This window comes from Chryseobacterium sp. JK1 (assembly GCF_050632815.1).
GTDB lineage: Bacteria > Bacteroidota > Bacteroidia > Flavobacteriales > Weeksellaceae > Chryseobacterium.
This window is the reverse complement of the sequence record NZ_JBODRU010000002.1, coordinates 576,715-634,385: the sequence shown is the minus strand read 5'-3', so window position 1 is coordinate 634,385 and position 57,671 is coordinate 576,715. Positions and strand designations below refer to the sequence as shown.

At 36.1% G+C, this 57,671-nt stretch carries 49 protein-coding genes and 1 riboswitch (2 of these 50 only partly in view); of the genes, 30 read left to right on the top strand and 19 right to left on the bottom strand.

Going from position 1 to position 57,671, the window contains the following annotated elements; all coding sequences use genetic code 11:
* Positions 1-4,320 carry the 5' portion of a CusA/CzcA family heavy metal efflux RND transporter gene (locus ACQ76T_RS15865; RefSeq protein WP_431344267.1) on the bottom strand. It extends 42 nt beyond the left edge of the window, so the window shows 4,320 of its 4,362 coding nt (coding positions 1-4,320); its start codon is at positions 4,318-4,320; its stop codon lies off the left edge, out of view.
* A gap of 137 nt (positions 4,321-4,457) precedes the next feature.
* Entirely contained in the window at positions 4,458-4,781 is a 324-nt protein-coding gene (locus ACQ76T_RS15860; protein WP_431344266.1) for a DUF6660 family protein, read from the bottom strand.
* Position 4,782: 1 nt separating this feature from the next.
* On the opposite strand from ACQ76T_RS15860, the gene ACQ76T_RS15855 reads away from it, so the two are divergent.
* On the top strand, positions 4,783-5,343 hold the full coding sequence (locus ACQ76T_RS15855) for a hypothetical protein (protein WP_431344265.1): 561 nt from the start codon (positions 4,783-4,785) through the stop codon (positions 5,341-5,343).
* Positions 5,344-5,377: 34 nt separating this feature from the next.
* The gene (locus tag ACQ76T_RS15850) at positions 5,378-5,815 is read left to right on the top strand and encodes a hypothetical protein (RefSeq protein ID WP_431344264.1); all 438 of its coding nucleotides are present in this window, start codon (positions 5,378-5,380) and stop codon (positions 5,813-5,815) included.
* A 106-nt stretch (positions 5,816-5,921) separates the two neighbouring features.
* Here the strand turns inward: ACQ76T_RS15850 and ACQ76T_RS15845 are convergent, their stop codons facing one another.
* Together ACQ76T_RS15845 and ACQ76T_RS15840 are read right to left on the bottom strand one after the other, a co-directional pair.
* Positions 5,922-7,415, bottom strand: a complete 1,494-nt coding sequence (locus ACQ76T_RS15845) for a RagB/SusD family nutrient uptake outer membrane protein (protein WP_431344263.1) — start codon at positions 7,413-7,415, stop codon at positions 5,922-5,924.
* A 17-nt stretch (positions 7,416-7,432) separates the two neighbouring features.
* Entirely contained in the window at positions 7,433-10,366 is a 2,934-nt protein-coding gene (locus ACQ76T_RS15840) for a SusC/RagA family TonB-linked outer membrane protein (RefSeq protein WP_431344262.1), read from the bottom strand.
* An 83-nt stretch (positions 10,367-10,449) separates the two neighbouring features.
* A riboswitch (SAM riboswitch) is annotated at positions 10,450-10,546 on the bottom strand.
* 243 nt (positions 10,547-10,789) lie between these two features.
* On the opposite strand from ACQ76T_RS15840, the gene ACQ76T_RS15835 reads away from it, so the two are divergent.
* Both ACQ76T_RS15835 and ACQ76T_RS15830 read left to right on the top strand, forming a co-directional pair.
* On the top strand, positions 10,790-11,197 hold the full coding sequence (locus ACQ76T_RS15835; RefSeq protein ID WP_431344261.1) for a type II 3-dehydroquinate dehydratase: 408 nt from the start codon (positions 10,790-10,792) through the stop codon (positions 11,195-11,197).
* A gap of 67 nt (positions 11,198-11,264) precedes the next feature.
* Positions 11,265-11,705 (top strand): hypothetical protein, encoded by a 441-nt coding sequence (locus ACQ76T_RS15830; protein ID WP_431344260.1) that lies wholly within the window; start codon positions 11,265-11,267, stop codon positions 11,703-11,705.
* Between the two features lie 47 nt (positions 11,706-11,752).
* On the opposite strand, the gene pckA is transcribed toward ACQ76T_RS15830, so the two are convergent.
* From pckA to ACQ76T_RS15790, 8 genes are all read right to left on the bottom strand, one after another.
* Positions 11,753-13,369 carry a phosphoenolpyruvate carboxykinase (ATP) gene (gene pckA / locus ACQ76T_RS15825; RefSeq protein ID WP_422694504.1) on the bottom strand — a complete coding sequence of 539 codons (1,617 nt, stop codon included), beginning with the start codon at positions 13,367-13,369 and terminating at the stop codon, positions 11,753-11,755.
* Positions 13,370-13,496: 127 nt separating this feature from the next.
* On the bottom strand, positions 13,497-14,402 hold the full coding sequence (locus tag ACQ76T_RS15820; protein ID WP_431344259.1) for a GYDIA family GHMP kinase: 906 nt from the start codon (positions 14,400-14,402) through the stop codon (positions 13,497-13,499).
* Positions 14,403-14,414: 12 nt separating this feature from the next.
* Positions 14,415-15,290, bottom strand: a complete 876-nt coding sequence (fabD, locus tag ACQ76T_RS15815; RefSeq protein ID WP_422694502.1) for an ACP S-malonyltransferase — start codon at positions 15,288-15,290, stop codon at positions 14,415-14,417.
* A gap of 70 nt (positions 15,291-15,360) precedes the next feature.
* Positions 15,361-17,307, bottom strand: a complete 1,947-nt coding sequence (locus ACQ76T_RS15810) for a LysM peptidoglycan-binding domain-containing protein (RefSeq protein WP_431344258.1) — start codon at positions 17,305-17,307, stop codon at positions 15,361-15,363.
* A 38-nt stretch (positions 17,308-17,345) separates the two neighbouring features.
* The gene (gene bshC / locus ACQ76T_RS15805; protein WP_431344257.1) at positions 17,346-18,932 is read right to left on the bottom strand and encodes a bacillithiol biosynthesis cysteine-adding enzyme BshC; all 1,587 of its coding nucleotides are present in this window, start codon (positions 18,930-18,932) and stop codon (positions 17,346-17,348) included.
* Positions 18,933-18,943: 11 nt separating this feature from the next.
* Positions 18,944-20,884, bottom strand: coding sequence for a putative porin (locus tag ACQ76T_RS15800; protein ID WP_431344256.1), 1,941 nt, complete (start codon positions 20,882-20,884; stop codon positions 18,944-18,946).
* Between the two features lie 90 nt (positions 20,885-20,974).
* Positions 20,975-22,609 carry a RagB/SusD family nutrient uptake outer membrane protein gene (locus ACQ76T_RS15795; protein WP_431344255.1) on the bottom strand — a complete coding sequence of 545 codons (1,635 nt, stop codon included), beginning with the start codon at positions 22,607-22,609 and terminating at the stop codon, positions 20,975-20,977.
* A 12-nt stretch (positions 22,610-22,621) separates the two neighbouring features.
* On the bottom strand, positions 22,622-25,486 hold the full coding sequence (locus tag ACQ76T_RS15790) for a SusC/RagA family TonB-linked outer membrane protein (protein ID WP_431344254.1): 2,865 nt from the start codon (positions 25,484-25,486) through the stop codon (positions 22,622-22,624).
* A 434-nt stretch (positions 25,487-25,920) separates the two neighbouring features.
* On the opposite strand from ACQ76T_RS15790, the gene ACQ76T_RS15785 reads away from it, so the two are divergent.
* Entirely contained in the window at positions 25,921-26,604 is a 684-nt protein-coding gene (locus tag ACQ76T_RS15785) for a hypothetical protein (protein ID WP_431344253.1), read from the top strand.
* Positions 26,605-26,687: 83 nt separating this feature from the next.
* On the opposite strand, the gene infB is transcribed toward ACQ76T_RS15785, so the two are convergent.
* The 3 genes from infB to rimP form a co-directional block, all read right to left on the bottom strand.
* Positions 26,688-29,663 (bottom strand): translation initiation factor IF-2, encoded by a 2,976-nt coding sequence (gene infB, locus ACQ76T_RS15780; RefSeq protein ID WP_431344252.1) that lies wholly within the window; start codon positions 29,661-29,663, stop codon positions 26,688-26,690.
* A gap of 77 nt (positions 29,664-29,740) precedes the next feature.
* Positions 29,741-30,976, bottom strand: coding sequence for a transcription termination factor NusA (gene nusA / locus ACQ76T_RS15775; protein ID WP_431344251.1), 1,236 nt, complete (start codon positions 30,974-30,976; stop codon positions 29,741-29,743).
* Positions 30,977-30,992: 16 nt separating this feature from the next.
* Positions 30,993-31,460, bottom strand: coding sequence for a ribosome assembly cofactor RimP (gene rimP / locus ACQ76T_RS15770; protein ID WP_431344250.1), 468 nt, complete (start codon positions 31,458-31,460; stop codon positions 30,993-30,995).
* A gap of 215 nt (positions 31,461-31,675) precedes the next feature.
* On the opposite strand from rimP, the gene ACQ76T_RS15765 reads away from it, so the two are divergent.
* From ACQ76T_RS15765 to ACQ76T_RS15675, 19 genes are all read left to right on the top strand, one after another.
* Positions 31,676-32,989, top strand: a complete 1,314-nt coding sequence (locus tag ACQ76T_RS15765) for a UDP-glucose dehydrogenase family protein (RefSeq protein ID WP_431344249.1) — start codon at positions 31,676-31,678, stop codon at positions 32,987-32,989.
* Positions 32,990-32,993: 4 nt separating this feature from the next.
* Complete coding sequence (gene rfbB / locus ACQ76T_RS15760) at positions 32,994-34,073, top strand: dTDP-glucose 4,6-dehydratase (RefSeq protein WP_431344248.1); 1,080 nt, start codon at positions 32,994-32,996, stop codon at positions 34,071-34,073.
* A 105-nt stretch (positions 34,074-34,178) separates the two neighbouring features.
* Positions 34,179-35,042 carry a glucose-1-phosphate thymidylyltransferase RfbA gene (rfbA, locus tag ACQ76T_RS15755; protein WP_431344247.1) on the top strand — a complete coding sequence of 288 codons (864 nt, stop codon included), beginning with the start codon at positions 34,179-34,181 and terminating at the stop codon, positions 35,040-35,042.
* Between the two features lie 174 nt (positions 35,043-35,216).
* Positions 35,217-36,065, top strand: coding sequence for an ABC transporter permease (locus tag ACQ76T_RS15750; protein WP_431344246.1), 849 nt, complete (start codon positions 35,217-35,219; stop codon positions 36,063-36,065).
* Positions 36,066-36,106: 41 nt separating this feature from the next.
* Positions 36,107-37,366 (top strand): ABC transporter ATP-binding protein, encoded by a 1,260-nt coding sequence (locus ACQ76T_RS15745; protein WP_431344245.1) that lies wholly within the window; start codon positions 36,107-36,109, stop codon positions 37,364-37,366.
* Positions 37,363-37,764, top strand: a complete 402-nt coding sequence (locus ACQ76T_RS15740; RefSeq protein ID WP_431344244.1) for a sugar 3,4-ketoisomerase — start codon at positions 37,363-37,365, stop codon at positions 37,762-37,764. The genes ACQ76T_RS15745 and ACQ76T_RS15740 overlap by 4 nt, the downstream gene beginning before the upstream one ends.
* Entirely contained in the window at positions 37,754-38,176 is a 423-nt protein-coding gene (locus ACQ76T_RS15735) for a sugar 3,4-ketoisomerase (protein WP_065395835.1), read from the top strand. The genes ACQ76T_RS15740 and ACQ76T_RS15735 overlap by 11 nt, the downstream gene beginning before the upstream one ends.
* Entirely contained in the window at positions 38,166-38,717 is a 552-nt protein-coding gene (locus ACQ76T_RS15730) for an acyltransferase (RefSeq protein ID WP_431344243.1), read from the top strand. The genes ACQ76T_RS15735 and ACQ76T_RS15730 overlap by 11 nt, the downstream gene beginning before the upstream one ends.
* Before the next feature lie 22 nt (positions 38,718-38,739).
* Positions 38,740-39,696 carry a glycosyltransferase gene (locus ACQ76T_RS15725; protein ID WP_431344242.1) on the top strand — a complete coding sequence of 319 codons (957 nt, stop codon included), beginning with the start codon at positions 38,740-38,742 and terminating at the stop codon, positions 39,694-39,696.
* A gap of 9 nt (positions 39,697-39,705) precedes the next feature.
* Positions 39,706-41,202: a hypothetical protein gene (locus ACQ76T_RS15720; RefSeq protein WP_431344241.1), complete on the top strand. Its 1,497-nt coding sequence runs from the start codon at positions 39,706-39,708 to the stop codon at positions 41,200-41,202.
* Between the two features lie 37 nt (positions 41,203-41,239).
* Positions 41,240-42,340, top strand: a complete 1,101-nt coding sequence (locus ACQ76T_RS15715; RefSeq protein ID WP_431344240.1) for a DegT/DnrJ/EryC1/StrS family aminotransferase — start codon at positions 41,240-41,242, stop codon at positions 42,338-42,340.
* A gap of 42 nt (positions 42,341-42,382) precedes the next feature.
* On the top strand, positions 42,383-43,303 hold the full coding sequence (locus ACQ76T_RS15710; RefSeq protein WP_431344239.1) for a glycosyltransferase: 921 nt from the start codon (positions 42,383-42,385) through the stop codon (positions 43,301-43,303).
* A gap of 130 nt (positions 43,304-43,433) precedes the next feature.
* Positions 43,434-44,546 carry a glycosyltransferase WbsX family protein gene (locus tag ACQ76T_RS15705; protein WP_431344238.1) on the top strand — a complete coding sequence of 371 codons (1,113 nt, stop codon included), beginning with the start codon at positions 43,434-43,436 and terminating at the stop codon, positions 44,544-44,546.
* The gene (locus ACQ76T_RS15700; RefSeq protein ID WP_431344237.1) at positions 44,543-45,667 is read left to right on the top strand and encodes a glycosyltransferase WbsX family protein; all 1,125 of its coding nucleotides are present in this window, start codon (positions 44,543-44,545) and stop codon (positions 45,665-45,667) included. The genes ACQ76T_RS15705 and ACQ76T_RS15700 overlap by 4 nt, the downstream gene beginning before the upstream one ends.
* The gene (locus tag ACQ76T_RS15695) at positions 45,660-46,505 is read left to right on the top strand and encodes a glycosyltransferase family 2 protein (protein WP_431344236.1); all 846 of its coding nucleotides are present in this window, start codon (positions 45,660-45,662) and stop codon (positions 46,503-46,505) included. The genes ACQ76T_RS15700 and ACQ76T_RS15695 overlap by 8 nt, the downstream gene beginning before the upstream one ends.
* Before the next feature lie 45 nt (positions 46,506-46,550).
* Positions 46,551-47,219 carry an NAD-dependent epimerase/dehydratase family protein gene (locus ACQ76T_RS15690; protein ID WP_431344235.1) on the top strand — a complete coding sequence of 223 codons (669 nt, stop codon included), beginning with the start codon at positions 46,551-46,553 and terminating at the stop codon, positions 47,217-47,219.
* Positions 47,220-47,235: 16 nt separating this feature from the next.
* Positions 47,236-48,057 (top strand): glycosyltransferase family 2 protein, encoded by an 822-nt coding sequence (locus ACQ76T_RS15685; protein ID WP_431344234.1) that lies wholly within the window; start codon positions 47,236-47,238, stop codon positions 48,055-48,057.
* Positions 48,054-48,878: a glycosyltransferase gene (locus ACQ76T_RS15680; protein WP_431344233.1), complete on the top strand. Its 825-nt coding sequence runs from the start codon at positions 48,054-48,056 to the stop codon at positions 48,876-48,878. The genes ACQ76T_RS15685 and ACQ76T_RS15680 overlap by 4 nt, the downstream gene beginning before the upstream one ends.
* Before the next feature lie 52 nt (positions 48,879-48,930).
* Positions 48,931-49,869, top strand: coding sequence for a glycosyltransferase family 2 protein (locus ACQ76T_RS15675; protein ID WP_431344232.1), 939 nt, complete (start codon positions 48,931-48,933; stop codon positions 49,867-49,869).
* 50 nt (positions 49,870-49,919) lie between these two features.
* On the opposite strand, the gene ACQ76T_RS15670 is transcribed toward ACQ76T_RS15675, so the two are convergent.
* Entirely contained in the window at positions 49,920-50,954 is a 1,035-nt protein-coding gene (locus tag ACQ76T_RS15670; RefSeq protein WP_431344231.1) for an acyltransferase family protein, read from the bottom strand.
* Between the two features lie 164 nt (positions 50,955-51,118).
* Between ACQ76T_RS15670 and ACQ76T_RS15665 the strand changes: the two genes are divergently transcribed.
* The 3 genes from ACQ76T_RS15665 to ACQ76T_RS15655 are packed head-to-tail and all read left to right on the top strand — an operon-like array spanning position 51,119 to position 53,654.
* Positions 51,119-51,661, top strand: coding sequence for an acyltransferase (locus ACQ76T_RS15665; protein ID WP_431344230.1), 543 nt, complete (start codon positions 51,119-51,121; stop codon positions 51,659-51,661).
* Positions 51,661-52,500, top strand: coding sequence for a glycosyltransferase family 2 protein (locus ACQ76T_RS15660; RefSeq protein WP_431344229.1), 840 nt, complete (start codon positions 51,661-51,663; stop codon positions 52,498-52,500). Before ACQ76T_RS15665 ends, ACQ76T_RS15660 begins: the two co-directional genes overlap by 1 nt.
* Positions 52,500-53,654, top strand: a complete 1,155-nt coding sequence (locus ACQ76T_RS15655; protein ID WP_431344228.1) for a glycosyltransferase — start codon at positions 52,500-52,502, stop codon at positions 53,652-53,654. Before ACQ76T_RS15660 ends, ACQ76T_RS15655 begins: the two co-directional genes overlap by 1 nt.
* A 1-nt stretch (position 53,655) precedes the next feature.
* Here the strand turns inward: ACQ76T_RS15655 and ACQ76T_RS15650 are convergent, their stop codons facing one another.
* The 3 genes from ACQ76T_RS15650 to ACQ76T_RS15640 are packed head-to-tail and all read right to left on the bottom strand — an operon-like array spanning position 53,656 to position 55,649.
* Complete coding sequence (locus ACQ76T_RS15650; RefSeq protein WP_431344227.1) at positions 53,656-54,414, bottom strand: SDR family NAD(P)-dependent oxidoreductase; 759 nt, start codon at positions 54,412-54,414, stop codon at positions 53,656-53,658.
* Positions 54,414-54,647: a phosphopantetheine-binding protein gene (locus ACQ76T_RS15645; RefSeq protein ID WP_431344226.1), complete on the bottom strand. Its 234-nt coding sequence runs from the start codon at positions 54,645-54,647 to the stop codon at positions 54,414-54,416. Before ACQ76T_RS15645 ends, ACQ76T_RS15650 begins: the two co-directional genes overlap by 1 nt.
* 27 nt (positions 54,648-54,674) lie before the next feature.
* On the bottom strand, positions 54,675-55,649 hold the full coding sequence (locus tag ACQ76T_RS15640) for a 3-oxoacyl-ACP synthase III family protein (protein ID WP_431344225.1): 975 nt from the start codon (positions 55,647-55,649) through the stop codon (positions 54,675-54,677).
* A 147-nt stretch (positions 55,650-55,796) separates the two neighbouring features.
* Between ACQ76T_RS15640 and ACQ76T_RS15635 the strand changes: the two genes are divergently transcribed.
* From ACQ76T_RS15635 to ACQ76T_RS15625, 3 genes are all read left to right on the top strand, one after another.
* Positions 55,797-56,273, top strand: coding sequence for an acyltransferase (locus ACQ76T_RS15635; protein ID WP_431344224.1), 477 nt, complete (start codon positions 55,797-55,799; stop codon positions 56,271-56,273).
* Positions 56,274-56,348: 75 nt separating this feature from the next.
* On the top strand, positions 56,349-57,497 hold the full coding sequence (locus ACQ76T_RS15630) for a glycosyltransferase (protein WP_431344223.1): 1,149 nt from the start codon (positions 56,349-56,351) through the stop codon (positions 57,495-57,497).
* Positions 57,498-57,509: 12 nt separating this feature from the next.
* On the top strand, positions 57,510-57,671 hold the start of the coding sequence (locus ACQ76T_RS15625; protein ID WP_431344222.1) for a serine O-acetyltransferase. Its footprint extends 393 nt past the window's final position; 162 of the gene's 555 nt are visible here — the first part of the coding sequence; its start codon is at positions 57,510-57,512; the stop codon falls past the right edge of the window.

The following is a 57,671-nucleotide window of genomic DNA, read 5'->3' as shown; positions in this document are numbered from 1 at the left end:
GACCTGCTGTATGGATTCCAGATATTTTAACTGAATATTGGTAGCCGTCTGCAATGCAAAGAGATATTCCACATACGAGATTTCTCCTGTTTTATAGCCTAACTGAGCTGCTTTTACAATTTTCTCAGCATTCGGAAGTGCCTGATTGGTATAATAATCATATTGCTGTACATCTTGCTGATATTGGGTGAACGCATTATCCAATTGTACGGAAAGCTGTTTCTGCTGCATCTTAGCATTGGTTTCAGCAACCTGTTTTTCATACTCAAGAGCCTGGATTCTTGCTTTTGTGGCTCCAAATGTAAGAGGAATAGCCACTCCTACTGTTGCAGACTGAAAGCGTTTACCGGAACCGTAATAGTTTTCCATACCATTAACGGTATGCATTCCTATTAACGATTGATTGGTATATCCGAGACTGAAATCCGGAAGTCCTGTAGCTTTTTCAACTTTCTTATTTTTTTCCGCGATTTCCATTTCCTGGTAAAATGCTCTTACCGATGGGTTGTTTGCTACTGAAGAACTATCCAGTACATTCTCAGCTTTCAAAGGCTCATAGTTTTTATTGAATGGAACTTCAAGCTCTTCTGATGTATTCAGTAATGTTTTTAAATTCTTGTAAGCATTATTGAGAAATACCTCATTCTGCCTCAGTAAAAGATCAATTTCGCCTTTCTGGGTTTCAGCGGTGTTGATTTCAATTTTTTTAATATCACCTGCTTTAAATCTTACCGTTGCAATCCTGATAAATTCTTCATAATATGTATCCAGGCTTTTCAGCTGAGTTTTATTATATTGAAGATATTCAATTTGATAGTAATACGTACGAACCTGCTTAATCAATTCATTGGCTGTAATTTCTTTATCAATCTGTTTGCTTTTAATGTTTTCATTGATCAGTTCCTTTCTTGCTTTAAATAATGTAGGAAAAGGAATACTCTGTGAAATGGCAAACGACTGGTCAAACTTAGGACTGTTGTATTGCCCTAGCTGGGTTTCAACACTTAGTTTCGGAAGCTCTTTGGAGGTTGGTCTCAGCGCTTCTGCAGATTTAATGCTTAAATCCTTAGACTGAAGGGTCAGATTATTGCTCATCGCCATGTCTACTGCCTGCTCTACAGATATGGGTCTGGACTGTGCTTTAAAAGTCTGCCCAAACATCATCAATCCTAAAGCAAGAACAATGGTGAATGCTCCTGTCTTATTATTTTTCTTTTTCAGGATCTTGGTATTAAAAATAATATACAACATCGGCAGTACAAACAAAGTAAGGAACGTTGCCGTTATCAATCCTCCGATTACTACTGTAGCTAATGGTTTTTGAACTTCCGCTCCGGCTCCTGTAGAAATCGCCATAGGAAGAAATCCTAGCGAAGCAACAGTTGCAGTCATTAAAACGGGTCTCAGCCTGGTTTTAGTTCCTTCAAACACTCTTTTCAAAATATCTGTTTCTCCGTCTTTTTCCAACTGGTTGAAGGTTCCTATCAGTACAATTCCGTTGAGTACTGCTACTCCGAATAATGCAATAAAACCAATTCCCGCGCTGATACTGAAAGGCATATCTCTCGCCAGAAGGGCAAATACACCACCTATCGCACTCATAGGAATAGCGGTAAAGATGAGAGTCGCCTGCTTGAAGGATTTAAAAGTAAAATACAACAGCATAAAAATAAGAAGCAGTGATACCGGAACAGCAATCATCAAACGTTTGCTTGCTTCCTGAAGATTTTCAAACTGACCTCCGTAAGTAAAATAATATCCGGATGGCAGCTTCACTTTGTCAAGTTTAGCCTGAATATCTTTCACCACACTTTCTACGTCGCGACCTTTTACATTGAAACCAATTACAATTCTGCGTTTTCCCTGTTCACGACTGATCTGAGCCGGGCCCAGTTTATAGCTGATATTGGCCACTTGTGATAATGGAATTTGCGCCCCGCTGGCTGAGGTGATCATCAGATTATCAACATCTGAAATATCTGTTCTGTGAAGACTGTCTAAACGCACAACTAAATCAAAACGTCGCTCATTTTCAAAGACCTGTCCTGCTGCTTTCCCTGCGAATGCCGTACTTACCGCATTGTTGACGTCTTCAATATTTAATCCATAGTTTGCAATTCTTGTTCTGTCATACTGAACATTGATCTGTGGAAGACCGCTTACTCTTTCGATCTGAGGAGCCGTAGCTCCATCAACAGTCTGAATGACTTTTCCAACTTTATCTGCATATAGAGATAATGAATCCAGATTTTCCCCGAATATTTTCACAGCAACATCCTGTCTTATTCCCGTCATCAACTCATTAAAGCGCATCTGAATGGGTTGATTTTTTTCAAAAAACACTCCAGGAATTGTTTCCAGCTTTTCACTGATCTCGTCGGCCAGTTCATCATATGATTTTTTGGTTCTCCATTCTTTTTGTGGTTTTAAAACGATAATCATGTCGGTCGCTTCCGGAGGCATCGGATCGGTAGGTACCTCAGCAGAACCAGTTTTACCTACGACCATTTTCACCTCATCAAACTGCTTAATTATTCTTGAAGCCTGCATTGAGGTTTCTATACTCTGGCTCAGTGAACTTCCCTGGGGCAGAATACAATGGAAAGCAAAATCTCCTTCCTGAAGTTGTGGAATAAATTCCCCACCCATATTCTTAAAAATAAAGGCCGACAAAATGAAAACCGCAGCTGTAACAGAAACGATAACATATTTTACTCGAATTGCTTTCTGCAATAAAGGCTGATAGATCTTTTGCAGACGGTTCATCATCTTATCTGAAAAGGTTTCTTTATGAGATGCCTTTTTAGATAAGAACAATGCGCTCATCATCGGAATGTAAGTTAGAGAGAGAATTAATGCTCCTAAAATGGCAAATCCTACTGTTTTTGCCATGGGAGTAAACATTTTACCTTCTACTCCTGCCAATGTAAGGATTGGAATATATACGATGAGAATGATAATTTCGCCAAAGGCTGCACTATTTCTGATCTTCGATGCGGAAAGAAAGACTTCTTCGTCCATCTCAGACTGCGTCAGGTTTTTTACTGATTTTCTTACTCCTAAATGATGAAGAGTAGCTTCTACGATGATTACGGCGCCGTCTACAATTAATCCGAAATCTATGGCACCCAAACTCATCAGATTGGCACTCACTCCGAAAACATTCATCATTCCCAGTGCAAATAATAGAGAAAGAGGGATTGCTGAGGCCACAATAAGACCTGCTCTTAAATTCCCCAGGAAGATAACAAGTACGAAAATAACGATCAAAGCACCTTCGATAAGGTTCTTCTGTACGGTATTGATGGCTCTGTCTACGAGATCGGTTCTATCCAGAAACGGCTCTATCACTACATCATTGGGAAGCGACTTTTGAATGGTAGGAATTTTCGCTTTGATATTGTTGACAACTTCATTGCTGTTAGCTCCTTTCAGCATCATTACGACACCCCCTACTGCATCTACCTTACCGTCATAGGTAAGAGCTCCGTACCGTACGGCATTTCCCAAGCGTACATCTGCTACATCTTTGATGAAAATCGGAACACTTCCTGTTTCATTTTTAACAGCAATATTTCTTATATCTTCCAGAGAGGTTACTAATCCTATTCCACGAATAAAGTAAGCATTGGGCTTTTTATCGATATAAGCGCCTCCCGTGTTCTGATTGTTTTTTTCTAGAGCGGTAAAAATTTCAGTAATACTGGTCCCCATTGCCTTTAATCGGTTAGGATCAATAGCTACTTCATATTGTTTTAATTCACCCCCAAAGCTGTTGATTTCTGCCACGCCAGGGGTTCCGTTAAGCTGTCTGCGAACAATCCAGTCCTGCATGGTACGCAGTTCTTTTGCATTGTATTTTTTCTCGCTTCCTTTTTTAGGGTGAAGAATATACTGATATACTTCTCCTAAACCTGTACTTACAGGAGCTAACTCAGGAGTTCCCACTCCTTTTGGAATTTCCTCCACTGCATTTTTCAGCTGTTCACTAATGAGCTGTCTCGCAAAGTAAACATTAACATCTTCTTTAAAAACTACTGTAATAACAGAAAGCCCGAATCTTGAAATACTTCTGGTCTCCTGAATATCGGGAACATTGGCAATACTTTGCTCTATAGGAAAGGTAACTAACTGTTCTACTTCCTGGCCTGCCAATGTAGGACATACAGTAATAATCTGAACCTGATTATTGGTAATATCGGGCACCGCATCTATTGGCAGTCTGGTAGCACTCCAGGTTCCCCAAATGATCAGCACCAAAGTCATAATACCAATGACCGCTTTATTTTTGATGCTGAATTTTATGATTTTATCTAACACAATTTTATTTAATTTTTATTGAAAAATAAGCCCACAGTATACAATACTGCAGCAAAAATATCCTGAAAACATCTGCAATGGTATTGCAAAGTTTCAAGCACCGGTTAGAAAGATAACTTTCTAAAAATCAATAAAAATTAAATTTTAGGAGGTTGCCAGATAGGATCGTAAATCTGGTAAGCGAAATCGTTTTTATGAAACAGAATTTTCTTTGAAAAATAAGCGGGAATCTGCTCCGGGATTTCTAATAAGGGATCCATTTTAAATGCAGACACTGTCATCTGACAACAGCTGCAGGCACACAGCGGAGAACAGATATCTCCTTTGTCTGTAGTATGTGTTTCGCCAATACTTAACGAAATCTTCTTTTGCCCTGAATTGAAGGGATGAGACACGTCTTCACAAGGCATTAATGATAACGCCATGAAATAAATTGCCAGTATCCATCTTAACAGGTTCATTGTGACAAAGGTAGAGATTTTTTCTAAAATAGATCATCAAAACCGTAACAATAGAGATAAAATCCTTATCATTGGCGTTATAAAAGCCCGTATGAAAATCTATTTCCCGTCTATCATTTGTCTTCTGATCGTTTTTATGAGCCTCACTTCATGTCGTAATAAGAATACAATTGATCAAGATTCCACATTTGTGTATAGCAACTTAACCGATACTTATGATTCCCAAACAGATTCTTTTACAAGAAACTATGATTCTCATAAGACCACTGTAAAGCTTCATTTAACGAAAGAGGAAAAAGGGAAAATTCTGGAGGCTTTTTCTGAAAACGGTTTTCAAAATCTACCTGGGACAATTGATTGTACTACTTGGGGTTATCATCCTAAAATATATGACAGACTCAGCCTGAACACTATAAATGTAGAGTATATTCATAATGTTGATAGGAGCTGGTTTTGTTATAATGGAAAAAAGTTTGATAAGATCTATACAATTATTGAAAATATTATTTTCACTAAAAATGAAATCAAACAATTGGAACCTTCTTCTATTGCTTATGAGTAAGAAACATATCCTCCTATTCGGCATCTGTTTAACAATGTTATCCTGTGAACAAAAGGAAGTGCTTGCCAAAGATATTTCAATTAAAACATTAACCCGAAATCTTTCTACCATTAAAGGAACTGATATCTACACAAGCTTTATGATGATAGAGGACGATACTTCCGACACGCTCAGGTTTAAACTAACCGATAAGGATTGGGCTATTTTGAACGAAAGTTTTGACAGAAATCAAATCCATCTGATCAATAATAAGACTAAGATAGGGGAAGAAGTGAACTCTGCAACCATGTCACAACATATTAAGATCAGAACCAATAAAAGACTCATTTCTGTAGAGTATGATTATTATTTCGCTCGTGAGAAAGCTTTGTTTGACACGATAAAGACCATCAAGTTTAAAAAATTTATGCGAACTGTTGATTCACTAGTCTATTTCAGATCGAAGGAAACCAATTCATCAAATTTTAAATAATCAAAATATATCATAGGAAGTGATTGAGTGTTTTATTTTCTACACTAAAAAAGCCACCGCAAAAGCAGTGGCTTAAAAAATCAAATCTAACTATGAACCTTATATTTTATAGATTCGGATTATTCTCAGATTCTCGCTGAGGAATACTGAATAAATAGTAATTACTGTTGGGTATAAAAGCGGACTGATCTGGGAATGAAAACACAGAATGTCCTTTTCCATCCACTGTTTTCGTTACTCCCTCGGGAGTGGTAATCTGAACTTTGATTGGTTTCCCGTCTGCATCTACAAATGGTTTTCTTTCTACGGATCCCTGAGTTCTGATAATATCGGACAGAGAAAATCCTTCTCCGAATAATTCTTTTCTTCTTTCAAGCAAAACTGCTTTTATCACATCATTTTGTGCCAGTGAACCACTGTAGATATTCGCTTTTCTCGTAGATTTCAATTGGTTCAGAACGGCTACGGCCTGAGATACGTTTCCATTTCTTGCTTCTGCTTCAGCTTCAATCAGATACATTTCTGCAGATCTCATGTAAACAATATCTGCAATGAGGGTAGATTTAAATTTGAATTTAGCATACCTCAACAATCCTTCTCTTCCTTTAAGCCCATCCCATGAAAACAGCTGATATCTGATATCATTGGTATCAAATAAATCTTTAAAATAAGGATCGGCCATAAAGCTGTAATAATAACTTCCTGATGAAGACACATCTAAAAAGTGGAAGGCATAACTTTCGTCCGACTGTTCCTGTGTTTGCTTATGCCCCCAGATCCATTCTATATTATCGATATCATTGAATCCTTCGCTGTATTTTTCCGGAGCCATCAAAGGATATCCTTCTCTTGCGATTTTAGCGGATGCAGATGCTTTAGCCCATTCTCCGGTATTCAGATATGTTCTTGCTAAAAGTCCGTTTACTACATTTCTGTTGATCTTATCTTTGTTATTTCTTGTATAATTTTTCAACAGATTGTCTGCGTCTGTAAGATCACTTTTAATCAAAGTATAAATTTCTTCCAGGCTTGCTTTTTTCTTTCCCGGTGTAGCTGTAGTGGAAGGCTCTGTATAAATAGGAGCCGTTAAAGCCGTTTTATCTTTAAGGTAACTGAACTGATAAAAACTGGCTATATTCAGATAACAGAAAGCACGCAATGCCTTTGCCTGAGCTTTTACCTGATTTTTCTTTTCCTGACTTCCTTCTGTACCATCAATTTTTGCAATAACATTGTTCATATTATTAATGGCAGAATACAACATAGACCAGATGAACAATGGTCTTCCAGCGGTATTGTTCACCATCTCTGTGAAGTCATAGGTAGATGAGAATCCATATTTATTTCTAAGTACAGCGACATCACTACCCATGGCATCGCTGGCTCTTAAAACTGTTGAATAACCAATATTTGCATATGTTGTTCCATCATTATTAAATTTCGCCCATGTTCCGTTGATCACCGTTTCTGCACTTTCTGCTGTTTTAAAAACCTCAACACTGCTGGCCTGATCTGTAGGAGCGGTATCAAGATCTTTCTCACAGCTTGTAAGCGACCATAATCCGATAAGCGCAAAAGATAAATATTTTAAATTTTTCATTGTTTCAATTTTAAAGATTAAAGCGTTGCCTGAAGTCCAAAAGTAATGGTTCTCATCGCAGGATATCGGTAATAAGTGGTACCATCCAGCGCCTGTTCAGGATCCATTCCTTTATGTTTATAAAAGGTCAGAAGGTTTTCTGCCTGAATATAAATTCTGAATTTTTTGAGCCCGATTTTTTCAAAATAATCAGAGGGCAGTGTATATCCTAAGCTTACATTCTTAAGCCTTGCATAGGTTCCTGAATATAAAAACCTTGAAGAAGTGGAAGTCCAGTTATTAGTGGCTGTACTTAATACCGGAACATCTGTATTGGTATTATCCGGAGTCCATCTGTTCAGCATTTCGGCACTCCAGGAACGTCCTCCGGCGCTTCCGTTATGCATGATTGAAGTGTAATCCGTATCCAGGATCTTCCCTCCTATTTTAAAGGTCAGCAATCCTGAAAAATCAAAGTTTTTATAGGCAATACTCGTGCTTATCGCTCCTGTTAATTTTGGCAATGCAGAGCCTTGTAAAATTTTCGTTGCTTTAGCGTATTCTGAAGTTGTTCCTTCTACCGTATTTCCGTTAGCATCGGTAGAAATCGTTTTCCATAGAGGCTTTCCGTTGCTTGGATCTACCCCTACCCATTCCTGAATAAAGAAATCGTATACAGAACCTCCTTCTTTTAAAAGTTTGCTTCCTACAACAAGGGGGCCTTTCGGCATTTTCAATACTTTATTATTTAAAGTACTCAGGTTCACGTCTACATTCCATTCGAAATCTTCATTTTTGATTGGTGTAGTAAATAATGAGAACTCAAAACCTGTATTCTGTATGGTTCCTACGTTGGCAGGATAATCACTGATTCCCAATGAAGGGGCTACAGGCACATTAAACAGAAGATCCTGGCTTTTTCTTTTAAAATACTCTACGTTACCTTTAATTCTGTTTTTCAGAATAGAGAATTCCAAGCCTACATTGAGGTTAAGATTGGTTTCCCATTTCACATTATCGGTTCCTACTTTTTCTAAAGTGGTTCCGGCTTCTCCGCCAAGAGGAGAAATTCTGTATAACTCCTGATAAGCATAGTAAAGAGGCTGTCCGTTTGGACGCAATAATTTGTCATTTCCTTGTCCACCGTAACTTGCACGCAATGTCAGTTGGTTGAAGAAATTCAGGTTTTTGATGAATTCTTCATTTGAAATTTTCCACGATCCGCCCAAAGACCAGAATTTCCCCCATCTGTTATCCGGAGCAAACCTTGAAGAACTGTCAGCTCTTCCTGAAGCAGAAAGGAAATAGGTATTGTTAAAATCATATTCCACTTTCCCCAGAAAACTTAATAGACTAAGCTGATCGCTGTTTCCTCCAAAATTCACCAATAAAGAAGCGGCATCCGGCTCATAATAATAAGGCAGGGAGAAACGGCTTCTGGTCCCGGAAATTGTTTGATAGTCGTATTTATAGAATTCATGACCTGCCAAGACATTTACATGGTGTTTTCCGAATTTTTTGTCATACGTCAGAATATTACTGGTTGTGTAAGACAGTGTTCTTGTATTTGATCGGGTTACTGTTCCACCAATCTCAGCACTTTCTCCCAACAGCGGATTCGAATAATAGTGTCCGTTATAATTTACCAAATCTACTGAAAAGCTGCTCTTGAATCTTAATTCCGGTAAGAAAGTAAATTCCATAAACCCTTTTCCTGAAAAGTTATCTTCCTTGTTTTCATTCTTATCTAAAGGTAAGGTAGCTGCGGCATTTTGGTTCTGAAGGGCACTTGTAGGCCTGTATTTTCCAAAATCATAAATGTTATTCCCATTAGCGTCTAATATGTAAGATCCGTCTGGATTTCTTTCATAGTAAGGATAAAATGAAGGAATAAATCTTGCCGCATTGATGATATTACTTGACTTGGAATCTGAAGATGTAGGCGCATTCTGAATACTGTTGGTATAGCTTAAGTTCACTCCTACGTTCAGCCATTTTTTCACTTCAGAATTAATCTTTAGTCTTGTATTATATCTTTTGAATCCTGATTCGATAGCCATCCCTTTATCATCCAGATATCCTAATGAAAAGAAATAGTTGCTTTTCTCACTTCCTCCACTGATATCCAAATCCACCTGATTTCTTGAAGCAACTCTCTGTAAAATATCTCTCCAGTCGTCATTCCAGAGAGCAGTTGCACCTGGCAGTAATTTTCCGTCTGTTCCTACTGGTCGTGAATAATTAGGTCCATATGGGTTTATTCCCAGAGTGGAAACCAAATTATCGGATGCCATTTGTGCAGCCTGCTGAGAAGAAATCTTATCGGACTTATACCCGTTTCTCAATGCTTCCCAATACAGCTGGAAATACTGGTCCGTATTCACCTGCTGATAGTCTTTGACCGCTCTGCCTGAAAATCCCTGACTGATGTTAAAGTTTACTTTCGCTTCTCCTTTTTTTCCTGATTTTGTTGTAATAATGATGATTCCGTTGGCCCCTCTGGAACCGTACAATGCACTTGCTGTAGCATCTTTCAGAACACTTATAGATTCAATATCGTTAGGACTTATTGCGTTCAGGTTTCCATCAAAAGGAATACCGTCTACTACATATAGCGGATCACTGGAAGCACTTACCGACCCAACCCCTCTGATTCGGATGGTAGAAATTGCCCCCGGCTGTCCTGAAGCACTTGTGGTTTGAATCCCCGGTACCTGTCCTTCCAAAGCTTTGGTAATATTGGTTACGGGTCTATTATTGATTTTATCGCTTGAAATAGTTGCTACTGAACCGGTATAGCTGTTTCTTTTGGCTTTACCATAAGCTACCACTACCACCTCATCAATCTCCTTTTCACGGAGGGTATCTTTTTTCGGTTTGGAAGTCTGCCCGCTTACATTTGCAATTCCTAAGAAAAATGCAGCCACTGACGGAATCCAAACTTTAGAATTAAATAAAGTTTTATTAATCATAATCAATTTTATTTACCAAATATTAAAATTTTGCCCCTTGCAGAAAAGTCAGCAAAGGGCATCGATAAATACGATAAACCAAATGCTTATTTTTCCTTTATAGGCTGAATGTGACACCTTACGCATAGCAGGTTGTCAAGATTTCACTGGGTCAGTTCCCTCCATCTTTCTTTATAAGCCGATCGAAATATGGTTGCAAAGCTATAAACTTTTAGTCTACAAAACAAGTAGACTTATTGTTTTTTCATGATAATTTTTCAAAAATTAACAAAATATTTTATAAAACTCACCAAAATAGCACTTTATAAAAATTATCACTTTGATAAATATGACAAATATCATTATCGATAATTCAATGAACAAAATTGAGATATGATCTTATTTTTTAGCTTTTTAATTGAAAAAACTTTTTAATTTTATAGAATGAAAGTTTTAATTATAAATGGACCTAATCTGAATCTTTTAGGCACCAGAGAACCCGAAATCTATGGAAGCGTTTCTATGGATAGTTATTTGGAAGTTTTAAGAACCGAGTTTCCTTCTCATGAATTAAAATATTATCAGTCCAATATTGAAGGGGAATTGATCAACCGACTTCAGGAAGATGATTTTGATGCGGTTGTTATTAACCCCGGAGCTTTCACGCATTATTCCTATGCCATAGCGGATTGTTTAAAAAATATCCGAAAGCCTAAAGTTGAGGTTCATATCAGTAATATTTATAAAAGAGAGGAATTCCGACAGAAGTCTGTAACAGCAGCTAATACTGACGCCGTTTTATCTGGCTTTGGAATGGATGGGTATAGGTTGGCTATATTGAGTTTGAAGTAATTTTTCACCACGGATGTCGCAGATTTCCACAGATAATTGTGGATAGCTAGATGATTAATGACAATTTATGGAGATAAAAGGTGAAGTTTTTTGTACTTCTATTGGAGTCTATTCTCAGCAATTGACAAAGCGAAAGGCTTATATTATTGAGGAAATGAACCTTCAAAACATAAGAATTTGCAATGATGAGGATAAATTAAAATGGTATTCAAAATATTATTTTAGTTTGGAAGTAGATCCGGAAATCACTGATATTCAAATTGACGATCAAATAGAAAATCCTGAATGTGATGCCATAGAGGTAACGATTGAATTTTCCAATTGTCAGAAATATTGGCTTACTTTCGTCACTCCCAAATATTTAGATAAGATACTGAATGAAGAGCCTTATTTTTCTTCAAGACATTTTATGATTATTAAAAGATTGAGTGAAGAATCGATCAGGTCGACGGTTCGAAAGCTGGATGAACAAAATGAACTGCTTGAAAGCTGTAAAAAATATAAATAATAAAAGAGCCTCATCTGTGATGAGGCTCTTTTATGTATGTACAACTATTAGATAGTTTGTTCTTGTAATTGAGGTCCGGAAGCGATTAATCTTTTTCCTTCTTCAGTATCACAATACTGTTCAAAGTTTTTGATATATCTCGAAGCAAGATCTTTTGCTTTTTCTTCCCAATCTGAAGCATTTTCGTAGGTATCTCTTGGATCTAAGATTCCTTCAGAAACATTTGGAAGTGCTGTAGGAATCTCAAGATTCATGATTGGAACCTGAGTTTTAGCAGCGTTATCAATAGAACCGTCGATAATTGCATCAATGATTGCTCTGGTATCTTTCAGAGAAATTCTCTTTCCTGTACCATTCCATCCTGTATTCACCAAGTATGCTTTAGCACCGTGTTCTTTCATTTTACCGATCAATGTTTTTGAATACATTGTTGGGTGTAATGTAAGGAATGCTTCACCAAATGCAGGAGAGAAAGATGGCTGAGGTTCAGTAATTCCTCTTTCTGTTCCAGCTAATTTTGAAGTATATCCGCAAAGGAAGTGGTATTGTGCCTGATCTTCGTTAAGGATAGAAACTGGAGGAAGTACTCCGAATGCATCCGCAGAAAGATAAACAATCTTCTTAGCATGACCTGCTTTAGAAGGCAATACAATTTTGTTGATATGGTAGATTGGATAAGAAACTCTAGTATTTTCTGTGATAGATCCGTCTGTGTAATCTGCTACTCCATTGTTAACAACAACGTTTTCAAGAAGCGCATCTCTTTTAATCGCTCTGAAAATATCCGGTTCTTTTTCTTCTGATAAGTCGATTACTTTAGCATAGCATCCTCCTTCATAGTTGAATACTCCGTTGTTATCCCAACCGTGCTCGTCATCACCGATAAGGTATCTTTTTGGATCTGCAGATAAAGTTGTTTTACCTGTTCCTGACAGACCAAAGAATAAAGCTACATCTCCTTTTTCTCCAACGTTTGCAGAGCAGTGCATTGAAGCCATTCCTTTTAATGGAAGGTAGTAGTTCATCATGGCAAACATACCTTTCTTCATCTCACCTCCGTACCAAGTACCTCCGATGATCTGTAGTTTTTCAGTAAGGTTGAACATCACGAAGTTTTCAGAATTCAATCCTTGTGCTTCCCAGTTCGGATTGGTTGTCTTAGAACCGTTGATTACAGTGAAATCTGGTTCACCAAAGCTTTCAAGCTCATAGTGAGAAGGGCGGATAAACATATTAGTAACGAAATGCGCCTGCCATGCCACTTCAACGATAAATCTAACTTTAAGTCTTGTATCTGCATTGGTACCGCAGAAAGCATCAACTACATAAATTTTCTTGGCATCAGCAAGTTGGTTCAGCACTAGTTCTTTACAAGACGCAAAAATTTCTGTCGTAGTAGGTAAGTTTACTTTACCATCCCAGAAAATAGTATCTCTTGTAACATCATCCTGAACAATATATCTGTCTTTAGGTGAACGACCTGTGAAAATTCCTGTTTTTACTGATACTGCGCCAGATTCCGTAAGCTCAGCTTTTTCAAACCCCTGATTTTCAGGAGAAACTTCAGCCTGATATAATTCTTCGTAAGAAGGGTTATACACTACTTCATAGTTTCCTTTAATCCCTAATTTCTCTAAATCCTGGATGATTTTAGTGTTTTTCATTTTACTTATATTTTCTATTTCTTTATTGCTTTCAACAAAATTAATATTAATTATTTGTTAAAGACGGTTTAAATATACTGATATAAGTCAGAATGACAAATAAAAAAAGAATATTGTAAGATATTGATTATAAATCAATTATATTTTTCCATTCAAAAACAGTTGTAAAACCTTTCTCCCAAAAATAGTCTTTATAGTCCCCAAATTTGGCACTCATCACAAAATCTCCGCCCCATGCGCCTAAACTTTTGACAAATGCGGGACAGTCTGCAAATAGCTTCTCTTTAACTGTCGGAATTTCAAGAAAATTAGAAATTTTTTGCTCATGAAACATCATTAGTTGAGAAAAATTTTCCAATTCATTGCATAACAAAATTTTTCTTGTGATATTCGAAAATTCTTCAACCAATTCCGGAGACTTATTTTTTGACTTGTAAAAATTGATTCCTTCACGGCTGTCTTGCTTTTGATTTAAATGAATAAAAATCAGTTCATTTTTAAAGGAAGGGTTAAAATCTACTTTTTCATATTTAATTTCCGGTTTGCTCTGAAAAAGCACGGCTGACTTTTCTTTTGCCACTGCAATATCGTATCCGCTTCCACCCAGGCTGATTGTATTCAGATGAAAAGGATCAATTCCTGCCCATTCAGCCAGATTGTTCATCAAGGTAGAACTGCTTCCCAATCCAAAATCTGCAGGAAACTGAAGGTTAGTTTTTAAATGGTAAGTCGTATTATTTTTGAATTTAGTATCAGAAAGCAGCTGAACGTTTTTTAAAGTCTTAGTAATAAATTCAGCGCTTGATGGAATATTGGTTTCCAGAATCTGCCAATTCTTATAATCAATGACAGTGGTTAGCCATAGTCTGTTTTGATGATAGGCTTCCCAATAGATAAGAGCCTTTCCCTCTTCTTTTTCTTCAAAAAAAAACTCTTGTCCCAGCCTGGTTGGTACCGCTAAGACAAGAGCTCCATCGATTGCGAAATATTCTGAAGTCAGCATAAGCTTTCCCGGTGAAAAAATCGCGCTCATATATTGTAAATTTTAGATTGCAGAAGCAACTTCTACAGATCCGTCAATCTTTTTGATCAATCCCTGAAGAGTTTTCCCAGGTCCTACTTCAATAAAGTTAGACGCCCCGTCTTTAATCATATTCTGTACAGACTGAGTCCATTTTACAGGACCAGTAAGCTGAGCAATAAGGTTTTGTTTGATTTCATCAGGATTTGTCACTGCTGTAGTCGTAATATTCTGATAAACAGGAATTGTTGCTTTTCTGAATTTTGTTTTTTCGATCGCCGCTGCCAATCTCTCTTGAGCAGGCTGCATTAATGGTGAATGGAATGCTCCGTTTACAGGTAGTAATAAGGCTCTTTTTGCTCCTGCTTCTTTAAGTTTTGCACAAGCTTCTTCTACTGCAGGTGTTTCTCCTGAAATAACAAGCTGACCTGGGCAGTTATAGTTTGCAGGAACTACAATTCCACTGATTTGTGCGCAGATCTCTTCTACCTTAGCATCTTCCAATCCTAAAATAGCTGCCATTGAACTTGGATTTGCATCACAAGCATCCTGCATAGCCTTAGCTCTCTCGGATACCAATTTCAAACCGTCATCAAAAGATAAAACGCCATTAGCTACCAACGCTGAGAACTCTCCCAAAGAGTGTCCTGCAACCATTTCAGCTCCTAAACCGTTTACAGCTTTTAATGCTGCTACTGAATGTATAAATATTGAAGGCTGGGTAACCTCTGTTTTTTTAAGATCCGCGTCCGTTCCGTTGAACATAATGGAAAGAATGTCGAAACCTAAAATTTCATTGGCAGATTCCATCAGATCTTTAATATCTTTTCTAGAATCATACAATTCTTTTCCCATTCCTACGAACTGAGAACCCTGCCCTGGAAATACAAGTGCTTTCATGTATTGAATTAAATATTATGCAAATATAACTATAATGTTAAGAATATTCCTGTAAACAGATATAAATCATTTACGGAACTAATCTAATTACTCTATAGCCTGTATTTACATAAGCCCCATTGGCTTTTGATTTTACGAACTCAAACTTAGTCGCAAGCTGAGTCTGTACTTTGTTTATCTGTTTAAAAATTTCTCCTTTCTTGTTTTCTCTGGTTAACATATCATTAACGACATCGAATCCAACGATGGCATATTTAGGAGGAGTTTTACAATATTTAGCTTTGTAAGCTGCAAGAATTTCTTTTTCAAAGTTTCCTTCTGTATTGATCTTTCTATCCATTAGATATACCAGACTTGCCTGGCTTAGCTCATCTACTTTCTTTTCGAAAGCGGGTGAATAGAACATACTGAAAGCTTTCACCCCCTGTACCTCTTTGGAAAGAGTAGCTATTTTATTAGCAAAAGCTTCTCCTGCACTATTATCATCATTCGCCAAAATAGCAATTACCGGAGCAGACTGCCCTGTCATCATATTCTGATCCAGTTGAATATCTGTCGGAGAGTTTACGATCAGGACATCTGCATTTTTCACTGCTTTTTCAAGACCTGAACGAATGTAGTTAGCATTTTCTTTTTTCGCATCTGCCACTACATATATTTTCTGATTGGAATAGATTCCTTTTACTTCTTCAACAATCTTATCAGCATAAGTCTGATTGTTTGTTTCAACGATGATAAGGTTGTTGTAGTTATATAGTTCCGGAGTATTTGCAAATGGTGCTACAACCGGGATTTTTTGATTTTTAGTAAAATCCAGAACATCGATCACGTTAGATTTAAAGAACGGACCGATAATCAAATCTGTATTATCCGGATTGATCTGAGTTAAAGAGCTCTTGAAAGAAGCTTCATTTCCTGAATCTACAATTTTGATATCCAGTTTCTGACCGCCTCTTGCATTTCTTTCGATAGCCAGTTTTGCCCCTGTTAGGAAATCCAGTGCCATCGCTCTGTATTGTGTTTCGTTGGTACTGTAACCAAATGGAAGCATCATTACTACGCTTAGAGCATCCCCATTTTTCTTCACATAAGCCGGGTCCTGTTTTTTAATCTTTAAAACCATTCCAGTTTTTAAACCACGGGAAAGATCTGGATTAAGAGCAATCAGCTCATCAATAGAAACTCCGAATTTATTAACGATTGAGAAAACCGTATCTCCCTGCTGAACAGTATAGGTAACGTAATCATCTCCAGCAATAACATTTGAAGTTGACGATTGTTCGTTTCCGGAATCCATCTTTTCTTTTGGATTCGCTACCGGTTCAGAAGAGACCGTTGTATCGGTATTTGATTTTTTTATTTTGATAGACTCACCAGGCTTTAGTCCTTTTTCTTCCAACCCTGGGTTTAAAGTGAAAAGTTCCTGCTGAGTAATTCCAAACTGTTTTGTAATTCTATAATAATTATCCTTAGCCTGAATCACATAGTTACTTCCTTCCGCAACAGCTACAGGAGTTGTTGTTACCGGTTTTTCTGTATGAACTTCTGTTGGTTTTTCTGCAACCACAGCGTGCTGCTCACCACCGTATTTTTTAATGCTTGCAAGAGGTAGCGTAATTTCATCTCCAATCTTCATATGAGAATCCAGTTCAGGATTCAGTTTTCTAAGATCTGTTTCAGAAATTCTGTATTGTTTTGTAATTCCGTAGATTGTTTGCTTAGGCTGTAACACAATTTTGCCTAGTGAAGCACTTGAAGGTGCTTTTTCAACAGGAACAGTTTTTGTAACTACGGGAACAGGAGTTGCTGCTTTATCTGACTTAACAGTTAAAACGTCCCCAATAGCCAGCTTGCCATCTTTGTGTTTTGGATTTAGCTTCAGCAATTCATCTACAGTTATGCCATACTTTTTTGCAATGTTGTAAGGGTTATCACCTTGCACAACCGTATGTGATTTCTGGGCTGAAACTCCCAAAACCATACATAAACTTGATAGAATAAAAAACCTCTTTATCATATTCGATAATTATAATTTACAAAAATACTTCTTTAAAATTAAATGGCAACAATTATTAATTTGGAATCTTGAACCACCATTTCTTCCCAACAATTTTCAAGCCATGAATAACCGTAATCGGAAAAGAATACACTAAAATTGTAGACCCTTTCCTGCCATGTTTTTGCCGGATGAACATCTAAAAATAGATTTTCCAGTCTTTCCAGTAATTCATTCTGTTTTATTTTTTCAGCGTGAAGCAAACGTTTTTTCATTCTTTTAAAAGACTTCATCTGTCTTACTTCTTCTGCTTTCACCATATTCCCGAACGATTTATCTGTATTTTCCGCGGAAGCTCTAAGCTCGGAGAAATTGTTGGTCAATAGTTCTTCTTTTTCTTCCAATAATTTTAAAATGGCATTATCATCCAAAATCTTGTTATTGGTAAGTACTGGAAAATTCTGGAAAAAATCTTCAATTTTAAGATCCAGCTTTTCAATTTTTCGTAATGTTTTTTCCTTTAAGAAAAGCATAGAATTCCTAGGAATAAGAATAGGAAAAGGGACGTTAATGGTTGAAAAGTAGTCTTTAAGCTCCAGCCAGTACATAATCTCTGCATTCCCGCCAATATATGCCAAATTAGGAAGAACTTTTTCCTGGTACACCGGACGCATCAAAGCATTCGGGCTGAATTTTTCAGGGTAGTTTTCCAGTTCGGAAAGTATTTCTTCTTTTGTAAACTGAATATTTTTATCTACAATAAAATATTTCTCGCCGTTGGATTCAATTCTATCTCTGGTATCTGAAAGATAGAAAAGGTTAATTTCTCGTGGGTTGACCTGTACTTTTCCATATTTTTCAGTCAGGAAGTTTACTTTTTCTTTTGACGTTTTCTGTAAACTGCCGTGGAGAAGCTCATCTTTGAAAACTTCTCTAATCTGAGTTTTCAGTTCTTTAGAATCTCCATCCAATATCAAAAGTCCAAACTCAGAGAAAAGGCGGTTAACAAGAATCTGAATAGCCTGTGTTAAAGTATTTCCAGTTTTGTAAGCTTCCTTCATCATCAGAATAAGCTCAGTTCCAAAAATAGAATCTTTGAATTCTTTTTCAAATTCGGAAATAAAGTAAGTATCATTGATTTTGATTCTTCCTACCGGCCCTCCAGACTTTTCATTGGTTTCGTAATAGTTGTTTTCTGTTTTAAAATGGTTGATCTCTGCAAAGTCATGATCTTCAGAAGCCATCCAATATACCGGAACGAAATTAAAATCAGGGAAATTCTCTTTCAGATATGAACAGGTTTTTATGGTCTGCAAAATTTTATAGACAAAGAAAACCGGCCCTGAAAAGAGATTCAACTGATGCCCCGTTGTCATGGTAAACGTATTGGGTTGTAGAAGACTTTCAAGATTTTCTTTCTGTTTTGAGGAAAGTTTGAATTCCGAAAGCTGCTCTCCAAAAACATTATACAAAGTACGCCTTTGTTCTGATGAAAAAAATTCCTGTTTTTGATGAATCTGTTGAGTGAAGTTGTCTAAAGAAAATGTTTTATTTTCAAAACCCTCAATTTTTTGGTTTAAAAAGTCTTTTACCAATTGAGGAATACTTTCTATATCGTTAAATGATAATTTATTAATTGTTTTCAACTTGTCGTTTTTTAGTTGAACAAATACCACAGAATCCCGATATTCAATCTGAAATCGTATACCGGATAGTGTGGGAATGCATATGCTTTATTATTGGAAATAAAGGTTCCTATTTGTTGTCCTTCTATGAAGAAGAACATCTTTTTAACCTTCATGTTGATATAAAGATCGGCAATAGGCTGTCCTCCGATTGAGAATGAACTTGCGCCAGGCAGAATATATTCGTTAAGAACCGGGAAATATTCTCTTGAAGCAAATTTGGAAAAGTAATATACTTTAAGCCCCGCCTGAATCTCTGCTGCTTTTTTGAATGCCTGAGTCTGGAAAAAGAAATTGGCTCTTCCCACAAAACCTGGCATCGGTAACAAGTCTTTATTCGTTAATGTATTTTGGAAATGCAGTCTTGTATTTAAATGGAATTTACCATAGCTAAAGGTAGCATCACCTCCTACCTGAGAAATATTTACAGAACCGTCACTTTGTTTTGGCGTTCCGTTGTTGTCAAAATAAGTATAGTTATCGATTCTGAAATAGTTGGCAAAGAGCTCTGTTTTAAACCATTTCAGATTGATGCTTCCTCCTACTTCCATTATTGACTGGTTCTTTGCATTATCAAGGTAATAATTGAATCTGTCGTAAACAGAGGTGTTCAGTAAGTAATTAAAAGATGGATAAGCACTTTGGAAATTCACCTTTGCGTTTACAAAGTAATCTTTAATAGGTTCAAATTTCAAAGTATTGGCTGTTCTTAGATAACTTTTAAATTGGCTTCCATTTGAGAACTCCAAAAATGAATTCAGCTGAATTTTATCCAAAAGTTTTATCTGTAGATTTCCTACGGCCCCAATTCGACTTTCTTTAAGTTCCGTGGGATAGGAAGCACCGCTTAATGCCACGGCATCTCTTATACCTAATTTGATCATCTGATAACGAACGCCTGCATCAAGTTTGAATTTTTCATTATCAAAAATAAGGCTTACCGTATTGCTTAAATTTTCAGAGTATTTTTTTGTTGTTAAAGGAAAACCGTTAACCTGATTGATTCCCATATTTGTCCAATAGCTTTCTATTGCACCCTGGTTATAGTAGTATTTATTTCCCTGATGAAAAATAGTATGTCTTATTCTGAAAGGAAATCTTTCTGAATTGAAGGGAGTAAACTGATGACTCAGGTAATATCTTCTGTAAGCAAACTGAGAGCTACTCGACGCCAGATTAACCTGAGCGTTCTGTCTGTTTTTATAATTACTGTCTCCATTCTGAAATAAATTATCTTCTGTAATCCCACCACTTTCCTGATTATTCAGGTTTTGATGAAGATAATGGGCGAAGAGTTCGTAGTTTCCACTTTCAGAAATATAATGTCCTGAAAATATCGTATTGTTATTGGCCGCCAGCGAGTTTCTGTAAAGTCCCTGAGAACGAAGTCCCATATATTCAAGCGCAAAGTTGAATCTCTTTCCGATATTCTGAGTATAGGTTGATCTTAGCGCTGCTCCATTTCGCATTGCATTGTGATAGACAAATGTTGCAGTAGGAGTTTTAACGTCATAATATTTCACATCATTAGCTCCAAGAATAATGTATGATTTGTTGGAAGGTAGTAAAGAAAGGTTTTCTTCTGGATTTACTTCGAATACTAACGGGTTAAAGCCAGAACCTATATTGGCCGGCTGAATTCTTCCGAAGTTATCATGGTTATTATATTGTGAAAAGATGTTGGTTTTATCAAAAGTCATTACCGTGTCAAACACTTTCTTTTCTGAAAACTGAGTCTGAAACTGGTAATCGTTGATGGTAGGTTTAAAAATTTCCAGAGAGTCTTTCTTCCCCGAGTCTATTACTAATGTGTCTTCTTTTTTTATCAGAGGCTTCTTAGCATCTCTTTTGCCTACAATCTGAGCATTGGCTATAAAACTAAAGAAGGAAAGTATGAAAAGTATGTACTTCATTATGCATTATTGTACAGCAAAAATAAGAAATAATAGCAAATAAAAACCCCTGCTTAGAGCAGGGGTTCTATATAATATGATTATTGTTAATTAATAACCAGGGTTTTGCTGAATGTTCGGGTTAGCTGAAACTTCAGACAAAGGAATAGGTAGAGTATACTTGTAACTATTGTTAGGCAAGTTTTCAACAGGGATGTAATCATCATCGTCACTTCTATCCATAGTAACACCAGCTAAAGTAGCCAATCTCTTTAAGTCTAAATAACGGTGTCCTTCAAGTGCAAGATCAATTCTTCTTTCCTTAAGAATATCAGCATAAGCAGATTGAGCACTAGTATAAGTAGGAGTTGTTGCTGTACCATCAATTCTTCTAGCAGTTCTTACTTCCTGTATTAGAGCCTGAGCAGTAGATAAATTATTTTCAGCAACTGCACATTCTGCTAATATAAATTTCATTTCAGATAGTCTAAACAGTTTCAAGTCATTTCTGCTGTTAGTACTTACTTTTCCTGGATATTTATCAATTACATAATAATTGTTTGCCAAATATGGATAAGAAGTAGGATCTACATAAGCATATTTTCTTACGTCACCATTTACAAAGAATAAATTAACAAGATTTTTTCCCCATAACCACATAGGGCTACCTGTAACGATAGAGCCATTAGTATTAAATAATGTTCCAACGTTTGATCCAGCACCTAAAGGAAGTCTGTTCAATGCGAAAATAATTTCACCTCTTTCCTTATCTGCCCAAAGGTTTCTATATGGGTTAAATGAACCTAATAGACCATTTCCTGTAGCTGCAGTTGTCCCACCATAAAAGGCGATATTCCACTGAGAAGTTTGAGTATTGGCTGTAGCCGAATATGCTCCTGATACAGCGCCAGTGTAAGTATTTGTTCCTGTATTAGGTTGTCCTTGTGTAAGTGTTAAACCAGCATTAGAAATTACATCTTGTGCATATTGTTTAGCTAAAGCCACATTACCTCTATAAAGATTAAATCTTGCTGTCAATGCATTAACAAAACCTTTATTTATTCTATATCTATCTGTACCGTAAGTTGTTAGAGTTGTTCTTGCAAAGTCTAAGTCAGCATTAATAAAGTCGTAAACATCTTGGTTTTTAGCTCTTGGCAATTTTACATCTACAGAAGGTACATCTTTTACAAGCATTACCCCTAAAGCATTAGGATTCTTCATATCAGTAGAGAAAAATGCTTCCAACTGTACGTAGCTATATGCTCTGGCAGCTCTTGCTTGTGCTAAAATTTCGTTATACTGTTTCTGTTCTGCAGCTGAGGAAGGTTTGATTCTAGTAGCCCCATCCAACAATCTGTTAACATTATTGATAATATTATAGTGTTTAAGCCATAAACCTGGAGTTGACAAAGTACTCATCCCACCACCATTAACCCATGATGATGAAGGATTTAAAAAGTGTCTGTATATTTCCCAGTCCTGACCACCACTACCGATTTCACTGATCATCAATTCATCGGTAAATACACCAGAAAAATAAATTTCTTCAACAGGGTCCATATTTCCATATACAGAACCTAATAAAACATTATTAAGGTTTTCTACACTTGTAAAAAGAACATTATCATTTTCAGTTAGCTGACCCGCCTGTGTAATATCAAGTGCATCCTGGCAGCTATTTAGGGCTAGTGTTGTAGTTGCAAAACCCGCTACAATTAAAACCGTATTTATTATTTTTTTCATAACTATTTAAATTTAAAAATCAACATTTACCCCTACTGAAATAGTTCTCGGGTTAGGATAGACATTCAATGAGTACGTTGTTACAGGTTCTGGGTCAAACCCTTTCCAGTTACTCCAAGTATATAAGTTCTCTGCCTGAACAAATACTTTAATACCTTTTACAGGTAAATCACGTAGTTGATTTTTTGTAAAACTATAGCCAAGTGATATATTCTTCAATCTAATAAAATCTGATTTGTAAAGGAATCTATCAGACTGGCCTTGTAATCCCATGTTTTTCGCTTTTAAGTTAGGAACATCGGTATTAGTGTTTGTTGGCGTCCAAGCATTTAACAAATCTGCAGAAACATTAATATTATTACCAGCATAAGCAGGGTTCATTTGCCAATCATATAAGTTATCATAGATCCATCCTCCTTGTTGGAATGAGAATAATGTATCTAAGAAGAAGCCTGAATAATTGAAGTTAAATCCAAATCCTCCTGTAAATTTAGCATAAGGAGATTTTCCAGTTAATCTTCTATCACCAGCAACCGGCTCTTTAGTTACGTTTCCATTAATATCAAGGAACATTTGCTCTCCATCAGCAGGATCTACTCCTAAATAAGGATATAATTGATACTGGCTTGCAGGACCTCCCACTGCATTAACTACATCTCCTGTTAAATCCTGAGCATCTAAGCTCACAACTTTATTGGAGTTATAAGCAGCATTTGCAAATATTGATAATCTTACTTTATCTGTTCTTAATACGTTGTATCTGATCAAAGCTTCAACCCCTTTATTATCAAGAACACCATTATTTCCTCTTATCCCAAATGTACCTGTAGCTGCTGAATAGTTAATGTTACTATACAATCTGGAAGTTCTTTTTTGATAATAATCAAACGTACCTTCAATAATACCTTTATAGTTAAAGTCAATACCTATATCGGTTTGCTTAACCTGCTCCCATCTTAGGCCTGGATTTGCAAGGTTAGTGAAATAGTATCCTAGTAAGTTCTGATAAGCAGATGATCCGTTGTAAAGATCCAAGAAGTTATTAGGCAACTGAATCAATGGGTTAGCATTGTTCGTTACACTGATAATATTCTGGTTACCAGTAGTACCAATAGAAGCTCTCAATTTCAACATTCTAAAGCCTGAATTAGCCATAAAATCTTCTTTGTCGATATTCCATCTAACAGCTGCTGACCAGAATGTCTCCCATCTGTTTGAAGGAGTAAATCTATATGAACCATCTCTTCTTACAACTCCACTTACTCCATACTTATCTTTGTAATCGTAATCTAATGTTCCAAAGTAAGCTAAGGTTCCTGCTGTAACTTTTGATGCAGACACAGTAGGTCTGTAAACGTTCGGTGTATCAGGGTTGAATGGAATATATCCTGTACCAGCACCAAACTCCCATTGTGCAGGGTTCAATCCATTCTGTGTTTGTGAAGTTACATTTACGTGCGCTTTAATATAATCCATGTATGCGCCCACACTTAAATTATGGTCACCAAAAGATTTATTAAATGAAAGGTTTGTAACACTGTTATATGTTAAGTCATTGGTCGTTTGAAATGTTTCAGATCCACCATATTGCTGACCATTTGGAATTGCAGTCACTAAAGAAAGGTATCCGTTTGCAGATCTTGCAAAGGTTCTTTGGTGTTGCTTGTAATCAATACCTGTACGGTTTCCAACACTTAACCAATCTGTAAGTTTATAGTTTACATTAGCATTTGCTGATATACTTAATTCTGTAAATCTGTTTCTGATACCACCATTGATGTTATCCTGAAGAATCCACGGTCTGTAAGCTGCACTTGCACTACCAATAGCATTATATAGGTCTCTTCCGTTTGAATATGGGCTAGGAGCTAAATATGTTGGAGATAAAACGCCTCCAAAAAGTGGATTTTGAATTACGTTACCTGCAATACTTGTATTTGTTTCATCATCTAACTGATTTCTTTTTGAATATCCTAATCCTAGAATAGCTCCAAAAGTCAATCTACCATCTTTAGATTTCCCATTCAAGTTATTTCTTAAAGTAAATCTTTTAAAGTCAGTTGATTTAACGTTACCTTGGCTATCTAAATATCCTAAAGAGAAAAAGTTATTTATATTTTCTCCACCGGCAGTAAGAGATAAGTTATGTTGCTGAGAAATACCAACTTGAGTAAATTGCTTATTCCAGTCAGTATCAATAGCCCAATTATCAATTTGGTCTTGTGTTAGCTTATTTGTAGCCGCATATCCAACACCAAAATTTTTCTGAATTTGCAACAATTGTCTACCATTAGCAGAATTGTAGTGTGCTTTAGGCATTGTTGAGAAAGAGGTTAATGCATCATATGCCACCTTCAGTCCAGAGTTGAACTTACCACCTTTTGTAGTAATTACAACTACACCATTTGCAGCACGGTTACCATAAATTGCAGTTGCCTGAGCATCTTTCAAAATACTGAAAGTATCAATATCGTAAGAGTTAAGGTTTCTAAATTGTGATCCAGAAGTAATAACTCCATCTACAACATATAACGGATCTGTAGAACCGTTCAATGAGCTCATACCTCTAATAAGGATGTTGAATTTTCCAGAACCTGGAGATCCAGAAGCAGAGTTAACCACAATACCAGGAGCTGTACCTTGGATTGAGTTCAAAACAGAAATATTAGGTCTGTTTTCTAAAGTTTCCGAACCTACTGTTACAGAAGAACTCGTAGTTTTTGCCTTTGTAGCTGTCTTACTATACCCTAAAACAACTACCTCCTCAATTTTCGTCTCTTCGTTTTTCTTGTCCTTAGAGTCTTTTTGCTGAGCAAACACAGCTTGTCCTGTAAAAAACAAAACACCAGCTGTTAATACACGTAGTTTAACATTCATATTAACAAATTTTAATATATTTTAAGGGCAAATATGTTAATAAATATTAATACTAGCAAATTTTTTACACATATATAACCATTCAACATTCACAATATACAAGGTTAACAAGGCAATAGGTAAAAAAATTCATAATTTTAGCTGTATATTTTTTTAAAAAACACAAAATAAACTTGAAAAATGAAAGACTTTAACAGTTTATAATCATGAGCAAAAAAATTATTTATAATAAATCTAAATTACAACCCTTCTAATTTTCAGCACTCTAACTCATTTGAAACAAAAAAATAAATTTCAAAAATAAGACAAACTATTTTATGTTTTAATTTGAAAAAAATCACGTTCTTTACAAAGAAAAAGCCGTTAATAAGTCCATAACTAGACATATATACATTTTTTTTTACAGAAAAACAAAAATTTCATAAATTTAAAACATGAAAAAAAAGATTTTAACCACTCTAATTTTAGCTAGTTTCAGTAGCTTTAGCTTTGGCCAACAAACCCTTTCCGTAAATGGAGCTTTAGGGGCACAGTCTGTGTTTGATGGCATCAGATCCACTACCGGGAAAACTTTAAAATATGAAGACATTGCAGGAGCATCTCCTTATCTTAGTAAGGAATTTGCCAACGCAAAAGTCGCAGTAAATTATGAACAAGTACCCGTACGCTATGACAGTTATAGTGATGCAATTGAGTTCAAAAAGAATAATGAAATTCAGGTTCTTCCTAAAACTTCAGACTTTTCAAGAATTGAAATTTCTTCTCCAAAACAAACGTTTGTATTGCTCGAGACATCAGATGATTTAAGCGGATATTTCATAGAATTGGTAAACGGCAAAAACAGTCTTTATAAAAAGATCAAAACAAAGTTTACAGATGTTGTTCCTGCCCCAAATTCTTATGCAAGTGAAAGACCTGCTAACTTCAGAACTTTAGATCCTGTATATTACATTAAAACGGATAATGGTTTTATAAAGAAGCCAAGAAATCAAAAAGAAATTATCGAACAGTTTCCTGATAAAAAAGATAATTTAACAGCCTTTTTCAAATCTAATAAAATCAAATTTGACAAGGATGAAGATCTAGTAAAACTAGTTACCTTTTTGAATCAGAACTAAGAAAGATAAAACTTAAAATTTTCTTAAAAAAATAAATCAGGCACCTCATTTGAGGTGCCTGATTTTATTATATCTGAATAGAATTATTTCAGCTTTTTCTTCACTGCTACTTCTTCGTAAACTTCAAGAATATCTCCGGTTTCAATATCGTTGTACCCTTTTAGGTTCAGACCACATTCGTAACCTTTCGTTACTTCCTTCACATCATCTTTGAAACGTTTTAAGCTTTCAAGTTCTCCGTCAAATTTCACGATACCGTCTCTCAATAAACGTACTTTGGATTGTCTTGTAACTTTTCCGGTAAGAACCATACATCCTGCGATTGTTCCTACTTTAGAAATCTTGAATACCTCACGGATTTCAACATTACCGATTACCTGCTCCTGAATTTCCGGAGAAAGCATTCCTTCCATCGCTTCTTTTACTTCATCAATCGCTTTATAGATTACAGAATATGTTCTGATCTCAATTTCTTCACGGTCTGCAAGATCTTTAGCATTAGCTCCAGCTCTCACGTTGAATCCAATGATAATTGCATCAGACGCTGCCGCTAAGTTGATATCAGATTCAGTGATCTGCCCAACACCTGAGTGAAGGATTTTCACGCTGATTTCTTCTGTAGATAATCTTTGTAACTGATCAGAAAGTGCTTCAACAGAACCATCCACGTCCCCTTTAAGGATAATGTTCAATTCTTTAAACTCACCTAAAGCAATACGTCTACCCAATTCTTCAAGTGTTGTATGTTTCTTAGTTCTGATAGAAAGTTCTCTTTGTAATTGCTCTCTCTTATTTGCGATCGCTTTACCTTCACTTTCGTCAGTATAAACACGGAACTTATCACCTGCTGTAGGCGCTCCGTCTAAACCTAATATTGTTGCTGGAATAGATGGACCTGCTTCTTCAAGGTTTTTCCCTCTTTCGTCAAGTAAAGCTTTTACTTTACCATGATTTTTACCTGCTACTACATAATCACCAACTCTTAAAGTCCCGGTTTGCACCAACATTGTTGCTACATAACCTCTACCTTTATCTAGAGAAGCTTCAATAACAACTCCGTTAGCTGAACGGTCTGGATTAGCTTTTAATTCAAGCATTTCTGCCTGTAATAAAACTTTTTCCAACAATACATCTACATTGTTACCAAATTTAGCTGAAATCTCCTGAGCCTGTACATTACCACCCCATTCTTCAACTAGAACCGGAGGGTTCAAACCTGAAAGCTGCTGACGGATATTATCAGGGTTTGCATTTGGCTTATCCACTTTATTGATTGCAATAATCATTGGTACCCCTGCAGCCTGAGCGTGAGCAATTGCCTCTTTGGTTTGTGGCATTACATCATCATCGGCAGCGATTACAATAATTGCGATATCGGTGATCTGTGCACCTCTTGCTCTCATCGCTGTAAAGGCTTCGTGACCAGGAGTATCTAAGAATGTAATTCTCTGACCGTTTTCCAGTTTCACGTTATAAGCACCGATATGCTGTGTAATACCTCCGGATTCACCAGCAATTACGTTCGTTTTTCTTACGTAATCCAGTAATGAAGTTTTACCGTGGTCAACGTGTCCCATTACCGTAACAACAGGCGCTCTTGACACTAGGCTTTCTTCAGTATCGATTTCATCTTCTGAATCTGTATCTTCGAGATCTGCATCAGAGAACTCAATTTTATAACCGAATTCGTCTGCTACCAACAATAAAGTATCTGCTTCAAGTCTCTGGTTCATGGTAACCATCACCCCTAGTGAGAAACATGCAGAGATTACTTCAGTTGGAGAAACATTCATCAAACTTGCCAATTCACCAACTGTGATGAATTCTGTTACTTTAAGAGTTCTGTCTTGTGCTTCCAGCTCCTGCTGACGCTCATCCTGTTCTCTACGGAAAGTTCTCTTATCTTTTCTGTGTTTAGCAGATTTAGATTTACCTCCTTTATTAGTAAGCTTTTCTAAAGTTTCTTTGATCTGGTTTTTAACTTGTTCGTCAGTTAATTCAACTGGCATAACTCTTTGTCCAGGTCTATTATTCTGTCCACCTTTTTTGAAGCCACCACCTTGACCGCCTGGGCGGTTTTGGTTGTTGTTGTTTCCAAAACGGTTTCCACCTTGACCTCCCTGGCCCTGAGGTCTGTTTCCTTGACCTCCTTGTCCCTGGCGGTTTCCTCCTTGGCCACCGTTATTGTTCTGACGGTTTCCTTGGCCTTGGCCTCCTTGGTTATTGTTGTTATTTCCAGAGTTTTGGTTATTCCCCTGACCACCTTGCTGATTATTATTCGGGCCGCCAGGTTTTTCAATTCTCTTTCTTTTCTTTTTCGCTCCAGCACCTGGTTTTGGCGCAAACTGAGTTAAGTCTATCTTTTCTCCAACGATCTTAGGACCATCAAGTTTCTGATATACTGTTTCAATTTTTTGTGGTTCCTGAGATTCAGGTTCAGTCTCTACTTTTGGAGCTTCCACTTTTTTCTCCTCTACAACTACTGGTTTGGGAGTTTCTTTTATTGGTTCCACAGGTTTTGCTTCTTCTTTTTTCTCCTCCATTTTTGGTTTGTCTTTTTTCACAGGTCTGTTTCTAGATTCTATTTGAGACAAATCAATTTTATCCAAAACTTTGAATTCCTGCTTTTCAGGAGCTGCTTTAACTTCCGGTTGTTCTTCTTTCACAATTTCTTCTTTCTTTTCTTCAACCGGTGTCGCAACAGGAGCTACAGGAACCACAGGAGCTTCTTCAGCCTCTGGTTTCTTAGGTTCTAGATCTATTTTACCTAAAATTCTAGTTTCTGGTTTATTTGCTTTAGCTCTTATCACTTCAGGGGTTTTCTTTTCTTCAATTTCCAGTTTTTCTTCCGGAACTTTAGTGATCACCACCTCATGGGAAGCTTTTCGTTGTTCGCCGTCTTTAGCAAACTCAGCTTCCAATGCAGAATATGCCGATTCTTCCAATTGAGCGTTAGGATTGCTTTCAACCTCGATACCCTTAGCTTGTAAAAACTCTACTAACCTGGACATCGAAATGTTGAATTCCTTAACCGCTTTATTTAATCTAATTTTTGGCATCTATATTATTTACTGTTTTTTAATTTTTAAAATTAAAGTATTTCTTTTTTACTGTTTATTAAAATTTATTTAAAATTTTAATCTTCAAATTCTTCTCTTAGAATACGCTTCACATCTTCGATTGTTTCTTCTTCAAGATCAACCATATTCAGAAGACTTTCAGTTTCTTTATCCAATACTGATTTGGCAGTCGTAAGTCCTACTTTCTTAAATTCATCCAAAATCCACTGCTCGATATCATCGTTAAATTCTCTCAATTCAACATCATCATCCTCGCTGGACTCTCTGTAAACATCAATTTCATATCCTGACAACCAAGAAGCCAGTCTGATATTCTGTCCTTGTTTTCCAATTACTTTAGAAATCTCTTCAACAGGAGTATATACTAATGCATAGTTTTGCTCCTCATTGATGTCAATTTTATTGATGGTAACATTTCCTAAAGCTCTCTTCACCAAAATCTCAGGGTTTTTAGACCACTGAATAACATCGATGTTCTCATTTTTCAACTCTCTTACAACGCCATGAATTCTGGACCCTTTTACCCCAACACAAGCTCCTACCGGATCAATTCTGTCATCATAAGCATCTACTGCAATCTTCGCCTTTTCACCAGGAATTCTCACTACTTTTTTCAACATAATGGTTCCGTCCTGGATTTCAGGAATTTCCAGCTCAAGTAACTTTTCTAGGAACTTCGGTGCAGTTCTGGAAATAATAATCTGTGGTTTTGAACCTTTAAAATCTACTGTTTCAACAATAGCTCTGATATTCTCACCCTTTTTAAAGAAATCGGATGGGATCTGGTTTTCTTTAGGTAAAATAAATTCGTTTCCTTCATCATCCAACAAAATCACGTGCTTATGACGGATGTGGTGAATTTCTCCTACAACAATTTCACCAATTTTATCTCTAAACTGTTCGTACAGCATTGCATTATTGTGTTCCTGAAGTTTTGTTGCCAAAATCTGCTTCAGCGTAAGAATATTTCTTCTTCCCAACTGCGCAACAGGAATTTCCATTGTAAAGTCTTCACCTACTTCGAAGGTAGGGTCAATTTTTTTTGCTTCAGAAATTTCAATTTCCAAATCATCATCTTCAGACATTTCATCCTCTACAATTGTTTTGTTCAAAAATATCTGAAAATCTCCTTTATCCGGGTTTACAATCACGTCAAAGTGGTCGTCTGAATCAAATCTTTTTCTCAAAAGTGTCTTCAGTGAATCCTCAATAATTGCCATAAGATCAATTTTACTGATCCCCTTTTCGTCTTTAAAATCACCAAAGGATTCAATCAACGCTATATTATCCATCTATTTTTTTTTCTTTTTAAAATTTAATTACTACTAATGCTTTTTTGATCTCGGAGTAAGGGATTTCCTTTTCCTCCTCTACATCTACTTTTCCTTTTCCGATATCTTTCGGCTTACGGTAACGCAGAACTAGAGTGATCTTCTCTTCGTCTACTTTTGACAATTCTCCTTCAATTTTAGAAGAATCCTCCAGCATCACTTCAATCTCTCTTCCAATGTTTTTGCCAAATTGTCTTGGAGTGGCCAATGGCTCGCTTAATCCTGCAGACATCACCTGAAGGCTAAAGTCGTGCTCCTCGCGATCCATATTGAATTCTATTGCGCGGCTTGCATCAAGACAATCCTGCAAAGAAACCCCATTATCTCCATCTAAAATCACTGTAATATCATCTCCCGGAGAGATCTTAAGATCTATAAGAAACAGATCTTGTCTGGTCTCAAGGAATTCATTTAATAATTCTTCAATTCTTTTTCTAAACTCCATACGTTCTTTTATCTTGATTTACAGTACGAAAAAAGGCTTTCTTTCGAAGCCTTCCCATTTTTTCCGTAAATCCAATGCAAATATACGCCTTTTTTCTAAAAAAGCAAAATTATCTTATTATCAAGTAAATAGCGAAGGATTCTTTTACAATAAATTAAAGAAGCGGGTGAAAGTATTTTTATTACTTTTGTCTTTAGAATTTTAAAACAAACATTTTGAATATAACGATTGTAGGAACAGGTTATGTAGGATTAGTTACAGGCACTACTCTGGCAGAACTTGGCAATTCAGTATACTGTGTTGATATTGATGAAAAAAAAGTAGAAGGTATGAAAAACGGCGTAGTTCCCATCTATGAGCCGAACCTTGAAGAAATGTTTCTGAGAAACATACAATCTGAAAGATTATTTTTTACCACCAACCTTAAAGAAGCTTTAGATAAAAGCGAAGTAATATATTTGGCCCTCCCTACTCCTCCTGGAGAAGACGGATCTGCAGATCTCTCTTATGTCCTTCAGGTAGCCAACAATATTGGTGAGATGATGACGGAATATAAAGTGATTGTCAACAAAAGTACAGTTCCTGTAGGAACCGCAGACAAGGTGAGAGAAACAATATCTTCTAAAACAAGCATTCCTTTTGATGTGGTTTCAAATCCCGAATTCTTAAGAGAAGGGTTTGCTGTAGAAGACTCTATGAATCCTTCCAGAGTAGTGGTGGGAGCAAGCTCAGAAAGAGCAAAAGACATTATGTCTAAAATCTACCAGCCTTTTACGAATACAGGAATTCCGATCATCTTTATGGATGAAAAGTCTTCCGAGCTTACAAAATATGCTGCCAATTCATTTCTTGCTGTGAAAATCACATTCATGAATGAGATTGCCAATTATTGTGAAAAAGTAGGTGCGGATGTAGACAAAGTGAGATTGGGTATGGGTAGTGACGACAGAATCGGGCACCGATTTTTATTCCCCGGCATCGGATACGGAGGAAGCTGTTTCCCTAAAGATGTAAAGGCTCTTATAAAATCCGGAAAGCAGGAAGATTTTAATTTCCAGATTCTCGAAGCCACAGAAAACGTCAACACGACCCAGAAAGTTATCTTAGTATCCGAAATTGAAAGATATTTTGGAGGAAGTATTGAAGGCAAGAAAATTGCGATGTGGGGACTTGCTTTCAAGGCCAATACGGATGACATAAGAGAAGCTTCCTCATTAGATAATATTGCTTTACTATTACAAAAAGGAGCAAAAATTGTTGCGTATGATGCTGTTGCAGAAAACAATGTAAAAAAACTTCTCGGAGACCAGATACAGTACGCCAAAGGAATGTACGACGCGCTGGAAGACGTAGACGCATTATTCATTGCGACCGAATGGCCGGAGTTCAAAAATCCTAACTTTGAACTGATGGCTAAAAAAATGAAAAACAAAGTTATTTTTGACGGACGAAATATGTATCCGCTGGAAATCCCGGAACAAAACGGGTTTCATTATAAAAGTATAGGAAGAAAGACCATTTCAAAATAAATAAATGAAAAACATTATCATTACAGGAGGGGCAGGCTTTATTGGCTCTCATGTTGTAAGAGAATTTGTAAAAAAAAATCCGGACACCACAATCATCAATCTCGATGCACTTACTTACGCCGGAAATCTTGAAAACCTAAAGGACATTGAAAATGAGCCTAATTATGTTTTCGAAAAAGCAGACATCACAAAACCGGAAGAACTTAGAAAGGTTTTTGAAAAATACAACCCGGATGCCGTTGTACATTTAGCGGCAGAAAGTCATGTAGACAGAAGTATCACAGATCCAATGGCATTTATTAACACGAATGTAAACGGAACGGCCAACCTTCTGAACCTTTGTAAAGAATTCTGGACACTCAATCCGGATCACACCCACGGAAGATTCCCAGACGAAAAGCGAAGCAATCTATTTTACCATGTTTCAACGGATGAAGTATATGGAAGTTTAGGGGAAACAGGGGTTTTCCTGGAAACAACATCTTACGATCCACAATCGCCTTATTCTGCATCAAAAGCTGCTTCCGACCACTTGGTGAGAGCTTACGGAAACACGTACGGAATGCCGTTCATTGTATCCAACTGCTCCAACAACTACGGTCCGAATCATTTTCCTGAAAAACTGATTCCTCTTTGTATTTCCAATATCATCAATGAAAGACCGCTTCCTATTTACGGAGACGGAAAATATACAAGAGACTGGTTATTTGTAATTGACCATGCAAAAGGAATTCATCAGATTTTCAACGAAGCGAAAACAGGTGAAACGTACAATATCGGAGGATTCAACGAGTGGCAGAATATTGATCTGGTAAAAGAACTGATCAAACAAATGGATGCTAAACTTGGAAAGCCTGAAGGATATTCAGAAAAACTGATCACTTTTGTAAAAGACAGACCTGGCCACGACAAACGTTATGCTATTGATGCTACAAAACTGAATAAAGATCTAGGTTGGAAACCATCTGTAACTTTTGAAGAAGGTTTGGGAAAAACCATTGACTGGTATCTGGAAAATAAAGAATGGCTTGAAAATGTAACGTCCGGAAATTATCAGGAATATTACGACAAGCAATACAGTTAACATTTTAAGCTAAAAAAAGCTAGTAAAACTGCTTACAAACATCCATCAACAGCAGGAAAAAACAATTTATAACACAAACGAAATCAGCCTAATCCGCACCAAAACATGAAAGGAATAATATTAGCCGGAGGTTCCGGAACAAGACTTTACCCTCTAACGATAGCTGTCAGCAAACAGCTAATGCCTGTCTATGACAAACCCATGATCTACTATCCGCTCTCCACGCTTCTTTTAGCTGGAATTAAGGATATTCTCATCATCACAACTCCCCATGATCAGGAGGGATTCATCAAACTTCTGGGAGACGGTTCCCAAATCGGTTGTAATATTGAGTATGTTGTACAGCCAAGTCCTGACGGCCTTGCGCAGGCATTTATTCTGGGAGACCAATTTATTGGTGGTGATTCTGCCGCTTTAGTTTTAGGAGATAATATTTTCTATGGTTCCGAAATGGGAACTTTATTGAAAAACAAAACCAATCCGGACGGAGGCGTTGTTTTCGCTTATCACGTTGCAGACCCTGAAAGATACGGAGTTGTAGAGTTTGATAACAACTTAAAAGCGGTATCTATTGAAGAAAAACCATTGAAACCAAAATCAAACTACGCTGTTCCAGGACTTTATTTCTACGACAATAATGTGGTGGAAATCGCCAAAAATATTCAACCGTCAGCAAGAGGAGAACTGGAAATAACAGACATCAACAATGTTTACCTGAAGAACGAGAAACTTGAAGTTGCCGTTCTGGACAGAGGGACAGCATGGCTGGATACCGGAACTTTTGACTCTCTTCATGATGCTTCTGAATTTGTAAGCGTTATTGAAAAAAGACAAGGTTTTAAGATCGGCTGCATTGAAGAAATTGCTTTCAGAAACAAATTCATCAATGAAGAAAAGCTATTGGAAACGGCTGCCAAATATGGAAAAAGCGGCTACGGCGAATACCTAAAACAACTTATCGGCAAATAATAATAAATTTTATACATTCCGCATACTATTGGCTTTATGCCAATAGTTTTTGCTCATGCCAACAAATATCAATATATTAGTTGTAATTTTTTAGTTTTATGAAACGAATAAATCACAAACTGAAAAAAAACCGTAAGAATTAATTATCTATAAATTTGCAAAAAACTTACACAGATGAATGAACCACAACAGAAGTGGACTGAAACGATTGATGCAGATCATTCGTTATTTGACTTGAAGCTGAAAGAAGTCTGGAAATACAAAGACCTTGTCTATATGTTCGTCAAGAGAGACTTTGTATCCAGTTTTAAGCAAACGATCCTGGGGCCAATATGGTTTTTTATCAATCCTATTTTAACAACCATTGTTTTTCTGATCATTTTCGGAAAAATTGCTCAACTATCTACAGATGGTGCTCCTCCCCTTTTATTCTATTTAGGAGGTGTTACACTTTGGAATTATTTTTCATCCTCATTACTCGCTACATCTTCTACCTTTACAGGAAATGCAGGAATATTTGGTAAAGTTTATTTTCCGAGGCTGGTAACCCCTATATCAATTGTAATATCCAATCTTATGAGATTTGGAGTACAGCTCATCCTTTTCATTCTTGTATGGGCCTATTATCTGAGTAAAGGGCAGGTGCATCCCAACATTTGGGTTCTTGCAACACCATTTCTGGTGATACTGATGGCCCTTTTTGCCTTGGGAGTAGGAATGATTTTTTCTTCACTCACCACAAAGTATAAAGATCTGAGTATGCTGCTTGGCTTTGGAATAAGTCTTTATATGTATGCAACTCCGGTTATCTATCCAACTTCCGCCCTTAGAGGTGTGTTTAAAAAGATTGCTTTATACAATCCTTTAACAGGTATTTTTGAATGTTTCAAATATGCATGGATTGGCGTAGGGGATTTTTCGCCTGCAATGCTTGGAATCAGTACTATTATTATTGTCATACTTTTAATGATAGGCATCGTTGTCTTCAACAAGGTTGAAAAAACCTTTATGGATACCGTATAACAGCAGTCACTTTTTATTAATTTTAAAATTCACATAAGAATATGCTGTCTTTAAAAGCAGAAAATATATCGAAACAATACCGTCTGGGACAAGTGGGAACAGGAACTCTTTCTCATGACCTCAACAGATTCTGGTACAAAATAAGAGGAAAAGAAGACCCTTATCTGAAAATAGGGGAAGCCAACGATAGAACAACAAAAGGTTCTTCAGATTATGTATGGTCTCTTCGTGATATCAACTTTGAGATTGAGCAGGGAGATGCTGTCGGAATAATCGGAAGAAACGGAGCCGGAAAATCTACTTTATTAAAGGTATTAAGTAAAGTCACCAAACCTACCACCGGAAACATATACACCAATGGAAGAATTGCTTCTTTACTTGAAGTAGGAACAGGATTTCACCCGGAAATGACAGGGCGTGAAAACGTTTTTCTTAACGGAGCGATCTTGGGAATGACTAGAAAAGAAATCAAAAGAAAATTTGATGAAATTGTAGACTTTTCAGGGGTTGAAAGATACATTGACACTCCGGTTAAAAGATATTCTTCAGGAATGTACGTTCGTCTTGCCTTTGCTGTTGCTGCCCATTTGGAATCTGAAATCCTTATTGTAGATGAAGTTTTGGCTGTAGGAGATGCTGAATTCCAGAAGAAATGTCTCGGAAAAATGAACGATGTAACAAAAGGAGAAGGGCGTACCATACTTTTTGTAAGCCACAACATGACTGCCGTTAAAGAATTATGTACGAAAGGAATTCTTTTGAATCAGGGACAAATCGACTATCAGGGGAACATCCTCAACACCATTATAGAATATCAGAAAAGTAGTGCCAGAGATAGTTCTTATACCTATAACGGTAATATAAATGAAGCGTTAGGTAATGACAATATCCGTATCAAAGAATTTTCAGCATCTCCTATCAAAGGAGATCTTATAGATATTGACTCTGGAGTACGGGTAAAACTGGTTTTTCACAATTATTGCCCAGATATTACACTGGACACGACATTCGAATTGAAAAATTATGAAGAATTGGTTATTTTCCATGTTGGAAAGCTCATTACCGAGAATAACGATTCTAAAGTTGGAGAATATACCGTAGAATTTGATATACCCGCCGGACTTCTCAATGCAGGAAACTATTACTTCAAGCTCTATTTTGGGAAAGATCAGCGAATCCTTCTCTTTGGTATAGACGAATTTATAGGATTTGAAGTAGAGAATGTAAAGGTAGGAACAGTAATGTATGTTTACCCAGGAATAACCCGACCACTTTTTGAATATAAAGTACAGACACCATGATTCCCAGAATAATAGAACTTCCTAAAATTTATGACAAAAGAGGAAATTTATCTTTTTTTGAAAACCCCAATCAATTGCCTTTTCCAATAGAAAGAACCTATTGGATATATGATGTACCCGGAGGTGAAGTAAGAGGCAGCCACGCTTTCAAACAACAGCAGGAGTTTATCATTGCTCTTTCAGGAAGCTTTGATGTGGTGATACATAATGGAAAAGAAGAACAGAGATTTTCTTTAAACAGATCTTATTACGGATTATACATTCCTAAAATGTTCTGGCGAAGACTGGAAAACTTTTCAACCAATTCATTAGCATTGATTGTTTCCGACAAACCCTACAATGAAGACGATTATATAAGAAACTTTGAAGAATTTAAAACATTAACCGATGAAAAATAGTGTTTCAGTATTTGATTGTAATGTTATTGATTTAGGTAAAATCAGTTTCGATGAAGGAAACCTCACGGTGGTTGAAAACAACTCTGCATTTCCTTTTAATGTAAAAAGAGTTTTCTATTTATACGACATAGCAGGGGGAGAAAGTAGAGGAGCCCATTCTCATAAAGAATGTCATCAGTTTCTGATTGCAGCCAGTGGTAGTTTTGAAGTTTCATTAGATGATGGAAAGTTCAAAAGACAGGTTTTCCTGAATCGCCCCAATATAGGTCTTCACATTCCCCCGGGAATCTGGGCTTCGGAGATTAATTTTTCTTCAGGAGCTATCTGCCTGGTATTGGCTTCTCATACTTATAATGAAAATGACTACATAAGAAATTATGATGCTTATTTAACGATACAAAATGAAAAATAATATTCATCCCTTATCTGATGTTCAAACCGAAAACATAGGTGAAAACACCATGGTTTGGCAATTCTGTGTTATTTTAAAGAATGCAGAAATTGGGAATAACTGTAACATCAACTGTAACGTATTTATCGAGAACGATGTGAAAATCGGAGATAATGTAACCATTAAACCGGGTGTACAGATTTGGGATGGAGTAACGCTTGAAGATAATGTCTTTATTGGGCCTAATGTTACTTTCACCAATGATCTTATTCCCCGTTCGAAACAATATCCGTTGGAGTTCAGTAAAACTTTAATAAAAAAAGGAGCTTCCATAGGTGCCAACTCTACCATTATCGCAGGCAACGTTATTGGGGAAAATGCCTTAATTGGCGCAGGAAGTGTTGTTACAAAAGACGCACCCGCCAACACGGTGTGGTATGGTAATCCAGCTCAACATAAGGGGTATATTACGACAGAAGGCTTAATCATAAACCTTGAAATGAAAGATGAATCAGGGAATGAGTATTTTTTTGAAAATGCACAGTTAATAAAACGTTCGTAATCTTCTTACTAAAAAACACCTTATGATGAATAAAAAACTATCTCTAATTCTTCTTTCTTATTATAGCGAAAAACGCATTGTGAGCGTGTACGAAAATGTTAAAGAATTATTAGATCGAAATAATATTCCCTTTGAGTTGATCATCATGGATGATGGATCTCTGGACAATTCTTACAAAGTAGCATTAGAGCTGGAAAAAAAAGAGGTCAACGTAAGAGCTTACCAACTGAGCAGAAACTACACGAGTCACTACTCTATTTTTGCAGGACTCTCCCTAGCTGAAGGAGCCTGTGCATTACCTATTGTAGATGATGAACAACAGCCCTATGAGACGATTGTAGAAATGTACAATATTTGGCTTCAGGGAGAAAAAATCATTATTCCTCATAGAATAACGCGTGATGATAACTGGAAAAGCAAGATTTTTTCAGAAACCTATTACAAAATAATGAACAACCTTACGGAAGTGAAATTCCCTAAAGGGGGTGCCGATCTTTTCCTTATTGACCGTGAAATAATTGACATTCTTAACAAAAGAATACATCCAAGAAATACATCAACTGTTGCGGAGATTTTAAGATTAGGATTTAATCCTTATCACTTTGGGTATAAAAGACCTTTAGGTATTAATCAGAAATCCAGATGGACATTAAAAAAGAAGTTAACCCTGGCAAAGGATACCTTTTTTTCTTCCTCTTCATTTCCTATAAAATTTATATTTAATCTTGGCCTTTGGGTTTCTTTAATTTCGTTCCTGCTTATTCTGTTTTATATTTATATTAAAATTTTCGGCAGTCCGTTTTTAAACGATATACAGCCTAAAGGTTGGACAAGTATTATATTGTTTATCTCTTTTTTTGGAGGGCTTATCCTCTTTTCTCTTGGTATTATAGCAGAATATATCTGGCGCATCTTCGAAGAAGTTAAAGATCGCCCGGGTTATATTATTAAAGAAAAAAATGATATTGAGAAACAGTAACGATCTATTATGCTGACAACACTTAAAAAACTCCCTTCTGCATATTACATAATAGGCGTATTTCTATTGTGCTTGGCGTATGCCTTTCTCTCAAACGACAGGCTGCCGTTCAAATATGTAGATATTTTTGATGAAAAAAGTTATATCGAGATCGTTAAAAATTTTTCAACCCATTTTTTTGAACAAAGTTTTAATCCCTATTATGTTTCCAGATTATTAATGCCTGGAATCGCTCATTTTATCCATCGATTATTTGGAATCACTTTTACATTGGACGCTATTCAGAGTATCTTCACAATACTGAATGGTCTTACGATTTTCATTGCGTTATACTTTTATTACAAAATTGTACAGTTCAAAGGGTACAGCAAGAATATTACGATTCTTGGCTTTTGCTTTCTCTTTGTCAATTTTTTTATACTTAAGCTATCAAACTACTATCCTATTCTGATGGATCTGTTTGGCTTTACATCCGGGATTATTTTATACTATTATTATATCATCAAAAACAGAACTGCGTTTTTAGCCATACTGATGGTATCTATGTTTGTTTTTCCCACCACTTTTTTAATTGCGGTATCGCTTATTGCTTCCAGCCTTATTTCCTTTGATGAGAAAGGACTTGCTATTGAAAAAAACTTCAACAAATATTTATATCCAACTTTTGCGTTGTGTCTTTTATTTGAGGGCTTTTATTTATATTCAAATTACCAATTATTTGTAGCCTTAGCTCATAAGGATTATACTGTACAGTCTGCCCTGTTTTTGATTCCAGTAACGTTTATATTACTCAATTCTTTTATATTTTTCACCATCCGGTATATTCTAAAACTGCTCAATGGTTTTAATATAAACCGAAAAGGATTCGTCTCACCATACTTTATTTTTTCTTTAATTACTTTAATTGCATTCTTTGCTGCAAGTAAATTTCTCACCGTGAATTTTAGAGATATGAAGACTCTTTCATCGGGTGAATTTTTGTTTAATTTAATGTTTCAGGCGTTTTCATTTCCTTTAAAATTTCTTATTACACATTTTATATATTACGGATTATTTGTCGTTCTTATCATTTACTACCGTAAGATATTCTTCTCTTATGCAGCAAATAATACGGATTCATTTCTGAAAATTATAATAGTACTTTTTTCCATTTTCTTTATTCTAGGGACAGAAACAAGACAGTTTTTACAATTTTTTCCTTTTGTTGTATTTGTGTTTCTAGATTCCATAAAGAAAGTAGATTTTAGCAAGTATCAATTAATTGGTATTTTTACCTTCCAGCTGATATGGTCAAGATTCTGGTACACCATCAATGTACCTGAAGGATTTCTGGACAAAGCCTTACCGGCAAAAAACTTTTTTGGATTTCCCGCTCAGAAATACTTCCAATTTCAGGGACCATGGCTGTCAACAAACAACTCATTAATATATGGTGTTATATTTATCATTACTTTTATAACAATTTCACTTATCTTGAAAAAGAATTCTTTTAATCATAAAGTATAACATATAGAACATTATAGCACTTAATAATAATTAACAAATGATAAAATTCTTAGACCTTCAAAAAATAAACCTGCTGCACCAGGAAGAAATTGAAGCAAAACTTTCCCAGGTTTTCCGTTCCGGATGGTATCTTATGGGGCAGGAGCTTTCCAACTTTCAAGAAAATCTTTCTCAATATATAGGGGCTCAATATGCTATCGGAGTTGCCAACGGTCTGGATGCATTGCGTCTTATATTACGGGCTTACATAGAATTAGGCATCATGAGTCCAGGTGATGAAATCATTGTTCCATCCAATACTTATATTGCTTCTATTCTTGCCGTTTCGGATAACGGATTGGTTCCTGTACTTGTAGAACCCGATATTAATAATTATAACATTGATATCTCAAAAATTAAAGAAAAAATCTCTTCAAAAACAAAGGGTATTCTAATTGTACACCTGTATGGAAGAATTGTTTTTTCTGAAGAATTACAACAGCTAGCCCAAGCCCACAATCTGAAGATCATTGAAGATAATGCTCAAACTATTGGTGCAGAATGGAATGGCAAAAAATCAGGTAACCTTGCGGATGCTGCAGGATTCAGTTTCTATCCCGGGAAAAATCTTGGAGCGCTTGGAGATGCAGGAGCAGTTACCACCAACGACGAAAAACTCGCTGCTACGATAAAAGCTTTAGCCAATTACGGATCGAATCAAAAATATGTAAATATATATCAGGGGCTCAACTCAAGATTGGATGAAATTCAGGCAGCCGTTTTAGATGTAAAACTAAAATATATAGATTCTGAAAATGACAGCAGAAGACAAATTGCAAAACGTTACATTTCTGAGATTACAAACCCTGCCATAACACTTCCGGAATATCCTGAAAATGAAAAAGAGCACGTTTGGCATGTTTTCGTGATCAGAACTGTACAAAGGGATGCTTTACAGAAATATCTGGCTGAAAATGAAATTCAGACACTGATACACTACCCCATTCCGCCTCATAAACAACAAGCGTATAAAGAATGGAATGAGCAATCCTTCCCGATTAGTGAAAAAATTCATGAAGAAATATTGAGTTTACCTATTTCTCCTGTAATGACAACAGAAGAAATTGAAAAAGTAATAGAAACTCTAAACAGATTCTAAGGTTTTTAACGCTAAAAAAGTTTGACTTCAAAGTAAAGTATCATGACAGAACTCCCTCTGGTTTCGATTTTATGCCTCAGCTACAACCAACAACAGTTTGTTGTAGAATCTTTAGAAAGTTTCAAATCTCAGAACTATCGCAATATTGAGATCCTGATTTGTGATGACTGCTCTAAAGATAATTCTGTGGAAATTATTAATAATTGGATCAAAGATAATTCCCAACTGAATATCCAGTTTATTACTCATTCTCAAAATCAAGGGATCTGTAAATCTTTGAATGACTTATTGAATATTTCAAAAGGTAAATATCTCATTACGATAGCTCTGGACGACCTTATAGAACACGATAAAATAGAAAGGCATGTAGCACTTCTTGAAAACTCGTCTCCTCATGAAGCAATGGTATTTTCAAATGCTTATATCATTGATGACCATTCAGTACGCTATCAGAATACGTTCATTCCATATTTTCATCAATATCTGAGTCTTGAATCAGGAAACTTTTATAAAAGATTACTTGATTATAATTTTCTTCCCGCGATGTCCTGCGTTACAAAATCCTCAGTGATAAAGGAAATAGGAGGCTGGGATGAAAATTTAACCTTTGAAGATTATGATATGTGGCTGAGATTAAGTCAGAAATATGATTTCATCTACGATAACACCCAATCATGCAGTTATAGAATACATAACACCAACACTCATAAAAAGAGTGACTTTCTATCCAGCTCATTTTTTGATATTTATATCAAACACAAAGAGCAGCCTGAAATGAAAAAGAAAATTCTAAAAATTATTCATGATGCTTATAAAGCCAATAAACTGACTGAAGATCATAAAAAATTCCTCAGAGAACTCAAAAATAGAACGCTTTCTGAAAAGCTGATATTGAAGAACGTAGGAAAGTTTACATATAACACGTTGCTCTATCTTCAAAAGGTTTATCATAAAAGCTGGTAACCGTGTTTTTAGCTCAACGATGATATAATAAAAAAGTTAAAGCATGATTTTTTAATCTTTAATGGCTAAAATTTTGCTTCGAAAACAAACGATTCGATATTTATTAAACAGATAATTTAAGCACATAAATATGAAAATAAGACCAATCGCCATACATTTACCACAATATCACCCGTTCCCGGAAAACGATGAATGGTGGGGAAAGGGGTTTACTGAATGGACGAACGTCGCAAAAGCAAAACCTCTATTTGATAACCATTACCAACCCCATCTTCCATCAGACCTGGGCTTTTATGACTTAAGGCTGGAAGAAGCAAGAATGGCACAGGAACAACTTGCCAAACATTATGGCATCTACGGTTTTTGTTATTATCATTATTGGTTTAATGGGAAACGCTTAATGCATGAACCCATCGACAGAAAATTAAAAAATCCAAAAGAAGATTTACCATTCATGCTTTGCTGGGCTAATGAAAACTGGACCCGACGTTGGGATGGAAACGAGCATGAAGTACTGATTGAACAAAAGTATTCTGTACAGGACGATGAAGACCACATTGATTTTCTTCTGCCTATCTTCAAGGATCCAAGATATATCAAAGTAAATAACAAACCCGTTATTGTTATTTATAAACCTAATGTTTTTCCTAATATACAGGAAACCCTCAAATGCTGGAGAGAAAAAGCGAAAGAAGCCGGATTGGAATTATATATATGTCATATGGTTTTCTCCTATCAAAAAGATTGGGATCAACTAGTTGATGGCTTTGATGCAGCCGTTGATTTCGAACCTTTTGGGATCCGCAGAAAAAGTGTATTTAAAGAAATGTGGGAAAGACGTGTACCCCCAAAAAGAACAATTATAGACAAGATAAAGGGGCGCATTATAAAACAACCGGTAAAAAAGAGATTCAACTCGGTTCCCTATAAGTGGATGGGAGAAAATTTAATCCTTCAAAAAGATTTTCACTGCAAGCTCTACCCTTCTCTGGTACCGGGATGGGATAACACTTCCAGAAGAGGAGAAAACCCTACTCTGATCTTAGAAGACTCTACACCGGAATATTTTGAACACTGGCTTTCTAATGTGAAGGCAGATTTTATACCGTATTCTGAAGATGAAAACTTTATTTTCATCAATGCATGGAATGAATGGGCAGAAGGAAACCACCTGGAACCCGACATGAAATTTGGAACGCAATATCTGGAATCCGTTAAGAAAATATTTTCCGATCAATTATGAAAAAAATAAAACCACTTGCCTTTTACCTTCCCCAGTATCACCCTGTTCCAGAAAATAACGAATGGTGGGGAAAAGGATTTACTGAATGGACGAACGTAAGCAAGGCCAAACCTTTGTTTGAAGGGCACGACCAACCTATATATCCTGCAGATCTAGGGTATTATGACCTGCGTCTTCCAGAAGTAAGAGAACAGCAGGCTCAGATGGCAAAAGAATACGGTGTACACGGATTTATCTATTATCACTATTGGTTTGGAAGCGGCAAGCAATTATTAGAACGTGTAGCCAATGATGTTCTACAATCAGGAAAGCCTGATTTTCCTTTCTGCTTCTGTTGGGCAAATGAAACCTGGTCGGGAATTTGGCATGGCCTTTCGGAAAAAATATTGGTAAAACAAACCTATCCGGATGAGCAGGATCTGATTGCTCATTTCGAATATCTTCTCCCTTTTTTCAAAGACAGCCGATATATAAAAGTAGACAATAAGCCTGTTTTCATTGTATATGATGCCAATCATCTGAATGAAGGTGATCCTTACTATATTACAAAATTCAGGGAACTAGCTAAGGAAAATGGATTTGACGATCTATATTTCATGGCCTCCAATAAACTTCCTGATGATATCGATTTCCAATCTTTGGGGTATGATGGCAAAATATCCAATGCCTTTCACAAAGCATGGAATCCCCATATCCGAAAAAAAGAATATATTTCTCATTCTCAATACTATAAAAACAGAATAAAAGGATTAATAGGAATTAAGAAAAAGGAACAGCCAAAAGTCAGAATGCAGGATGCAAATGAAGTAGTCAACGATTTACAGTTTGAAGACAGCAATGTAACAACCTATCCATGCATTTTACCTAACTGGGATAATACTCCCCGAAGCGGCTATAACGGAATTATACTGACGAACAATTCTCCGGAATTGTTTGAACAGCAAATAGAAAAGGCCATCGCTTATTTGGACCATAAAAAAGACTATTCCGAACAGTTTTTAATTGTAAAATCCTGGAATGAGTGGGCAGAAGGAAACATCCTGGAACCAGATAGAAGAAATGGTTTTGCCTATCTGAATGCATTAAAAAAAATATTGAACAAACACAGCCAGAATGAGTAAATTCAGCGTACTTATTGCTAATTATAATAATGGACATTTTTTCGAGGAATGTTACCAAAGTTTAATTGCTCAGACTGAAACAGACTGGGAAACCGTAATTTTAGATGATGGATCCACGGATAATTCTCTTGAGACTATAAAAAAAATCGTAGAAAATGATTCTCGTTTTAAAATTCATCAAAATGGAGAAAATAAAGGAATAGGATACACAAAGAAAAGACTGATCTCCCTTGCAGAATCTGAAATATGCGGTTTTCTTGACCCTGATGACGCATTGGTTCCTCATGCCCTGGAAATTGTTTTAAAAACTCATTCGGAAAATAAAGAAGCCGGTTTGGTATATTCTAATCTTGTATTTTGTGATGAGAATCTCAAACCTCAATCTGTTCATAAAGCAAAACAAATTACCGAATTAGACCAGTCTTATTACAATTTTAGAGGAGAAATATCAAGTTTCGCCGCTCTAAAAAAAAGTATATATGAAAAAACGGCAGGGATAGATCCCTTTTTGAAGATTGCAGAAGATAAAGACTGGTATATGAAAATGTGTGAAACCGCTCCGGTAAAATACATAGATGAAGATCTTTATCTATATAGAGTTCACCAAAATGGAATATCTACCACAACCAATCAGGAGAAAGCTGTATTCTGGCATTGGGTAGCCTTGATTAAAATGTCGGAAAGAAGAAACATCAGTATTGAAGACCTCTTCCTTGAAAGATATGTTCCAAAAAGTAAATATGAACAGGTACTTTACAAACTGGATCGTGTAAAGAAATCGAAATGGGCTAAATTGGGTGATAAACTTGGATTGTTTAGACTCTTTAAGCATTTATAAACATACTGCGAAAAGATAACGCCTGTTTAATTAGAAAAAGAAAATATGATTATTGGTAACGGAATTCTGGCTAATGCTGTAAGACCTTATGATAAAGAGGATGTCATTTATTTTGCGTCCGGAGTTTCCAATTCACTGGAAACCGACCCATCTGAATTTGAAAGAGAAATCACTCTTTTGGAATCTACTATTGAAAAATTTCCGGAGAAAAAACTGATCTATTTTTCCACATGCAGTATTTATGATCCTACCAAAACAGACAGCCTTTATGTAGCACACAAGCTCAATGCGGAAAAGATCATTACACAGCAGTGCAAAAACTACGTTATCTTTCGGGTAGGAAACGCTGTAGGCCGTGGAGGAAATCCCAATACTCTCATCAATTTCCTGAAGAACTCTATTCTCTCAGAAAAGACAATCACCATTCACAGCAATGCACGGCGAATACTGATTGGTATAGATGACATTGGCTTATTTACAGAACATCATATAAAAGACCTCAACAAACAAACGATTAACCTTACTTTTCCTTACCAATATTCTCTCGCTGAGATTTTGTCTCAACTGGAAATTCATCTTGGTAAAAAAGCGGTATACGAAAATATAAACGAAGGCTCCAATTATAATATTGAGTTCAACCCTCTTACCGAATCTTTTTTTGAAGGAATGTCTTCTGAAGGCTACTTAAAAAAAATATTCTCAGCCTATTTATAAAATAAAAACATATTGAATGACAAACAAAGTTTCCATTATTGTTCCTAGTTTCAACCATGCAAAACATTTGGAAGAATGCATACAATCTGTTAAAAACCAATCCTACACAAATTGGGAATGCATTATTATAGATGACGGTTCTACAGATGATACCCGAAGTGTGGCCACAAAGCTGACGGATGATAAAATACAATATATTCATCAGGAAAACAGCGGAGTATCCAGTGCAAGGAATCAAGGAATCAAGGCTGCCACAGGAGACTATATTTTACCTTTGGATGCAGATGACACCCTCAATCCTTTGGCGTTAGAAAAAATGCTGGAAGTATTTGAAAAAAATAAAGACACATTAATTGTCTTTTCGGATACCGTGTATTTTGGCCATATTAATAAAACCTCCAATTTGCAGGAAAAGTTCAGTATGAAAGAGCTGTTACTCCAAAATAGACTCTTTTGTACTTCTATGTTTCCTAAAAAATATTTTGACCAGGGAATCGTTTTTGATGAAGAACTTATACACGGTTTCGAAGACTGGGAATTCTGGATTCAACTGATTTCTTCCCACCGTGAACTTCCTATTACTAAAATAGATTACCCGGTATTTAATTATAGAATGCACCCTGTAAACTCCAGAAACAATGATATCATCAAAAATGATAACAAAAAGGAGATTATATACCATACCGTTTACGAAAAACACAAAGCGCTGTTCCATGAGTTTTTTCCAAGCTACATTGCACTGCTCAATAGAAAAACCTTTTATGAGCAAAAACTGGAGAAAATATACAACAGCAAACCTTACAGAATATACAACTTTTTAATAAATTTATTTAGATGAGTCAGTTTATACACGTAATAATGACAAGATTCAATGTTCCTACAAAAGGTTGGGATGAAACCCGTTCAGGCTTCAAACCGCTTACAGAAGAGTGGTTGGATGACCGCTTCAAGCTCTTCCGTACCTATGTACTTCCTTCTTATAAGAACCAGACCAACCAAAATTATATCTGGCTTACTTTTTTTGATGTAAATACTTCAGAAAAATTCAGAAAAATCATAAAAGAAATTGAGGCAGAATACCCTGTCTTCAAAGCTGTATTTGTAGAACATTTCGATGCAATGAAAACCAAAGCTGTAGAAGTTATCTCACAGCTGATAACTCCTGATCATCAATTCGTTATCACCAGCGAACTGGATAACGATGATATGCTTCATCAGGATTATGTAAAAACGGTCCAAGAGCATTTCAAACCGGTAGATGATCTTGTGATCGATTTAAGAAGAGGATATCAGCTTACAATGCTTCCTGATCGCAAGGCCATTGTAAAAGTTTATAATGCTGTAGCCAATCCGTTTGTGAGTTTAGCAGAAAAAGCAGACAATTTCAAAACAGTACTGAAAGAAAGAGCCCACAACAGCTACCGCGATTACAAGGATTTTTCTATAGAAGATAGCAAGGAAATGTATATTCAGATCGTACATCAGTACAACCTGATGAATACTTCGTTTAAGCATAAAGCAGTTTCAGAAGTAGATTTTTCAAAATACGGAATGACTGAAAACACTCGTTTTACAATAGATCATGCCAAAACGCGTCGTCATAATATTTCCCGTATTCCTTTTGTGATGAAACTTATTTTGAAAAAAATATTTAAATAGAGTAAGTATAAAAAACTGCCCATCATTTAATCTTAAAAAAACAACTGAGAGAATGAAAATTTCCGTTATCATGCCTGTCTACAACGCTGAAAAATATGTCACTCAGGCTGTAGAATCTGCTCTTCAATTCGAAGATGTTTATGAAGTGGTACTTGTAGAGGATAGGTCTCCGGACAATGCTTTGGAAGTATGCAGGGAACTCGCGGCTAAATACGATCGGGTAAAGCTCTATCAACACCCTGATAAAGCCAATCATGGAGCCGGAGCAACCAGAAACTTAGGTATAGAAAAAGCTGAGGGAGATTTCATTGCATTTCTGGATGCCGACGATTATTATCTTCCTAATCGTTTTGATGCGGAAAGAGAACTTTTTAAAAATGATGAAGTAGAGGGGGTGTATGGAGCCATTGGGGTTCATTATTATTCAGAAAAAGCAAAAGAACAATATTATAGGGTATTTGGTGACCGCTTAACGACTGTTTACAAGAAACATCCGCCAAAAGATGTATTTCCGGGGCAACTTAATATGATAGGAACATTTGGCCTTTTTAGTATAGATGCCCTCACCATCAGGAAAAGTTCTCTGAAAAGGATGGAATATTTCTTTAAAACACATTTAAAACTTCATCAGGATACCGAGTTTTTATTCAGGCTTTCTTACTATCTGAATTTATATCCGGGAATATTAGACAGTGCCGTAGCAGTAAGAGGAGTTCATGAGAACAACAGAATTACCAAAGTAGATGCAAGAGAGATAAAACCTGCTTCTACAAGAGTGGTACTGTGGAAGGAAGTCAATAGTTGGGCACAAAATGAAAATTCGATCCCTGAAGATATTAAACTTCATATCAAAAGAGTTTACAGAAGCTTCCAAATTGCCAACGCTCCTTTTCTGAAAAAATGGGGAATGATCACCCAATATCTGTTTACAGATTATAGGAGTATACGCTCAGGGCTTTATAATATTAACTTCCGAAAGGATTTATTCTAAATTCCGTCCTCAAACTAAATATTTAGTTTTAATAAAAAAAACATTTCTATTTATTGTTTTACAAAGCTTATCTTTCTCAAAATATTTCGCATTGGCTTCTCAATACACTGATAAAAAACAGTGGAGCTGATGAGTACAACAACTATATAAATGGCAAATACAAGATCAATATTGAACTGGTATCCCTGCCATTTTAAAAATTCTCTCAGAAGATAAAGAACCGGAATATGGGTAATATATATCGCATAACTTATCTCTCCCAGATATTCTAGGGGTTTCATAGAAAACAGTTTTGTAATTTTTCCATTATTTGCTGAGATCAGAAGAATAGCGGGAACAAATAGAAGAGCCATCAGCCCATTGTGATAAAATAAAGGAACAAAAATCAGCGATAAAAGAATCAACAAAAAGATAAGAACAACATAAACATCATAGTTCTTTTGTTTAAAGTTTTTTACAAAAAACAATCCCGCCAGGTTTCCAATTAAAAACTCGTTAAGATGCCATAGAGGAAAGTAATACAGAAATTCATGGCTCTTGGTATGAGGTCCTTCATATGCTCCATATACAGGATACAGATTCGAAAAAACCTGAGTGATTAACCAGATCATAATGGTAACGATCCAAATGGTCTTATTGTCCCGGGAATAAAAATAATTATACAAAAGAGGAAAAAGGAGATAGAATAAAAATTCCACGGAAATAGACCATCCAGGAAAATTAAGAATCATCGCCTCTCCTGGTATCCATGTCTGAATTCCCAAACCGTACAAGAGGATTTTGTACCCTTCGAACATTTCAGACCTTGTCATAAAATACAGAAGAAGTCCTACAATATACAATGGGTAAATTCGGGCGAACCTGTTCTTATAAAATTCAAAATAATCAATCTTATCTTTTTTATGATAAGCAATAATCATGATAAAGCCAGAAAGGATAAAAAAATAACTGACCCCAACATTCGCTCTCAGAAAAAGATTGGAAATATAATCTATTTTGTATAAAAACAGATCTTTATTGAAATGTGAAACCACGATTGCCATTGCAGCAACAAATCGGGTAAATGTAATCTGACCTATCTTCACAGAAACAAAAAATGTTTTACTTCATAAAATACAGCTGCCCTCATCTGCGGCCAGTTGTATTTCATATAAAGTATTAATTTTAAGGCACAAAAATAAGATTTATTCTTATAATTATAGAAAACAATTTATATTTGTAGACTACAAATGTGAAAATAAATCTTAATATGCTTTATGAAATACTAGCAAAAATTCAGAGGAAAAGTCAGATTTCGCGGCTTACGAAACATCCCAATGTTTCATTCAAAGGAATAAAACTGGGGATTAGTAATCATTTTGTCTTATATCATAATTTAAAAAAGGTTACTATTGGAGATGGTGTCAGCTTTAGAAATTATGTTCATATACTTGTTCAGCAGAATGCCAGCCTGGAAATCGGAAATGGTTTTTTCATGAATAACTTCTGCTCTATTAATTGTCTGGACAGCATTTCCATAGGTAATGATACTTTGTTTGGCGAGAATGTTAAATTATATGACCATAATCATGCCTATGAACCTCATCCCCATTTTAAGCTGCATCATTCTGAATTTACCACTGCTCCTATCAAAATAGGAAGCAACTGCTGGCTTGGAAGCAATGTTACTGTCCTTAAAGGAGTCACTATAGGAGACAATTGCATCATAGGAGCCGGATGTATTATTTATAAAGATATTCCACCCAATACAACTGTAATCAATCATCAAGAATTAATTTTTAAGGAACATTAATGAAGTTTTCCATCCTTATTGCCCACTATAATAATGCTCATTTCTTCAAAGACTGTTTAGACAGTATACAGAAACAAACTTATACAGACTGGGAAGCCATCGTTTTGGACGACGCCTCCTCAGAAAACGAAAAGAAAATGGTACAGGAAATGATTTCAAAAGACAAAAGGTTCACATTTTTTGAAAATGAAAAAAATTCCGGTGTGGGTGTTACCAAAAGTAAACTGATAGAGCTGGCAAAAGGTGAAATCTGTGGTTTTCTGGATCCCGATGACGCTATTTCTCCCACTGCCATTCAAAAATGTATAGATATTTTCAAGACTAAAAAAGAGACTGTTCTTACTTATTCAAGATTTATGACCTGTGATCAGAATCTTAAGCCTATTGCTCCATTCAGGTCTGCAATGCAGGTTCCCAATGGAGATCCGTGCTTTTTTAATTTTCCTATTCAGATTGCCCATTTTGTGAGTTTCCGGAAAAGCACTTATGAGCAAACGGAGAAAATGAATCCCAATTTAAAGATCGGAGAAGATCAGGATCTATATCTTAAGCTCTACGAAAAAGGAAAAGTTCAGTTCATTGATGACACCAACTATTTTTACAGAACTCATCAGGGCGGAATTTCCCAGAATGATAATAAAAAGCAATCTCATGAGTATTTTGCTCAGGTGATTTTCAATACTATGAAACGCAGAGGGCTTGCCGCAATTAATGGGAGAAAAATTCCTGAAAATTATCCCGGTGCTGAAGAGATATTTGATCTGCTTCAATATCAGCATCAGCTGCCATTCCGAATCAAGAAAAAAATAAAAATCACTTTACAATCAATCTTCGGTTAATGTTAAATAAAAAAATAAAAATTTTGTTCAGACACCACTCCATGGAAATGGGAGGCGTAGAGAAGGTATTGCTAGGACTTCTCAATAATCTTAACAGGGACAAATTTGAAATAACGGTATGTCTTAGCCTGAATCAGGGGAAATTGCGAGATGAGCTTCCCGAGCATGTTAGAAAAGTATACCTCACTGAAGGGAAAGAAGATTTTTCCTCAAACAATATTTTACAGAAACTTCAGCTTATTGCCAGAAGGATAAAGCTTAAAAAATTAAGAGATAATCCTGCCATTACAGATAACATCATTAATGATACTTTTGATATAGAGATTGGGATGGATTATAGAGATTATGATGCTATACTGAATTCTACCAACAAAAATTCAAAAAAAATAGGATGGTTTCATTCCGAGGTCAATGTTCCTAAGTTTCAACCGCTGGTTCCCAATATTCTGAAGAGTTTTCCACAGTTTGATCATATGGTGTACTGCTCTCATAAAATAAAGGATATGATGCATCATTACTATCCCAAGTTGGATTATCCCTCAGAAAGTGTGATCATCAATCCTATTCCTATTGAAGATATTAAAAAGAAAGCGGAAGAAAAGCTGGACAACTTCCCAGAGGGGCCTGTTTTCGTTTCTATAGGACGTCTTCATACCAGAAAAGGATATCATAAACTAATGGAGGCACACAAAAAACTTATAGATGAAGGTCTTCATCACAGTATTGTTGTCATAGGAGACGGCGGGGAAATGAAAAATCTTAAAGATCAGGCTACCAACCTGAATGTTGAAAAGACATTTATTTTAGCAGGAAATCAGATGAACCCATATCCATACGTCAAAAGAGCGGATTACTTTGTTCTTTCTTCCGAATCTGAAGCCTGGCCATTAGTGATTGCCGAAGCTTTAATTCTCCAGAAACCTATTGTTGCAACCAATGTGGGAGATGTAGGACTTATGATCAAAGACCAGGAGACAGGATACCTCATCAGCTATGACGTTGATGAGATGTATAAAGGAATGAAAGCCTTCCTTACGAATCCTGAACTGGTTCTCCATATCAGGGAGAATCTTAAAAATATTGAAAGTCAGTTTGACAATAAAAAGATTTTTGACAGTGTGGAAGAGATTATAGAAACTCTTCACGGAAAATAGCTTACTGTGCAGAATATCCGCCATCGATGACAAGATTGGTACCCGTTACCCATCTTGAAGCATCTGATAACAGAAAAATACAGGCATTCGCTACGTCTTTAGGTTCTCCTAATCCCAGCGGATGCTTTTTTATAATCTCTGATGAAGCTTCATCTCCGATGTCATCAAACATTTTTTCTAAGATTGGAGTATTCACCATTGCCGGGCTTATACTATTCACTCGAATATTACTTCTTGAAAGTTCCATTGCCAACGAACGTGCTCCGGCGATCACAGCCCCTTTACTGGCGGAATAAGCTGCTTTTCCCGGCTCTCCTACCATTCCGGCAACCGATGAGATCAAGACGAAGCTGCATGTTTCATTTTTATACTTTTTTAAAGACAAAATCTTTGCAATTTCAAATCCCGCAATAACGTTTACCTCAAATATATCGTGATAGAGCTGTGGACTATGCTTTTTTAGCGGCAGTGTTTTTTCTATTCCTGCACAATGAATAAATCCTGATATTTTTCCTAAAATGGCAACCTTTTCTGCAATCACAGCTTCAAGGTTATCCGATTGGGTAATATCTTCAGCAATAATTTCTACTCTTGCTTCAGGGTTCAGCATGGTGGCTGTTTTCTGCAGTTCATCAAAGTTTCTGCCAACTAAAATAAGATCTGCTCCACTATTGCTGCATTCTACAGAACAGCTTCTCCCGATTCCGGAAGAAGCCCCTGTAATAAGAATTGTTTTATTTTTTAATGAAAAAGCATCCATTAATCTTCAAAATTTTCTTTCCCAATCACATTCATAAGATCGGAAACCGTATCTATATCTTTGAAATGTTTAGTATCAATCTTTTTGCTAAAGTTTTCATCTACAAATGCAATAACAGAAAGTAAGCTGATCGAGTCATAACTTTCTAAAGATTTCAAATTTGTTTCAATAGTTAATGTTTCATCTTCTTCCAATTCCTCCTGTAGTTTTTCTAAAAAAACAGATGTTTTCATATTTTATTATTTTAAATGTTTCTTATTTTAAATTTCCATTATGGTAGCTCCCCATGAATATCCTACTCCAAAGCCTGCCATTAAAACTTTATCTCCTGCTTTCAGCATTCCTTTGTCCATCATATTTTTAAGGGCAATAGGAATAGTTGCAGAAACGGTGTTTCCGGTATTTTCCATATCAATATAGAACTTTTCTGCCGGTATCTTGGTTTTTTTTCTTAAATAATTCAGCATAAAAGAATTGGCCTGGTGAAAGACAAAATGATCGATATCATCCATCGTCATCTGGTTCACTTCAAGGGTTTCTTTTACCAGCCCCGGAATGTTTTCAATAGTGAAATTAAAAATCTCAGGACCGTTCATATAAATATTTTCCGGGCTGAAATCATGCTCCGGATTCAGTTCAAAATCTTTTTTGAAAGCTCCTTTTTTAACGATAAGGTTCTCAGCACCACTGCCGTCTGTTCCAAGACAGAACTGGTAATCATTACTTCCTTCCACTTTTTCCACAATGGCAGAAGCAGAGGCGTCTCCAAAAATACTTCTGTTCCCTTTATCATCAGGGTGAATATGCTTTGTATAGGTTTCTGAAGTAACCAAAAGAATACTTTTTGCAATTCCGGCAGAAATCAAACCTTTAGCAAATGCTAATCCGTATACAAAACCGGAACACCCAAGATTAAAATCTATCGCTCCTATATTTTTTCTAAGGCCTAATCGGTCCTGCAAAATACAAGCCGTTGTTGGCAGAAAATACTCTGGGCTTTGCGTACAGAAGAGAATAAAATCCACTTTATCTCTGTCATAGTTTTCGAAAATTTTTTCTGAGGAATGTACCGCCATATCCAGCACAGTTTCGTTCTCAGAAGAGATATGACGCTGAGCTATACCTACTTTCTCTTTGATCCTTTCTGAGCTCCACTCCGGAAACTGTTTTTCAAGATCCTCGTTCGTTAATACCGCTTGTGGCAGATAATATTCTATTTTTGAAATTTTCATCATATTAATAAATTCTCTTTCTTTGCAAAAGTAAAGAAAAACAAATTTACATTCATGATGATTTTTATATTTAGAATCCTATTAAAAATAGACTCCCTCTATCATTCTTTTTTGAATAGGGCCAGCCTTGAAGCGGCAAAATATAGAGGCATGAAAGTAGGCAAAGGCTTCAATATGCCTGATAAAATTTATTTTGGGACAGAGCCCTACCTTATTGAGATTGGGGATCATGTAAATATTGCAGGAGGCGTAAGATTCGTTAATCACGGAGGAACCACCACTTTACTGAGAAGACTTCCCGGCTATGAAGATGCAAGAATTCTTGGAAGAATAAAAATCGGGAATAATTGCACGATCGGGCTCAACTGTGTAATTATGCAGGATGTAAAGATTGGAAACAACTGTGTGTTGGGAGCAAATTCCGTGTTATCACAGTCTATGCCTGACAACACGGTCTTTATTGGAAACCCCGCCCAATTTCTTTGTACCATTGAAGATTATGGTGATATTGTCTTAAAAAACAATCCGGAATATCCACGAGAATTGGAAAAAGACAGAAAAAGGCTGGATGACTATATCAAAGAAAATCTTCCACACAAGTATAAAAAAGCAAGAAAAATTAAATAAATTTAATCTTGTAAATGATAAAGCAACTTCTGCGAGGCAGAATATTGTTCCCCAATAACTTATAAAAAAAACAAATTGAAAAAGAAAAAACTCCTCATCCGTATAGGCTCTTTACGTCATGGTGGTGCTGAAAAGGTATTAGTCAATTTTCTAAAAAACCTTCCTCCGGATAAATATGAAGTAGATCTGCTGGTGAATCTTTATTCGGGGCTCTACATTAAAGAAGTTCCGTCCTGGGTAAATCTCTATTATTTAACAAAAGGAGAAATGATAACCACTAACAGGCCTCAGGATATTCCCGTAAAGGCATACAGAGTTCTTTATCAGAAAATGTTTCTTTGGTTTCCTTCCCTTCTCTATAAATTTATTTTAAAAAACAAAAAATACGATGTAGAGATTGCAGCCATTCACGCCATGCACAAAGAGATACTCACCAGCCCTCAAAAAGATTCGAAAAAGATTATCTGGGTGCAGAATGATATTTTCAATTTAAAAGAATATACTCCGGAAGTTATCCGACAGTTTTTCAAGTTTGATAGGATTTTGGTGATTTCCAATAAGCTTCAGGAAGAGATGCATAAACTGGCGAAGAATGAAGCGGAAAAGCAATCCGTAATAAAAATCTTTAATCCCATTGACAAAAACGATACCCTTAGGAAAGCAGACATTGAGGTGGATGATTATCCTTTCAACAACGATCTTCCCACTTTTGTAACGGTAGGAACAGTATATCCTCAAAAAGGATATGACAGGCTTCTGGATGTGCACAAAAAACTGATTGATGAAGGATTGCAGCACAACCTGATTATCATTGGAGATGGGTATGATTTTAATAAAACGCTGGATCAGCTTCATTCTCTGGGGCTTCAAGGTACTGCAAAAATGCTTGGTTTTAGCAGTAATCCTTATCCTTATATGAAAAAGGCTGATTTCTATATTATGTCATCAAGGCATGAAGGGTTTCCTACCATCATTGCTGAGGCTCTTATTCTTAACAAACCAATTTCGGCAACGGATATTTCCGGAATCAGAGATCTTCTTCAGGATGGAAAACTTGGGAATATTACCCCTAACTCCGAAGAAGGAATTTATGAAGGTATGAAGAAGTTTCTTACGGATAAAAGCTGTACTGAAGAGTATAAGAAACATATTTCAGAAACAGAGCTTCCTTTTGTACTGGAAAAATCGGTAGAACATCTTCAGAAAATAATTGACGAAGTTTAAAACATACTTGCCATGGCTGATTACTCTATCATTCAAAAAGATTTTTACCGGGAAAGTGGAAAGTGGCTTTCAACGTTTCAAATCTGGAAAAAATGCATCAATCCGAATTTACACTTTGTATACATTCTAAGAATGACTCAAAAATATCAGAAAACTTCCGTTTTGAGTACATTC

Bases quoted from the DNA above. Each gene is read 5' to 3' on its own strand.
- ACQ76T_RS15860 (WP_431344266.1), bottom strand. From the start codon at position 4,781: ATGAACCTGTTAAGATGGATACTGGCAATTTATTTCATGGCGTTATCA.
- ACQ76T_RS15850 (WP_431344264.1), top strand. From the start codon at position 5,378: ATGTTATCCTGTGAACAAAAGGAAGTGCTTGCCAAAGATATTTCAATT.
- ACQ76T_RS15845 (WP_431344263.1), bottom strand. From the start codon at position 7,415: ATGAAAAATTTAAAATATTTATCTTTTGCGCTTATCGGATTATGGTCG.
- ACQ76T_RS15840 (WP_431344262.1), bottom strand. From the start codon at position 10,366: ATGATTAATAAAACTTTATTTAATTCTAAAGTTTGGATTCCGTCAGTG.
- ACQ76T_RS15835 (WP_431344261.1), top strand. From the start codon at position 10,790: ATGAAAGTTTTAATTATAAATGGACCTAATCTGAATCTTTTAGGCACC.
- ACQ76T_RS15830 (WP_431344260.1), top strand. From the start codon at position 11,265: ATGGAGATAAAAGGTGAAGTTTTTTGTACTTCTATTGGAGTCTATTCT.
- pckA (WP_422694504.1), bottom strand. From the start codon at position 13,369: ATGAAAAACACTAAAATCATCCAGGATTTAGAGAAATTAGGGATTAAA.
- ACQ76T_RS15820 (WP_431344259.1), bottom strand. From the start codon at position 14,402: ATGAGCGCGATTTTTTCACCGGGAAAGCTTATGCTGACTTCAGAATAT.
- fabD (WP_422694502.1), bottom strand. From the start codon at position 15,290: ATGAAAGCACTTGTATTTCCAGGGCAGGGTTCTCAGTTCGTAGGAATG.
- ACQ76T_RS15810 (WP_431344258.1), bottom strand. From the start codon at position 17,307: ATGATAAAGAGGTTTTTTATTCTATCAAGTTTATGTATGGTTTTGGGA.
- ACQ76T_RS15800 (WP_431344256.1), bottom strand. From the start codon at position 20,884: ATGAAGTACATACTTTTCATACTTTCCTTCTTTAGTTTTATAGCCAAT.
- ACQ76T_RS15795 (WP_431344255.1), bottom strand. From the start codon at position 22,609: ATGAAAAAAATAATAAATACGGTTTTAATTGTAGCGGGTTTTGCAACT.
- ACQ76T_RS15790 (WP_431344254.1), bottom strand. From the start codon at position 25,486: ATGAATGTTAAACTACGTGTATTAACAGCTGGTGTTTTGTTTTTTACA.
- ACQ76T_RS15785 (WP_431344253.1), top strand. From the start codon at position 25,921: ATGAAAAAAAAGATTTTAACCACTCTAATTTTAGCTAGTTTCAGTAGC.
- infB (WP_431344252.1), bottom strand. From the start codon at position 29,663: ATGCCAAAAATTAGATTAAATAAAGCGGTTAAGGAATTCAACATTTCG.
- nusA (WP_431344251.1), bottom strand. From the start codon at position 30,976: ATGGATAATATAGCGTTGATTGAATCCTTTGGTGATTTTAAAGACGAA.
- rimP (WP_431344250.1), bottom strand. From the start codon at position 31,460: ATGGAGTTTAGAAAAAGAATTGAAGAATTATTAAATGAATTCCTTGAG.
- rfbB (WP_431344248.1), top strand. From the start codon at position 32,994: ATGAAAAACATTATCATTACAGGAGGGGCAGGCTTTATTGGCTCTCAT.
- rfbA (WP_431344247.1), top strand. From the start codon at position 34,179: ATGAAAGGAATAATATTAGCCGGAGGTTCCGGAACAAGACTTTACCCT.
- ACQ76T_RS15750 (WP_431344246.1), top strand. From the start codon at position 35,217: ATGAATGAACCACAACAGAAGTGGACTGAAACGATTGATGCAGATCAT.
- ACQ76T_RS15745 (WP_431344245.1), top strand. From the start codon at position 36,107: ATGCTGTCTTTAAAAGCAGAAAATATATCGAAACAATACCGTCTGGGA.
- ACQ76T_RS15740 (WP_431344244.1), top strand. From the start codon at position 37,363: ATGATTCCCAGAATAATAGAACTTCCTAAAATTTATGACAAAAGAGGA.
- ACQ76T_RS15735 (WP_065395835.1), top strand. From the start codon at position 37,754: ATGAAAAATAGTGTTTCAGTATTTGATTGTAATGTTATTGATTTAGGT.
- ACQ76T_RS15730 (WP_431344243.1), top strand. From the start codon at position 38,166: ATGAAAAATAATATTCATCCCTTATCTGATGTTCAAACCGAAAACATA.
- ACQ76T_RS15725 (WP_431344242.1), top strand. From the start codon at position 38,740: ATGATGAATAAAAAACTATCTCTAATTCTTCTTTCTTATTATAGCGAA.
- ACQ76T_RS15720 (WP_431344241.1), top strand. From the start codon at position 39,706: ATGCTGACAACACTTAAAAAACTCCCTTCTGCATATTACATAATAGGC.
- ACQ76T_RS15715 (WP_431344240.1), top strand. From the start codon at position 41,240: ATGATAAAATTCTTAGACCTTCAAAAAATAAACCTGCTGCACCAGGAA.
- ACQ76T_RS15710 (WP_431344239.1), top strand. From the start codon at position 42,383: ATGACAGAACTCCCTCTGGTTTCGATTTTATGCCTCAGCTACAACCAA.
- ACQ76T_RS15705 (WP_431344238.1), top strand. From the start codon at position 43,434: ATGAAAATAAGACCAATCGCCATACATTTACCACAATATCACCCGTTC.
- ACQ76T_RS15700 (WP_431344237.1), top strand. From the start codon at position 44,543: ATGAAAAAAATAAAACCACTTGCCTTTTACCTTCCCCAGTATCACCCT.
- ACQ76T_RS15695 (WP_431344236.1), top strand. From the start codon at position 45,660: ATGAGTAAATTCAGCGTACTTATTGCTAATTATAATAATGGACATTTT.
- ACQ76T_RS15690 (WP_431344235.1), top strand. From the start codon at position 46,551: ATGATTATTGGTAACGGAATTCTGGCTAATGCTGTAAGACCTTATGAT.
- ACQ76T_RS15685 (WP_431344234.1), top strand. From the start codon at position 47,236: ATGACAAACAAAGTTTCCATTATTGTTCCTAGTTTCAACCATGCAAAA.
- ACQ76T_RS15680 (WP_431344233.1), top strand. From the start codon at position 48,054: ATGAGTCAGTTTATACACGTAATAATGACAAGATTCAATGTTCCTACA.
- ACQ76T_RS15675 (WP_431344232.1), top strand. From the start codon at position 48,931: ATGAAAATTTCCGTTATCATGCCTGTCTACAACGCTGAAAAATATGTC.
- ACQ76T_RS15665 (WP_431344230.1), top strand. From the start codon at position 51,119: ATGCTTTATGAAATACTAGCAAAAATTCAGAGGAAAAGTCAGATTTCG.
- ACQ76T_RS15660 (WP_431344229.1), top strand. From the start codon at position 51,661: ATGAAGTTTTCCATCCTTATTGCCCACTATAATAATGCTCATTTCTTC.
- ACQ76T_RS15655 (WP_431344228.1), top strand. From the start codon at position 52,500: ATGTTAAATAAAAAAATAAAAATTTTGTTCAGACACCACTCCATGGAA.
- ACQ76T_RS15650 (WP_431344227.1), bottom strand. From the start codon at position 54,414: ATGGATGCTTTTTCATTAAAAAATAAAACAATTCTTATTACAGGGGCT.
- ACQ76T_RS15645 (WP_431344226.1), bottom strand. From the start codon at position 54,647: ATGAAAACATCTGTTTTTTTAGAAAAACTACAGGAGGAATTGGAAGAA.
- ACQ76T_RS15640 (WP_431344225.1), bottom strand. From the start codon at position 55,649: ATGATGAAAATTTCAAAAATAGAATATTATCTGCCACAAGCGGTATTA.
- ACQ76T_RS15635 (WP_431344224.1), top strand. From the start codon at position 55,797: ATGAAAGTAGGCAAAGGCTTCAATATGCCTGATAAAATTTATTTTGGG.